45 protein-coding genes, 1 tRNA gene and 1 pseudogene are annotated in these 47150 nt (G+C 72.4%); 13 read left to right on the forward strand and 34 right to left on the reverse strand.

Features of this window, described 5'->3' with window-relative positions; translation table 11 throughout:
* Window positions 1-132 precede the first annotated feature (132 nt).
* The 5 genes from AB0N29_RS07270 to AB0N29_RS07290 form a co-directional block, all read right to left on the reverse strand.
* Window positions 133-357 carry a hypothetical protein gene (locus AB0N29_RS07270; RefSeq protein WP_302266626.1) on the reverse strand — a complete coding sequence of 75 codons (225 nt, stop codon included), beginning with the start codon at window positions 355-357 and terminating at the stop codon, window positions 133-135.
* 330 nt (window positions 358-687) lie between these two features.
* On the reverse strand, window positions 688-831 hold the full coding sequence (locus AB0N29_RS07275; RefSeq protein WP_302266627.1) for a hypothetical protein: 144 nt from the start codon (window positions 829-831) through the stop codon (window positions 688-690).
* A 5-nt stretch (window positions 832-836) separates the two neighbouring features.
* Entirely contained in the window at window positions 837-1592 is a 756-nt protein-coding gene (locus tag AB0N29_RS07280; protein ID WP_364865330.1) for a fused MFS/spermidine synthase, read from the reverse strand.
* Window positions 1589-1924, reverse strand: a complete 336-nt coding sequence (locus AB0N29_RS07285) for a YnfA family protein (RefSeq protein WP_302266629.1) — start codon at window positions 1922-1924, stop codon at window positions 1589-1591. The genes AB0N29_RS07280 and AB0N29_RS07285 overlap by 4 nt, the downstream gene beginning before the upstream one ends.
* Window positions 1921-2328, reverse strand: a complete 408-nt coding sequence (locus AB0N29_RS07290; protein WP_364865333.1) for an ankyrin repeat domain-containing protein — start codon at window positions 2326-2328, stop codon at window positions 1921-1923. The genes AB0N29_RS07285 and AB0N29_RS07290 overlap by 4 nt, the downstream gene beginning before the upstream one ends.
* 43 nt (window positions 2329-2371) lie before the next feature.
* Here AB0N29_RS07290 and AB0N29_RS07295 point away from each other — a divergent pair, with 43 nt between their 5' ends.
* The gene (locus AB0N29_RS07295; protein ID WP_364865336.1) at window positions 2372-2632 is read left to right on the forward strand and encodes a hypothetical protein; all 261 of its coding nucleotides are present in this window, start codon (window positions 2372-2374) and stop codon (window positions 2630-2632) included.
* Window positions 2633-2636: 4 nt separating this feature from the next.
* Window positions 2637-3125, forward strand: coding sequence for a dual specificity protein phosphatase family protein (locus tag AB0N29_RS07300; RefSeq protein WP_364865338.1), 489 nt, complete (start codon window positions 2637-2639; stop codon window positions 3123-3125).
* Window positions 3126-3152: 27 nt separating this feature from the next.
* Here AB0N29_RS07300 and AB0N29_RS07305 read toward each other — a convergent pair whose 3' ends face one another.
* A complete protein-coding gene (locus AB0N29_RS07305; RefSeq protein ID WP_364865340.1) occupies window positions 3153-4109 on the reverse strand; it encodes a hypothetical protein in 957 nt (318 codons plus the stop codon).
* A 164-nt stretch (window positions 4110-4273) separates the two neighbouring features.
* Here AB0N29_RS07305 and AB0N29_RS07310 point away from each other — a divergent pair, with 164 nt between their 5' ends.
* Window positions 4274-4561 carry a DUF1330 domain-containing protein gene (locus AB0N29_RS07310; RefSeq protein WP_364865342.1) on the forward strand — a complete coding sequence of 96 codons (288 nt, stop codon included), beginning with the start codon at window positions 4274-4276 and terminating at the stop codon, window positions 4559-4561.
* 298 nt (window positions 4562-4859) lie between these two features.
* A complete protein-coding gene (locus AB0N29_RS07315) occupies window positions 4860-5654 on the forward strand; it encodes a lytic transglycosylase domain-containing protein (RefSeq protein ID WP_364865344.1) in 795 nt (264 codons plus the stop codon).
* Window positions 5655-5672: 18 nt separating this feature from the next.
* On the opposite strand, the gene AB0N29_RS07320 is transcribed toward AB0N29_RS07315, so the two are convergent.
* The 4 genes from AB0N29_RS07320 to AB0N29_RS07335 form a co-directional block, all read right to left on the reverse strand.
* Window positions 5673-7286 (reverse strand): hypothetical protein, encoded by a 1614-nt coding sequence (locus AB0N29_RS07320; RefSeq protein ID WP_364865346.1) that lies wholly within the window; start codon window positions 7284-7286, stop codon window positions 5673-5675.
* A gap of 321 nt (window positions 7287-7607) precedes the next feature.
* A complete protein-coding gene (locus tag AB0N29_RS07325; protein ID WP_364865348.1) occupies window positions 7608-7916 on the reverse strand; it encodes a hypothetical protein in 309 nt (102 codons plus the stop codon).
* 206 nt (window positions 7917-8122) lie between these two features.
* Window positions 8123-8881, reverse strand: coding sequence for an aquaporin Z (aqpZ, locus tag AB0N29_RS07330; protein ID WP_364865350.1), 759 nt, complete (start codon window positions 8879-8881; stop codon window positions 8123-8125).
* A gap of 1027 nt (window positions 8882-9908) precedes the next feature.
* The gene (locus AB0N29_RS07335; RefSeq protein ID WP_364865352.1) at window positions 9909-10517 is read right to left on the reverse strand and encodes a helix-turn-helix domain-containing protein; all 609 of its coding nucleotides are present in this window, start codon (window positions 10515-10517) and stop codon (window positions 9909-9911) included.
* A 67-nt stretch (window positions 10518-10584) separates the two neighbouring features.
* On the opposite strand from AB0N29_RS07335, the gene AB0N29_RS07340 reads away from it, so the two are divergent.
* Window positions 10585-11847 (forward strand): MFS transporter, encoded by a 1263-nt coding sequence (locus tag AB0N29_RS07340; RefSeq protein WP_364865353.1) that lies wholly within the window; start codon window positions 10585-10587, stop codon window positions 11845-11847.
* A 455-nt stretch (window positions 11848-12302) separates the two neighbouring features.
* Here the strand turns inward: AB0N29_RS07340 and AB0N29_RS07345 are convergent, their stop codons facing one another.
* Entirely contained in the window at window positions 12303-12596 is a 294-nt protein-coding gene (locus AB0N29_RS07345) for a hypothetical protein (protein WP_364865356.1), read from the reverse strand.
* A gap of 454 nt (window positions 12597-13050) precedes the next feature.
* Between AB0N29_RS07345 and AB0N29_RS07350 the strand changes: the two genes are divergently transcribed.
* Together AB0N29_RS07350 and AB0N29_RS07355 are read left to right on the forward strand one after the other, a co-directional pair.
* Window positions 13051-13608: a TlpA disulfide reductase family protein gene (locus AB0N29_RS07350; protein WP_364865358.1), complete on the forward strand. Its 558-nt coding sequence runs from the start codon at window positions 13051-13053 to the stop codon at window positions 13606-13608.
* A gap of 508 nt (window positions 13609-14116) precedes the next feature.
* Window positions 14117-14488 carry a hypothetical protein gene (locus AB0N29_RS07355; protein WP_364865360.1) on the forward strand — a complete coding sequence of 124 codons (372 nt, stop codon included), beginning with the start codon at window positions 14117-14119 and terminating at the stop codon, window positions 14486-14488.
* 177 nt (window positions 14489-14665) lie between these two features.
* Here the strand turns inward: AB0N29_RS07355 and AB0N29_RS07360 are convergent, their stop codons facing one another.
* On the reverse strand, window positions 14666-14977 hold the full coding sequence (locus AB0N29_RS07360; protein ID WP_364865362.1) for a hypothetical protein: 312 nt from the start codon (window positions 14975-14977) through the stop codon (window positions 14666-14668).
* A 390-nt stretch (window positions 14978-15367) separates the two neighbouring features.
* On the reverse strand, window positions 15368-15625 hold the full coding sequence (locus AB0N29_RS07365) for a hypothetical protein (RefSeq protein ID WP_364865364.1): 258 nt from the start codon (window positions 15623-15625) through the stop codon (window positions 15368-15370).
* Between the two features lie 743 nt (window positions 15626-16368).
* Between AB0N29_RS07365 and AB0N29_RS07370 the strand changes: the two genes are divergently transcribed.
* Together AB0N29_RS07370 and AB0N29_RS07375 are read left to right on the forward strand one after the other, a co-directional pair.
* Entirely contained in the window at window positions 16369-16848 is a 480-nt protein-coding gene (locus AB0N29_RS07370; RefSeq protein ID WP_364865367.1) for a hypothetical protein, read from the forward strand.
* Window positions 16849-18610: 1762 nt separating this feature from the next.
* Window positions 18611-20971 (forward strand): arylsulfatase, encoded by a 2361-nt coding sequence (locus AB0N29_RS07375; RefSeq protein ID WP_364865370.1) that lies wholly within the window; start codon window positions 18611-18613, stop codon window positions 20969-20971.
* 170 nt (window positions 20972-21141) lie between these two features.
* Here AB0N29_RS07375 and AB0N29_RS07380 read toward each other — a convergent pair whose 3' ends face one another.
* Window positions 21142-21492, reverse strand: coding sequence for a hypothetical protein (locus tag AB0N29_RS07380; protein WP_364865373.1), 351 nt, complete (start codon window positions 21490-21492; stop codon window positions 21142-21144).
* Window positions 21493-21639: 147 nt separating this feature from the next.
* Between AB0N29_RS07380 and AB0N29_RS07385 the strand changes: the two genes are divergently transcribed.
* A complete protein-coding gene (locus tag AB0N29_RS07385; protein WP_364865375.1) occupies window positions 21640-23931 on the forward strand; it encodes a helix-turn-helix transcriptional regulator in 2292 nt (763 codons plus the stop codon).
* 211 nt (window positions 23932-24142) lie between these two features.
* Here AB0N29_RS07385 and AB0N29_RS07390 read toward each other — a convergent pair whose 3' ends face one another.
* Window positions 24143-24475: a hypothetical protein gene (locus AB0N29_RS07390; protein ID WP_364865377.1), complete on the reverse strand. Its 333-nt coding sequence runs from the start codon at window positions 24473-24475 to the stop codon at window positions 24143-24145.
* 260 nt (window positions 24476-24735) lie between these two features.
* Here AB0N29_RS07390 and AB0N29_RS07395 point away from each other — a divergent pair, with 260 nt between their 5' ends.
* Both AB0N29_RS07395 and AB0N29_RS07400 read left to right on the forward strand, forming a co-directional pair.
* Window positions 24736-25398, forward strand: a complete 663-nt coding sequence (locus AB0N29_RS07395; protein ID WP_364865379.1) for a DUF308 domain-containing protein — start codon at window positions 24736-24738, stop codon at window positions 25396-25398.
* 38 nt (window positions 25399-25436) lie between these two features.
* Window positions 25437-26111 (forward strand): potassium channel family protein, encoded by a 675-nt coding sequence (locus AB0N29_RS07400; RefSeq protein WP_364865381.1) that lies wholly within the window; start codon window positions 25437-25439, stop codon window positions 26109-26111.
* 275 nt (window positions 26112-26386) lie between these two features.
* On the opposite strand, the gene AB0N29_RS07405 is transcribed toward AB0N29_RS07400, so the two are convergent.
* Window positions 26387-27562 carry an SUMF1/EgtB/PvdO family nonheme iron enzyme gene (locus AB0N29_RS07405; protein WP_364865383.1) on the reverse strand — a complete coding sequence of 392 codons (1176 nt, stop codon included), beginning with the start codon at window positions 27560-27562 and terminating at the stop codon, window positions 26387-26389.
* A gap of 147 nt (window positions 27563-27709) precedes the next feature.
* Between AB0N29_RS07405 and AB0N29_RS07410 the strand changes: the two genes are divergently transcribed.
* Window positions 27710-29548 carry a SulP family inorganic anion transporter gene (locus tag AB0N29_RS07410; RefSeq protein ID WP_364865385.1) on the forward strand — a complete coding sequence of 613 codons (1839 nt, stop codon included), beginning with the start codon at window positions 27710-27712 and terminating at the stop codon, window positions 29546-29548.
* 616 nt (window positions 29549-30164) lie between these two features.
* On the opposite strand, the gene AB0N29_RS07415 is transcribed toward AB0N29_RS07410, so the two are convergent.
* The 18 genes and pseudogenes from AB0N29_RS07415 to AB0N29_RS07500 all read right to left on the reverse strand — a co-directional run.
* A tRNA-Pro gene (locus AB0N29_RS07415) sits at window positions 30165-30238 on the reverse strand.
* Window positions 30239-30355: 117 nt separating this feature from the next.
* Window positions 30356-31687 (reverse strand): ribosome biogenesis GTPase Der, encoded by a 1332-nt coding sequence (gene der, locus AB0N29_RS07420; protein WP_364865387.1) that lies wholly within the window; start codon window positions 31685-31687, stop codon window positions 30356-30358.
* Complete coding sequence (locus AB0N29_RS07425; protein WP_364865389.1) at window positions 31684-32451, reverse strand: lysophospholipid acyltransferase family protein; 768 nt, start codon at window positions 32449-32451, stop codon at window positions 31684-31686. The genes der and AB0N29_RS07425 overlap by 4 nt, the downstream gene beginning before the upstream one ends.
* Window positions 32448-33155 (reverse strand): (d)CMP kinase, encoded by a 708-nt coding sequence (gene cmk, locus AB0N29_RS07430; protein WP_364865391.1) that lies wholly within the window; start codon window positions 33153-33155, stop codon window positions 32448-32450. The genes AB0N29_RS07425 and cmk overlap by 4 nt, the downstream gene beginning before the upstream one ends.
* A gap of 11 nt (window positions 33156-33166) precedes the next feature.
* Window positions 33167-34267 carry a prephenate dehydrogenase gene (locus AB0N29_RS07435; protein ID WP_364865393.1) on the reverse strand — a complete coding sequence of 367 codons (1101 nt, stop codon included), beginning with the start codon at window positions 34265-34267 and terminating at the stop codon, window positions 33167-33169.
* Complete coding sequence (gene aroH / locus AB0N29_RS07440; RefSeq protein WP_302266721.1) at window positions 34260-34643, reverse strand: chorismate mutase; 384 nt, start codon at window positions 34641-34643, stop codon at window positions 34260-34262. The genes AB0N29_RS07435 and aroH overlap by 8 nt, the downstream gene beginning before the upstream one ends.
* Before the next feature lie 113 nt (window positions 34644-34756).
* Window positions 34757-35677: an AEC family transporter gene (locus tag AB0N29_RS07445; RefSeq protein WP_364865396.1), complete on the reverse strand. Its 921-nt coding sequence runs from the start codon at window positions 35675-35677 to the stop codon at window positions 34757-34759.
* Between the two features lie 65 nt (window positions 35678-35742).
* Window positions 35743-36504, reverse strand: a complete 762-nt coding sequence (locus tag AB0N29_RS07450; RefSeq protein WP_302266723.1) for a pseudouridine synthase — start codon at window positions 36502-36504, stop codon at window positions 35743-35745.
* Window positions 36501-37214 (reverse strand): SMC-Scp complex subunit ScpB, encoded by a 714-nt coding sequence (gene scpB / locus AB0N29_RS07455; RefSeq protein ID WP_364865399.1) that lies wholly within the window; start codon window positions 37212-37214, stop codon window positions 36501-36503. The genes AB0N29_RS07450 and scpB overlap by 4 nt, the downstream gene beginning before the upstream one ends.
* The gene (locus tag AB0N29_RS07460; protein WP_364865401.1) at window positions 37207-38073 is read right to left on the reverse strand and encodes a segregation/condensation protein A; all 867 of its coding nucleotides are present in this window, start codon (window positions 38071-38073) and stop codon (window positions 37207-37209) included. The genes scpB and AB0N29_RS07460 overlap by 8 nt, the downstream gene beginning before the upstream one ends.
* A 22-nt stretch (window positions 38074-38095) precedes the next feature.
* Complete coding sequence (locus AB0N29_RS07465; protein ID WP_302266726.1) at window positions 38096-38476, reverse strand: hypothetical protein; 381 nt, start codon at window positions 38474-38476, stop codon at window positions 38096-38098.
* Window positions 38461-39276, reverse strand: a complete 816-nt coding sequence (locus tag AB0N29_RS07470) for a ParA family protein (RefSeq protein WP_364865456.1) — start codon at window positions 39274-39276, stop codon at window positions 38461-38463. The genes AB0N29_RS07465 and AB0N29_RS07470 overlap by 16 nt, the downstream gene beginning before the upstream one ends.
* A gap of 453 nt (window positions 39277-39729) precedes the next feature.
* Window positions 39730-40020: a GNAT family N-acetyltransferase gene (locus tag AB0N29_RS07475; RefSeq protein ID WP_302266728.1), complete on the reverse strand. Its 291-nt coding sequence runs from the start codon at window positions 40018-40020 to the stop codon at window positions 39730-39732.
* A 19-nt stretch (window positions 40021-40039) separates the two neighbouring features.
* On the reverse strand, window positions 40040-41896 hold the full coding sequence (locus AB0N29_RS07480; protein ID WP_364865404.1) for a glycoside hydrolase family 15 protein: 1857 nt from the start codon (window positions 41894-41896) through the stop codon (window positions 40040-40042).
* Window positions 41889-43289: a glucose-6-phosphate dehydrogenase gene (zwf, locus tag AB0N29_RS07485; RefSeq protein ID WP_364865407.1), complete on the reverse strand. Its 1401-nt coding sequence runs from the start codon at window positions 43287-43289 to the stop codon at window positions 41889-41891. The genes AB0N29_RS07480 and zwf overlap by 8 nt, the downstream gene beginning before the upstream one ends.
* A 50-nt stretch (window positions 43290-43339) precedes the next feature.
* Complete coding sequence (locus AB0N29_RS07490) at window positions 43340-45934, reverse strand: DUF3516 domain-containing protein (RefSeq protein ID WP_364865409.1); 2595 nt, start codon at window positions 45932-45934, stop codon at window positions 43340-43342.
* Window positions 45934-46926, reverse strand: a complete 993-nt coding sequence (gene xerD / locus AB0N29_RS07495) for a site-specific tyrosine recombinase XerD (protein ID WP_364865458.1) — start codon at window positions 46924-46926, stop codon at window positions 45934-45936. Before xerD ends, AB0N29_RS07490 begins: the two co-directional genes overlap by 1 nt.
* A pseudogene (locus tag AB0N29_RS07500) lies at window positions 46923-47150 on the reverse strand (alanine dehydrogenase); the annotation flags it as partial. The gene xerD and the pseudogene AB0N29_RS07500, both read right to left, overlap by 4 nt.

Below are 47150 nucleotides of genomic sequence, written 5' to 3' on the forward strand. Positions count from 1 at the left end.
CGCGCCGCCCGGGAGGGGCTCACCACCGCCGGGTCACAGCGCGATGATCGCGATGATGATCGCGGTCACCACCAGCGACAGCAGCAGCGAGCCGAAGCAGCCCAACCGGTTGCTGAAGAAGAGGAACACCGATCACTCGCCGCCGTCCGCGTCGGCGACGTCCGGCGCGTTCTTGGAGGGTTGGGCGTCCTGGTCCTCGGTGCCGGGGTCGCCGCCCTCCGCCGCGCCGTCCACCGAGGGCCCGTCCACGCCGGCGTCAGCGTCGGCGTCCACCGAGGCGGGCCCGGTGAGCGGCGGCTCGGCGTCCTGGTCGTGCCCGTACGACGGCTGGGGGTCGGTGCTGCTCGAGTCGGTCATGACGGGTCGGTACCCCACGCCCCGCCGCGGCATCAGTCGCCCCTCCGGGTGAGGTACGACGCCATCCACGCCGGGCACCTCTCCCCGGCAGCACCCCCGAGCCGCGCACCCCGCCGCTCGGCCACCGAGAAGGAGCACCCCCTGTGAAGCGAGCACTCATGCTCTACGTCGTCCGGCTCCTGTGGGCCGGTCCGCAGCGCAGCGGCAACTGACGCCCGCGGGCCGACACCGGTACCCGGTCGACCACGACACGAGGCCGTCCCCTGGCGGGGACGGCCTCGTCGTGGTTCCGGGCCGGGCGCAGGCAGCGCCCGGGTGGTGGTCGGTCGGTCAGCGCTTGCCGGACCCGCCGGAGCGCCGGGCCTTCGCCTGGTCCACCGCCGACTTGATCCGGGCCTGGTTCTCGGGCTTGCGGGCCTCGCTGTACACCTTCTTGGCGACACCGAGCAGGGCCGCCGTCCTCATGATCTTCATGCCGGTCAGGTACCCCGACCGCCGCCGAACGAGTCGCTCACCCGGTCGTGACCCAGGACTCGTGCCGCCAGCGGGCCACCCGCGGCCCGCGCGGCCAGGGCCTCGGCGAGCGAGTCGTCCGGCCCCGCCACCACGGTGAGGTTGCCGGCCCGCCGGGCCCGCAGCGTGGCCGGCTCGGCCGCGACCAGCGTGCGGGCGAAGACCGACCGCAGCCCGGCGACCGCGTCGCGGGTGGCCGCGAACGGCGCCCGGTCGCTGAGGTTGAGCAGGAACCAGCCGCCGGGGAGCAGCACCCGCGCGACGTCGGCGAAGAACGCCGTGGTCACCAGCTCGGCGGGGACCCGCCCGGCGTCGTACGCGTCCAGCACCACCAGGTCGGCGCAGTCGTCCCGGAGCCCGGCGATCCCGGTGAGCCCGTCGGCCGGCCGCACGCGGATGCCGCTGCGGCGCGGCAGCGGCAGCCGGTCGCGGACGAGGGCGGTCAGGGTCTCGTCCGGCTCCAGCACGACCTGCCAGGACCCGGGTCGGGTCGCGGCGACGTACCGCGGCAGCGTCAGGCCCGCGCCGCCGACGTGCACCACGCGGGTCGGCTCCCCGGCGGGGAGGTGGAGGTCCACGACGTCACCGAGGCGGCGCACGTAGTCGAACGCGAGGTGGGTGGGGTCGGCGAGGTCGACGTAGGACTGGTCGCGGCCGTCGAGGCGCACCAGCCAGGAGCCGGCGCGGTCGGCCGGGACGACCTCGCGGTCGGTGCCGGTCACGACGGGCGTGGGGCGTACATGATGACCGCGACGCCGACCAGGCACAGGAGGGCGCCGCCCACGTCGTAGCGGTCGGGCCGGAAGCCGTCCACGACCATCCCCCACGCGAGCGACCCGGCGACGAAGACCCCGCCGTACGCCGCGAGGATGCGGCCGAAGCTCGCGTCCGGCTGGAGGGTCGCCACGAACCCGTAGGCCCCGAGCGCGACCACCCCGGCACCGATCCACAGCCAGCCGCGGTGCTCGCGGACCCCCTGCCACACCAGCCAGGCGCCGCCGATCTCGGCCAGCGCGGCGAGGCCGAAGAGGAGCAGCGAGCGGACGACGCTCACGCGCCCTCCCCCCGCAGCAGGGCGGTCATCTCGGGCAGCTCGAACACCTCGGCGACCGCGAACCCGGACTGCCGGCCGAGCGTCGGGTCCGCGCCCGCCCCGAGGAGCCGGGTCACGACGTCGGCGCGTCGGCGGAACACCGCCGCGCCCAGGGCGGTCTGGCCGCGGTCGTTGACCCGGGAGTGGTCCGCGCCGCGCTCGAGCAGCCCCGCCACGAGGTCGACGTGGACGTGGTACGCCGCGAGCAGGAGCAGGGTGTCCCCCGAGCTGTTCGTCAGGTCGACCGGCAGGCCGGCGTCGACGTGCTCGAGGAGCAGCGGGTCGCCGGCGCGCGCGAGGTCGAACATCGACTGCAGGAACGACAGCTCCTCGTCGGTCAGCCCCTGGCCCGGCCCGTCGTTCATGCGGGCCACGGTAGCGACGCGCGCGGCGGGGTAACGGGGCGCCATGAGCGAACAGCCCGAACGTCCCGCCCAGCCGGGCACCGAGACCCACGTCGCCAAGGAGGTCGTCGCGGACGTGCAGGCGGCGCTCGACGCCACCTTCAACGCCCGCGGGGGCGGCGCCGCCCAGGACGCCGAGGCCCACCTGCGCGACCAGCTCGAGCAGCGCGGCGTCCTGGACCGGCTCTCCGGCGCGTGGGTCGAGCAGGCCGCCGGCCGGATCGCCGACGGCGAGCCGGTGGTCGCCGAGCCCGGCGACGCGTGAGCGCATGAGCACGATCAGCTGGACGACCGACCCGGTCGACCTCCCGGGCGTCGACCCCGCCGACCCGCCCAGCGAGCTGGTCCTGGACCGGCTCTGGCACGGCGGCTGCCCCGTGGACTTCGGCTGGGCACGCGCCACGGGCATCGACGTGGTCCTCGACCTCGCGGACGCCGACGCCCATCCGCCCGCGGCGGAGATCGACGGGCTGATCTACCTCAAGTGCCCGCTGGTCGACCACGACACGGTCCCCGACGAGGGCCTGACGCTGCGCCTGGCTGCGTTGGTCGCGGGCCTGGTCGAGGACGGGCACCGCGCCCTGGTGCACTGCACCTTCGGACGCAACCGGTCGGGCCTGATGGCGACGCTCGTGGTCCGGGAGCTGCTCGGGCTCACCGGCGCCGACGCCCTCGCCCACGTCCGCGCCCGCCGTGACCGGGTGGCCAACAACACGGCGTTCGAGGCCTGGCTGGAGTCGCTGCCGGCTCCGCGGTGAGTCCTGCTCACGGGGCGCCCGGCGAGGTCAGAGCGGGTGGCGCCAGTGCCGCAGCTCGGCGGAGAGCCAGCCGAGGTCGCGGCCGCGATGCCGGCAGTCCCAGATCCGGAACACCAGCCCGCCGAGCTCGGCCACCCGGTCCAGCAGCCCGAGCCCGGCCCACCCCCGCACGTCGTGGCCGTAGGCCCGGCAGAACGCGGCGTACGTCGTGGCGTCGACCTCGCCACTGCGCAGCCGCCGGGCGACCGGGGCGAGGTCCAGCTCGCGCGGGGCCACCGCTGCCCAGTCCAGGTCGATCAGCCGCGGGGCGGCGCCGTCGAGCAGCACGTTCGAGGGAGAGACGTCCCCGTGGACCGCGCCCCAGCCGAGCTCGGACCAGGTGGCCGCGACCGCCTCGAGGAGCACGTCGCGGGCACCGGCGAGGACCTCCGCCTGCTCCGCGGGCAGCGCGGCCGCCTGGGAGGCCACCCGCGAGAGCGGCTGCCACGGAGGCAGCGGCGCGCTCGCGTGGTCGTCGTGGAAGCGCCGCAGCAGGGCGCCCACCTCCGCCCACCCGACCGGGTCGGACGAGCCCAGCCAGGGCGCGACCGTGACCACCCCGTCCGGTGTCGACACCGGCGCCGCCACCGCGACCGCACCCGTCCGGCTGCCCCGCAGCCCGGCCCGGACCTGCTCGACGTGCGCCGGGTCGGTCCCGGGCGGGTAGACCTTGACCGCCCACGACCCGCACCGCAGGACGACGGTGGTGAGGGCGCTCACCGGCTCGAGGTCGCCCGCCCGGCGCCGGACCCCCGGCGGCAGGTGCGGCACCGCCGTGCGCCAGGCACGGACCGCCTCGGGGAGGCCCCACCCGGGGGCCGGCAGTGGGAGGGGCTCGGGTGCCGCGAGCCGGGTCCCCGGAGCGGGGCCGGCGGGGACGGCGGGCTCGGCGGGGACGGCGGGCTCGGCGGTGTCAGCGGGCGCGACGGGCAGGGGCGACGTCATGGCTCCTCGGGGCGGTGGACGGGGACCTCCCGGCCGACCCGTGGAGCGTCGGAGAATTCTGCACCGGTCCGGGCCCTCCCCGCCGCGGAACCGGCCGGGTGCCCGGTGTCCGCGGGCGTGAGGCGCGTCTTCCCCGCAGATCGCGCCGTGGGACGATTCCCGGCATGGCGGCCTACTGGATCAGCACGTACGTCGAGGTGACCGACGAGGAGAAGCTCGCGGCGTACGCAGCCCTCGCGGGGCCCGCGCTCGAGGGCGCGGGAGGGACGTTCCTCGCCCGCGGGCTCCCCGAGCAGGTGTACGAGGCCGGGCGGAGCACCCGGACCGTCCTCATCGAGTTCGCCTCCGTCGGGGCCGCGGTCGCCGCGCACGACGGGTCGGCCTACCAGGAGGCGCTGGCCGCGCTCGGCGACGGCGCCGTGCGCGACCTGCGGATCGTCCCCGGCGCCTGAGCCGGGCCGCCTCCGAGGAGCCTCCGGGCCGCCTCCGGGCCGCCTCCGGGCCGTCTCCGGCCGCTTCGCCGGGCTTGGGTCGATGCCTAGCCTGGGCGTGATGCGACGACCGGCGGTGGCCCTCGGTCTCGCCGCCGTCCTCGCGGTGGCGGGCTGCGGATCGACGAGCGATGGCCCGGCCGTCCCCGACGCTGACCGGACCCGCCCGACGGGCTCCTCGGCGGCTGCTCCCAGCGGGCCCCCCTCCAGTGCCACCCCCGGTGCCACTCCCGATGACCCGGAGCGACACCAGGCACTCGTGGCCGCGCTGGACGCGCCGCCCCAGCCCCCGCGGACCGCGGCCCGGCTCGTGGACGGGCTGGTCGCCGCGGAGCGGGCGATCGCCGACCCGGCCACGGCCCCGGACGTGCTGTCCGCGGCCGCGCACGTGCAGCAGGTGGCCTACCGGCGCCTCGGGCAGCGGCCGGCGTGGGACGCCGCGGTGCTGCGCAGCGTGCCGCCCGGGCTGCGGAGCACGGTCCGCGCCAACGTCGCCTCCCGCCGGGAGTTCCAGTCGATGAGCTCGACCCCCAGCGACACCCTGCCGGCCTGGCGGATCGTCGAGCCGGAGCCGGCCGACCGGCTGCTCGCCCACTACCGGGCCGCCGAGCGCCGGTTCGGTGTGGACTGGGAGTACCTGGCCGCCATCAACCTCGTCGAGACCGCCATGGGGCGCATCCGGGGCACGTCGGTCGCCGGTGCACGGGGGCCGATGCAGTTCATCCCGGCGACGTGGGCGCAGTACGGGCGCGGGGACATCGAGGACGCGGGCGACGCGGTGATGGCCGCGGCCCGCTACCTCGACGCACGAGGGTTCACCCGGCCCGGTGGCCGGGCCCGTGCGCTGTACGCCTACAACAACCACCCGGCGTACGTCCGCGGCGTCACCCGGCTCGCGGAGGTCATGCAGGACCGGCCCCGCGCCTACCTCGGCTACCACCGCTGGCGGGTGTACTACCGCAGCGCCGCCGGCGACGTGCTGCTGCCCGTGGGCTACGAGCGCGAGCGGCCGGTACCGGTGCGCCGGTGGCTGGCGCGCCGGTCCGACGGCTGAGCGCGAGCGCGGGGCGGCTCAGCAGGCGGCGTACGGCGCGCGGGCCACCGCGGCGCCGGAGGTGACCTGCTTGCCGCGCGCGAGGGACCAGCTGCGCTGCCAGTCGGAGTCGACCTGCGCACCGTTCATCTCCGCCCTGCCGCCGACGAGGCTGAAGCGGGGCACGAGCCGGCGGCCGAGGTGCGCCTGGCCGCCGGTGACGGTGGCGACGGGCCTGCCGTCGACGAACCAGGTGGTGTGCTTCGGCGCGACCTCGACAGCCATGTTGAACGGCGTCTCGGCCAACCGCACGTCCGGCAGCCGGCGCGACCAGACCGCGCCCGCGCGCTGCGACCGCACCCCGACGCCCACGCCGGACGACCCCATGGTGACGTCGGCGACGACGACCGACTCGGGCGGGCACTCGGTCACCTCGGTGCCCTCGGGGACGAGGTCGAGACGGAAGCGGAACGGACGCGGCCCGCCCTCCCAGGCGTGGCCCTGGAGCCGGAACTCCCAGCGCCCGGTCGAGCGGCTGTTGCCGCGCAGGGTGGCGGTCGTCGTGCCGCGGTCGCCGGTGCCGCCGTGCTTGAGCTTGCTCTGCAGGACGAGCCCGCCGTTGAACGGCGTCGCACGGCCGGTGCCGTCGGAGGTGTCGAGCCAGGTCCCGCGGCGCTGGGTGCCCTTCGACGGCGGGGACGTGAGGTCCTGGCCGCGCTCCCAGGCGAAGTCGAACAGCGTCGAGCCCCACCGGTAGCGCTCGCTCGCCGTGGGACGCACCGCGCTGCGACCGGGCGCGACGGCGCGGGGCGCGGGGACGACCGGGGTCGGGCGCGGCAGCACCTCGCCCAGGCCGAGGACCGAGAAGTACGCCGGGAACGAGGCGTACCAGCCGATCCGGTTCCGCCCGCGGTCCCAGCGCTCCTGCCGGGCCCGCAGGACCCGGTCGCCGAGCACCGGTGCGGTGACGCGGAACGTCGCGTGCCCGGCGTCGTCGGTGACGCCCTCCTGGATCGTGCGCCACCGGTTCCCGTCGTACCGCTCCTGGAGGAGCACGGTGCGGCCGGGGATCGGCGGCGGCGTGCCGAGCGCGGACCGCACGGCGGGGGTGGTGTCGGCGACGACGGTGAACGGCAGCAGCGGCGCGACGGCGTGGAACGGGGAGTCGGCATCGGCACCGCGCAGGGCGAGCGTGATCTCCTGGGGGCGGGCGTTGAACAGGCGCGAGCGGGTCGCGACCCCTCCCCCGGCGACGCGGTACTTGATGTCGAACATCGACGGCGCGGTGAAGGTGTAGTCGAAGCCACCTCGGGCGTCGGTGCGGAAGGCGGAGTCGGGGACGTCGAGCCACCGGTCGCCGGGACGGTTCATGTGCGACTGCAGGTGGACGGTGCGCCGGCCGGTGCGGCCGACGTTCCCCCGGAACCGGACCGCCTGGCCCGGCACGTAGACCGGCGGGGTGACGGTCAGCGTCGCGCGCCGCGCCGCCGGTGCGGGCGCTGCGGCCGACGGCACTGCGGCGGCGGTCGAACCACCGGAGGCGCTGGCGGAGGGGACGTCGACGGTCGTGGCGAGGGTCGGGACGAGGAGGGCCGCGGCGAGGGCCGCGAGGAGACGGTGGGAACGGTGGGGGCGGGGCGTGCGGGGGGTCACGCACGGGATTCTGAGGTCGACGCGGCCAGATCCCCGCACCCGTCCTCCGATCGGAGGATGCCCCCCGCCCGGCCGGGTCAGCAGCCGTACGACGGTGAGCCGATGCCCGGCGAGCCGGGGACACCGGATGTCGCTGCGCGTAAGATGATCGAGTTAGCAGACTTGGGCGCAGACTTGGGCGCAGACGTCCGGACAGGCACGGGAGGTGGCGGCGCGGTGCTCGCACGGTGGGGCTGGGACGCGGAGGACACCGTCGTGGTCGGGGCTTGGTTGGAGCTGTGCGCCGTGCTGTTCCTCTGGGTGTCGTGACCTCGTCCGAGCTCAGGGCCCGAGCAGGCCGATCACCGTCGCCCGGTCCACCGCCTGGCCGCGCGAGGAGACCCCCGGCTTGCGGTAGATGGCGGAGACCTCGGAGGCGACGGTGTTGCTGCACAGGTGCAGCCGCTGGGCGATGTCGGCGAGCCGCAGGTGGGTCTGGAGGTACGGCAGGTGCCGCAGCTCGGCCGGGGAGCGCGGAACGTCGGCGGGCGACTTTGCGCGGCCCGGCAGCACTTCGTCGATCTCGCGCAGCAGCTGCCGCACGCTGGACCGGTCGCCGCGCACCCAGCGGACCTGGGCGAGCTGGAGCATGCTCCTGCACGCCAGCCACGGCGGCGAGCGCGGCGTCTCGGGAGGCAGTGTCGAGGCGGCCTCCACCCTCGGATCCGCTGGGGCCGCTGGTCACGGCCACGCCGTAGGCACGGCTCCGGCGGTCCTTGCGGGGTCGGAGGTCCCGGACGAACGGTCTTGTGGCGCCGTGGATCCCGCCCCCGACGGCCCGTCCGGTCGGCCCAGGCTCACCCCTCCGAGGCGTCCTCCAACGGCGTCGCCGGCTCGTCGCGCCCGAGCAGCGCGGCGTGCCCGACGCCGGCGATGGCGGCCCCCGCCAGCGGGGCGAGGATGAAGAGCCACAGCTGCGCGATGGCGTCACCGCCCGCGAAGAGCGCCGGGCCGATCGAGCGGGCCGGGTTCACCGACGTGTTGGTCACCGGGATGCTGACCAGGTGGATCAGGGTGAGCGTCAGCCCGATCGCCAGCGGGGCGAACCCCTTCGGGGCACGGGTGTCCGTCACCCCGAGGATGACGAGGAGGAACACGGCGGTCAGCACGACCTCGATCACCAGCGCGGCCAGCAACGAGTACCCGCCGGGCGACCGGTCGCCGTACCCGTTGGAGGCGAAGCCCGACCCGCTCGCCGAGAACCCCGGTTGGCCCGACGCGACGAGGTACAGGACGGCGGCGGCGACGACGGCGCCGACGACCTGGGCCACGACGTACGCCGGGACGTCCCTCCACGCGAACCGGCCGCCGGTCGCCAGCCCGACCGTGACGGCGGGGTTGAAGTGACCGCCGGAGAGGTGCCCCACGGCGTAGGCCATGACGAGCACGGAAAGCCCGAAGGCGAACGAGACCCCCAGGAACCCGATGCCCACGAGGACGCCGCCGGCCACGACCCCCGACGCGAGCACGGCCGCGCCGCACCCGCCGAGGACGAGGACGAAGGTGCCGAGGAGCTCCGCCGTCAGGCGCTGGACCGTCGTGGTCGGGTCGACCATGGTCGTCTCCTCCCGGCCGGGGATCGGGGACGTGGCCCGGCCGTCCCGCCAGCCTGGACGGGCGCCGGCCGGTGCGCCTCACCCAGAACAGATGAGACGCCGTGGCTCCGTCCGGGCTGAGCGGACCCGTCGTCCGAGGTCGAGGTCCCGCGGCGGCCTCGGGGAGGAGTCACGCCGGACCCGTTTGGACCGCCAACCCAGGTGGGACGCTCCGGTCGGGGCACCCACCGACGGGGCCCACGACGAGCAGGGAGAGCCGGATGGCGAGGAACGGGAAGAGCTACGGGCCGGGGGCGACCGCGTTCCTGGTGGCCGTCGTCATCTTGGCGGTCATCGTCATCGTCCTCTGACGAGGGCGCCAGCCGGATCGGGCACGCAGGCCGCTCGCGCGCGGCGATCAAGGGCATGCTGTCCAGATGCCGGAGTTTCGAGACGTCGAGGAAGCCGTTGCGCACCTCGCGCGCGTCGAGTCGCTCCCCTTCTCGATGTACGGCATCGGTGCTGCAGGTCACGAGATCCGGGTCGAGGTCGACCGTCGGAGCGTGCACGAGGCGCGTGCCTGGTTCGACCGCCACCGGAGCAGGCTCGCCGACGGGCGCGGCGTCCCGGTCGCGGTGGTCGGCCGCCGAGGTCCTTGCTGGACCACTGGGCCGGTAGGCGGCCCGCACGTGCGACCGACCGACATCGACCTCGCTGCCCTCGCGGGTTGCACCGCTCAGCACGCCGCGCGGAGCGCCGGGCCTGAGGGCGGTTCTGGCCTACTCCCGCTTCGGGGAAGGATCCGCGCCTGGGCAGACCGCGGCGACGCGCGCGGCCAGCTCCGCGAATCAGCACCGGTTCTTGACGAGCGTCGCGCACAGTCGACATCGCCACCGGCCCGGCCCGCCTGTGCGGTCGAGGGCGCCGGACACTGCTGGCTCCGGGTCGGGATCGTCGGCGCACTCGCGTGCAGGGACGTCGCCGTGCGCACGTCGGTCGCCCAGCCGCGTCGACTGCTCAGGGCCCGCGGCGCGGAGAACCGCCGGCGTCAGTCGTCCTCGTCTGTCGAGGCGGCCACGTCGGCCCGGTCCTGGGGTTCTGCCGCGCCGGGCATCGGCTGGATCAGCTGGTAGACCGAGTACGTCTGGCGGCCGTCGTCTGCACCCGCATGCGGACCCTGGGTGCGGCGCCGCCAGTGCTCGACCACGGCATTGATCTCCGACGACAGCTCGCGGGACTCCTCGGCCGTCAGCCGGACGGCGTGCTCCGAGACGCTCCTGGCGTGGTCTCCCCCGGGGGCGAGGGCCTGGTCGACCAGGTGATGACCCCAGGCGACGGCACTGCGCTGGAACACGGCGTACGCCGCCCTCCCTCCCGGTCGATCGAGCACGTCGCCGGTGCGGAAGTTGATGCCCTCCTCGTCGGCGAGCCGCCACACGCGGTCGCGGCGGTCGCGAGCCTCGTCGGGTGCCTCTTCGACCAGGCCGTACTTGGCGAGCTGGCGCAGGTGGAAGCTGGCCTGGTTCGCCGGCACGTCGAGCAGTCGAGCGATGTCGGCCGCACGCAGCGAGCCAGCGGCGGAAAGCTCGGACAAGATCCTGTTCCGAGTCGGGTGAGCGACCGCGCGGAGGATTCGAGGGTCGTCGTACGTCGCCATGGGGCCACCCTAAGGCGACCCGCACCGGGCATTGCGCACTGTTCATTGCGCACTATATGTTGCGAGCATGCCGGCCTACCGCACGCTCGCCCGCAATCACGACTTCCGCGCACTCTGGATCGGACAGACCGTCTCGGAAGTGGGCAGCCGGATGTCGATGTTCGTGTTCCCGCTGCTTGCCTACCTGCTCACCGGATCCGCGCTCGTCGCGGCGGCAGCGGAGGCGCTCCACCTGCTCGGGCTGGCCGGCGCACTGCTGCCCGCCGGGGTGCTCGCGGACCGGGTGGACCGTCGACGGATCATGCGGGCGGCCAGCGGCGCCGGCGTGTGCCTCTACTCCTCGCTCGCCGTCGCCGGTGCGCTCGGTGCCCTGACCGTCCCGCACCTGATGGTGGTTGCGCTGCTCACCGGCGTCGGCGCCGGGGTGTTCATGCCCGCAGAGATCGCCGCCCTCCCCCTGGTGGTCACGCGCGAGGAGCTGCCGACCGCGCTCAGCCAAAATCAGGCGCGCCTCCACGTCGCGGCCCTGGTCAGTGCCCCGCTCGGTGGCCTGCTCCTGGGGGTCCTTCGGTGGTTGCCGTTCGCGGTCGACGCAGTCACCTTCGCGTTCTCGTGGGTGCTGCTGGGCCGACTGCACACCGACCTCTCCCCCACCTCCGCGAGCAGCGGCCGGCGGCGGCCGTGGGCGGAGCTGGCCGAGGGGGTGCGGTTCGTGTGGTCGCGGCCGTTCTTCCGGGTGCTGATGATGTGGAGCGCGCTGACGAACCTGGCTGTGAACGCACTGTTCTTCCTCGCCGTCCTGCGGCTCGTCGGCAGCGGCACCGACGCCGTCCACATCGGTCTCGTCGAGGCTGTTGCCGGGGCCGCTGGCATCACCGGGGCCGTGCTCGCGCCGTGGCTGGTCGAGCGGCTGGCGACCGGCCACCTGACCGTCGCCATCGCTTGGTCCTTCGTGCCCCTGGTCGTCCCGATGGCGCTGTGGAACGAGCCGCTCGTCGTCGCAGCCGCCCTCGGCACCGGCATGCTGCTCAACCCGGCGGGCAACGCCGGTATCGCGTCCTACCGGATCGCCGTCACTCCTCCCGAGCTGGTCGGCCGCGTGCAGTCGACCTCTCAGTTCGTGTCGATGTCCGCGATGCCGCTCGCGCCGTTGCTCGCGGGGGTGATGCTGGAAGCCTGGGGTGGCTCCGCGGCGATACTGGCGCTCGGTGCGTTCATCGTCGTCGTCGCGTGCCTGCCGACGTTCTCCCGATCCGTGCGCGCGGTGCCGCGACCGGCGGCGTGGGAGCGGTTCGTGGCGCCCGGGGCGGTCGCGTCGCCGGCGGCTTGAGCGCGCGGCCCCAGCGGGACAGCCGATGGGCGCCCCTCCCGGCTCCCCGCGGGCGATCCCCGTCGACATCACGCTGAAGGAAACCCTGCCGCTCCCAGGTTCCGCTGGTCGCGCGAGCCGCCGAACGACCGCCGACACGACGCGCGCCGCGTTCGTGTGCCCGGGCGGCTGCCCGGGGACAGCCGGGGGCAGCCGAGAACCGGAAGCGCCACGACGTCGACCGATCGAGGTGTGCGCGCCTGCCTCAGCCGCGCTTGCGACCGAAGAGCGGGTTGGCGCGGAGGTACCAGAGCGACCCCAGGAGCGCTGCCGCCCACACGAGCGGAACCAGGAGCCAGAGCGCGGTCATGGCCGGAGGCTACCGGCGGACTCCGGCCGGCGCCGGCCATCCGCTTCGTCGGCAAGCAGTGTCGCGGAGCGACGAAGGCCGTCCGTGCCTGGGGGCCTCGTCCCGACTAGTCGATGATCCCGAACCCGGTGATCGGGACGTCCTGCGCAGGGCCGTCCCGCGGCACGACGATGACGCGGTGCACGTCGAGGGGCGACACGATCGGTACGCCGTCGGGCGCGTGCCAGGTCAGGCGGTTCTCACGCAGGTCGCCGCGGCACCCGCGTGGTTCGCCGAGCTCGTCGTGGTCCATCAGCACCAGGCTGCCGCCGTCCTCCAGGACGGCTTCGTCGACCTCGAAGGGGCAGCTGCTGCTCCCGTGGGTGACCAGGCGGACCTCCAGGCGGTCATCCCTCCCCACGTAGATGCGCGCTGACCCGGGGCGCTGACCGCGCGGACCTGTGACGACCCCTTGTCCCGGCGTCGCGACCGTGCCGCGCAGGGTCTCAGGACGCATCGGCGCAGACCGTTGCCAGCGCCCGGCTGCGTCCTCGGGCGGCTGCGCGCTTCCGACCCGGCGCTCGGTCGAGGCCGATGAGGGCTGGCGAGGTCCCACGTCGGCGCAGGCGACGGCACCCAGGGCCAGGGCCGCCGCAAGCGCGGTGGCCGGAAGGGCTGCTCGGATCGTCACGGTCGATCTCCATCCGGCGAGCTGCTCGAGGTGCGTTCTGGGCTACGACGCCGCGGGGCGGGCGATCGGTTCCGTCGCAGCCGCGGTGGTGGCTGACAGGTCGTCGAACGATTGGGTGCCGCCCGGATGGCTCCCGTGGGACGGTCGAGCAGTCGCCGGTGCCGACGTGGGTAGCGTGAGCGGCGTGCACAGCGCTCGCGTCCTCCTCGCGCTTGTCTGCAGTGCGGCGGTGACGAGCGGCTGCTCGACGATGGACGGTGCGACCGCGGACGGGTTCGTCTCTGGCGACGGCGTCGTGCAGGTGCTGGCTGAGTCCGAACGCGAACGCCCGGGCTCCTTGGAGGGCGACACGCTCGACGGCGGTCGTGCCTCGCTCTCGGACTACGCGGGGCGACCGCTGGTCATCAACGTGTGGGCCCAGTGGTGCGTGCCATGTCGGGAGGAAGCACCCGAGCTCGCCGAGGCCGCGCGGATCCTGGCCGAGGACGGCGTGTCGGTCCTCGGCATCAATACCAGGGAGACCGACACCGCGGCGGCCGCCGCCTTCGTCCGGGAGTTCGACCTTCCGTACCCCAGCATCCTCGACGAGGACGGGACGGCGCTGCTCGCGTTCGCCGGCTCGCTGCCGGCCAACGCCATCCCGACCACGCTCGTCCTCGACGCACAGGGACGCGTCGCCGGACGGGTGCTCGGCGAGGTGTCCACCTCGACACTGGTCGACCTGGTTGAGGAGATCGGCTAGGCGGGGCGGACCACGCCATGAGGTTCTTACCACCAGGGCGGAACGTGCTCCGAGACGTCCCGGCGAGCCCTCGGGAGGCGGCGTTCGCCCTGTGTCCGGACCTGTCGAGGACGGGTGTGCGCTCGTCCGAAGCGTGCAGAACCATGGTCTGAGCCGCGCACGGAAGGCCGTCATCATCGTTGGCAGTGGGCTGGTCCCGATGTCCCTCGGGGCGGCCGTCGAGGGCGCCTGGCCAGATCACAGCCGGCCCGCTGGCTGACAGGAGCGACCGGACTCGTCGTGATCACGGTGCTCGCCCTGGGTCTCGACGAGATGCTGATCCGACGGCGCCGACGCTCCGACTTCGACATCGCTGCCGGTTGACCCGCGCCCGACAGCGGCCCGCGTCGGGCCAGACCCATCTCGCGTGCGCTCCGTCCTGGCACCCGGGGGCTCCGACAGTGCGCCACGACGGCGATGCGGAGGTCGCCGATGCGGGAGGGGCAACCACTCGGGTCACACTTGGACGGTGACTGCGACGGAGGCGATCTCACAGCGAAGAGCGACCAGGATCCCCGGCGCCTGGCTCCTGCCCACCGTCGCGGCGGTCCTCGGCGGCGACATCGGTGACACCGAAGAGATGGTCGGGCACACCGCTCTCCTGGTGCTCGGGATCGGCGCGGTTGCCGGTGTGCTCTGGCAGTTGCTGCACCCCCGCGACTTGACGGACAGGTTCACGTTCGTCGCATGCTGCGTGGTCGTGGGGGCGACGTTCCTCGCGCTCGTGCCGTCGGGATTCCTGCTGGCGAACTCGGGTCCCGCCCACGCCCTGGCCGGGACGCTGGCGGGCGTGGTGCTGACCGAACGGTGGATCCGTCGAGGGAGTCGGCCGCCGGGCTGACGCGTGCCGGCCCTCTGCATGGCGGGAGCGCCCCGGTCCGTGCGCCCGAGGATGGCTTCGACCGCGCTGCACCGACTCGCTGTCAGTCTTCGAGGAAGTGAGCTCGGCTCTGGATCACCAGGGTCGGGACTCGCTCGAGGTAGCCGGGAATGGCCACCCAGCGGCCCTGGGAGTCCGTCAGCGCATGAAGAGAGCGACATGGACGACGAGCGCGCACCAGGCGATCGTCACACCGAGTGCTGCGCCGACCACGACCCCGAGGCCCGCGGACCGCGTCCGTCGACCCAGACACATGCCGAGCCCGAAGACCGCCAGCAACGAGCCGATCTCGACGACCGCTTCGCCCAACGGCTGCAGCTCGGCGTGCCGCGGCACGAGGACGCCACACGCCACGAGGACGAGCAGAGCCGAGGCGACCAGGCCCGCGCCGAAGCGGGCCGGAGGAACGACGCTCGTCCCCCGTGCACTCACCATCTCCGGGTCGGTCATGAGGCACATGCTCCCACTCACCTCAGACGTGTCCGGATCTCACGCCGCGGGAATGGCGGCACGAGCGGGCGCTTGCTCGTCGTGCTGGTCTGGAGCGCGCCGAGCCCCGTGGACCTGGACGCTCGCAGGCTCGCAGTCCGCGCGGCGCTCGACCAAGAACCCGAGCTGGCGCACCGAACGTCGTGCCGGCTGCGCGCAGTCGCGGGCAGATCGGCGGTACCACCGAGTGTCGTACCGAGCTCGCCCGGCGCTCCACGCTCGAAGCAAGAACCCCCACCTCTCGCAGAACCGCCGGGCGCGCTTGTCGCCCTCCACGACGTCGATCAGCACGTCACGCCCAGTCGGGGCGGCTGCAGGGTGGTGCACCCAGCAGAGACCCGCACCACGCGGCTAGTCGGTGCACTGGCCCCATGCACCAGCTGCCCACGTCCCAGCACCGGTGCGCCAGACCTCGACCTGCAGGACACGCGTTCCCTCCCCGTTGAGGAGGTCGACCACGCGCACCGCGCTCCGGGGCCCGCTGCCCACGTCGTGACCGCGCGCCTGGGTCCGTAGCGACACGACGCTTCCGAGATCGGTACGGGCCAGCATCTCGTCCTGCAACGCCCGCCAGGTCCGCGCATGGGCCACATCGATGTAGCGGCTCACGCAGTCGTCTTCAGGGGTGGTGCCGCCACCACTCGAGCAGGCGCTCACCGCAGCGATCACGAGGATGCCGACGGCATGGATCCGGAGTGACACAGCCGATGGACGTCCGACATGCTGGAGGGGTTCCCCTGGACCATGCGTCCGTCCCGTGGAGCGCTGGTCGAGGCCTCACCGGGCGCGGCCGGGCCACGGTGCTGCCTGGCTCGCACCACCCTCGCCCTGCCGACCGCTGACCGGTCCGAGGCGTACGCCACGGGGGCCGGGCGCTCTTTTCTCGGGAGAGACTCCGGCGCCACCGAAGGTGCGGCACGGCGGACCGCTGGAGCCAACGAGCAGCCGACAGCTGGGACCTACGATCGGCCGGTGGAGAAGAGCAGCGACCTGACTCCCGCTCCGCTTTCGGGCCGTCTTCTGGGCCGTCTTCTGGGCCGTCTTCTGGGGAGTCATCGCCGCTGTCCTGGCGCTGGCCGTCGCGGCGAGCGTCCTCGCCGCGGTCCTCCACAGCCTGGGGCAGCCCGTCTCCGGTTGAGCGCGTCCAGGTCGTGTCCGGAGGGCTGGAGCCGTCAGGACCAGTGCTCGGCCTCCGCCAGGCCACTTCGCTGCCCGGGACGAAGGGACGTCCGCGATCCAGACGCTGGTCCCCGATCGAGTCACGACGCTGCGCGCCCACATGCGGACCGCATCTTGGGGATAGACAGAGGAGGTCGCCGGTACGGCCTCCGGCCCGGTGACACTCTCGGGCGATGACCCACCGGTGCGCCACGGCCCTGCGCGGACTGGTCACTCTGGTGCTCGGCGTGCTGGCGCTGTGGGCGCTTCCAGGAGGCGGGCAACTGACGTTCGCAGGCACCGTGCTGGCCGGGACGGCGCTCCTCGGTCTCGTCACCTGGCGCGGTCGCGCGCTCTGGTACGTCCTCGGAGCCGGTCTGGTCGTCGCCGGTCTGTTCCTAGGACTCAAGGACGGGCCGTTCGGTGCCGCGACCACTGGCTACTGCGGCTCGCTCTTCTCGCCGGGCCGCAGCGCCGCCGACGATGCTCCACGCGGCACCTACGTCCGCTGTGAGGAAACCCGTCGAGAACGCCTGCCCATCGTTGCCGGGCTCGGCCTCTTGGCGGTTGCTGCACTCGCTGCGTCCGCTCACCAGCCCGAGATCCACCACCCCCGGCATGCGTCGCGCCGGACACGACCCGGACCCGTTCGCCGCCTGTCCGGCGGGAGGTGAGGGATGCGGCCGCGTGGGCGCCTGGTGGCACCTCGACGCAGGCGCCTCGTCCGCTCAGGGCCTACCGCGCCGTCGCAGGACGGGCCAGGCACCTCCGGTGGCATGACCAGCCGCCCCACGTTGAACGGGCGGGCATCGGGTGAGCACGCGGGTCGCTGTGCACCTCGTGAGGAGGGCACGCGCGGGCGAACGGGGGTCGGCTGGATCCGGTCCCGCCCGACGGAGACGCACGACGTCGCGGGTCCTGCTTCCGCGAGGTCCTCGGGCCCAGGGAACGGAGCCGCTCATGGCCGTCGTCCCTGGAACGGTCGTCGTCCTCGCGTCGAGCTTCGGGATCGACTGGTACGGGTCGTCGCGCCTTGTGCGCGCTCGAGGCGAACCAGGACCACGACACCAGGTCCCTCACGCCATCCGAGGCAGCCGACGCGGCCATGCTGAACCGTGCGCGCACCGACGGATGTCTCAGCTGTCCTGCGCACGTCGAGGAGCACCCCGCGCATCCGCGGTGACAGTCGTGCTCCAGCCATGCTCATCGGCACCGGGCGCCACGGGTGCGGCCGGGAAGGCGCCAGCGCTGACGTGCCGGGCGAGAGGCAGCGGCGTGGATAGTGGCGTCGGTCCACCGCTGTGCGGCTGGCGACCGCCTCGCTCGCGGTCACCCCGGAGCCGTACGACGAAGCGCTCCTCGCGGCGGGACGACTCACGACGCGAACCGTCCCTGACCTGCGTCTCCGCGAGTCGGGGCGGTTCCTCGGTCGGGTTACAGGATTTGAACCCGCGACCCCTTGTGCAAGGGCGACGGGACCAAGACGCGCGCCGTCTTCGCCCATCTTTGCTCTGACCTGCGGAAACAGCACGCGAGGCACCCGCTACGAATGACGGGACAGGACGTGACCTGCTCGCTCTCGTCGGAATAGGCGGTGAATATGGGGCATGCCGAGAGGTGGCTCGAGCATCCTCGGCCGACCCCGAGCGGACCTGAGGATTCTGCCGCCGTGTGACGGCTACGAGTGCCAATGCCGCCGGCCAGGATGGGACGGCCGCTAGGAGGCCCGCCAGTAGTCAACCCATGCCGCGCGACCTTGTGCGAGAAGGGCGTCGGTCCGCGACCACCCCGAGTTCGAGTCGGCCGAGGGGGGTGCGCTGCGTTCCCCGCGCGCTTGGTGTGCCACGCACGCGAGCCGGGTGAGCGGCTCGCACCCTGGGCAGGCCGGATGACTCGCCACCTAAACGGACGAGGCCCGACACCCCCGGCGGTGTGGCCGCGCATTCCGGGACCGTGGCCCGGACGACCATCGTCTCGACACCCCCGGCAGGCACCATCACAGCCGCCTGCTCACAGGCCGAGGATCCGGCGGAAACCTCTGTCGACGTCACCTCCACCGGCTCCGGTCCAAGACTTCGTCGTGGGCCACGTCAGGCAAGATGCACCTACTCCTGAGGCGACCGACAGATGCCACGGCCATAGTTCGCCTGCCTCACCTGCGAAGCCCATCATTGGCCCGCCCTTCGAACCTCGCCCGACCCGGTTGGTCGAGCTCTTGGTGCGCACCCTGCATCAAGCATCAAGCCACCGACAATTGGCGTCTGAGCTGCTTCACCCGCGTCCAACCACCGCCTGTCAGCGACGGTGCGAGCGTCCGTCCGCACATGTCGAAGAGAGGACGCCCTCACCCTTCTCGGGTGAGGCCGCCTCGGACGTCCTTCGTGATGCTCAATGGCACCGCGACAGGTGGTCGCGGAGGATCGTCAGGAGGTTCCCGTGGCCGAGGTTCAGCGTCAGGTGCTGCCGATTCCGGATCAGAGGCACGTCGGGCTGACGACATACGTAAGTACGGACCCGGACACGTCCTACGCGCCGATCGCTCCGGTGCGACCGCCAACGGGTGCGCCCAACGTGCTGGTGATCTTGCTCGACGACGTCGGGTTCGGCGCATCGAGCGCGTTCGGCGGACCTTGCGAGACCCCGACCGCCGATCGGCTCGCCGGCGGCGGGCTCCGCTACTCCCGGTTCCACACCACCGCCTTGTGCTCCCCGACCCGTGCCGCCCTGCTGTCAGGTCGCAATCACCACGCAGTCGGGATGGGTGCCATCACGGAGATGGCCACCTCTGCTCCGGGGTACAACTCGCTGCGTCCGAACACGTGCGCACCAATGCCGGAGATGTTGCGGCTCAACGGCTACTCGACCGCCCAGTTCGGCAAGTGCCACGAGGTTCCGGTCTTTGAGTCGAGTCCGGTCGGGCCCTTCGACCACTGGCCGAACCCCGGGGGTGGCTTTGAGTACTTCTACGGCTTCATCGGTGGGGAGAACAACCAGTGGTATCCCGCGCTCTACGAGCAGACCACCCCGGTCGAGCCGTGGGGTACACCTGAAGAGGGCTACCACTTGATGGACGACCTGGCCGACAAGGCAATCGGGTGGATCCGGCAGCAGAAGTCGATGGCCCCGGACAAGCCGTTCTTCGCCTATGTGGCCCCCGGCGCGACTCACGCCCCGCACCACGTCCCCCAGGAGTGGATCGAGAAGTACCGCGGCAGGTTCGACCACGGCTGGGACGCGGTCCGCGACGAGACATTCGCCCGCCAGAAGGAGCTCGGCGTAATCCCCGCCGACGCGGACCTCACCGACCGCCCGGAGGAGATCCCGGCCTGGGAGGACACCGACCCGGCGCTGCGGCCGGTACTCGCGCGACAGATGGAGGTCTACGCCGCGTTCCTCTCGTATGCCGACCACCACGTCGGGCGGGTCATCGACGCCATTGCGGAACTGGGGATCCTCGAGGACACGCTGGTGTACTACATCATTGGCGACAACGGAGCCTCTGGCGAAGGCACTCTCAACGGGACCACCAACGAGATCATGGTCTCCGAGGCGCCCGATCTCGCCACCCCCCAGTGGCTCGTCGAGCGGGTCGACGACCTCGGCACCCCGCGCGCCTACAACCACTACGCCGTCGGGTGGGCGCACGCCATGGACACGCCCTACCAGTGGACCAAGCAGGTCGCCTCGCACTTCGGCGGCACCCGCAACGGCACTATCGTGCATTGGCCGAGCGGTATCGATGCGAGTGGCGAGGTCCGCGACCAGTTCCACCATGTCGTCGACGTCGCTCCGACCATCCTCGACGCCGCCGGGCTGCCGTTCCCGACTGCCGTCAACGGTGTCGCGCAAGAGCCATTTCATGGCGTTTCGATGACCTACAGCTTCGACGAGGCCGCCGCAGCCGACCGACACACCACCCAGTACTTCGAGATGATGTGCAACCGCGGCATCTACCACCAGGGCTGGACCGCCGTGACCAAGCACGCGATCCCGTGGGAGTTCTCCGGACGTTCCGAGGACATCGAAGCTGATGTGTGGGAGCTCTACGACACCAACACCGACTGGACCCAGGCCCACGACCTGGCCGAGCAGATGCCCGACAAGCTCGCCCAGCTGCAGCGGCTGTTCCTGATCGAAGCGACCAAGTACAACGTCCTTCCGCTCGAGCCGCGGTTCGCCGAACGGTTCAACCCCGAGCTCGCGGGCCGACCCAACCCGGTGCCTGGGAACTCCCAGCTGCTCTTCGGCGGCATGCACCGACTGCAGGAAAACGTCGTCATCAACACCAAGAACAAGTCCCACTCGGTCACCGCGGAACTCGCCGTCCCCGAGGACGGGGCCGGCGGCGTGATCATCGCCCAGGGCGGATCCACAGGCGGCTGGGCGCTCTACGCCCATCAGGGCAAACTGCGCTACGGCTACAACTCCACCGGGGCCCGGACCTACTACGTCGGCAGTGATGCACCCCTTCCGGCCGGCAAGCATCAGGTCCGCATGGAGTTCGCCTACGACGGCGACGGCATTGGCAGGGGCGGTGACGTCACCCTCTACATCGACGGCGACCAAGTGGGCCAAGGCCGGGTCGACCGCACACACTGGGGCATCTTCTCCATGGACGAAACCACCGAAGTCGGCTCCGACGCCGGCTCACCCGTGGTGGACGAATACGGACCCAGCGGCAACCACTTCACCGGCTCCGTCACGTGGGTCCAAATCGACATCGGCGATGCCTCCACCGACGAAGACCACCTCATCAACCCCAGAGAACGGCTCCGCATCGCCATGACCAAGCAGTAGCCCAACAGATACCGCCGGAACCGGCTCAGCAGAGCGCCGACACCAACATCTCGACGGGTCTCAGCGAGGACCGATTCGAGAACGAAGCACCCGGATCTGCCGCGACTAGCGCAGTCCGGACCAAGTGACCGGATCTACCGATGAGCGGATGGCTCGTGCGCGGTTGCGGACTACTCCGCGGCGGAGGCGTCGTCTGCTGGTGAGCGACCCACTCGTGTGAGCCGCCAGCCCCGCAGGACAAGCGGCGATCCCTTGCTACCCAGCGTCTCCAGCAGTTCGTCGCACGCGCTCCCCGAGCGGGATGCGTCGTAGAACGCCCCTACAGAGCCTGCGAGCCAACTGTCATGAGGGACGAAGTACGCCCACTCGGTCGGGCCGAAAGCGAGCACCTCTTTCTGTTTTTCTCCGTGGAACCTGACGATGACCCACGACTCATCGGCATGGACCCACGCAACTCCCGAAAAGCACTCCAGGAGGTCGCGCCAGTACGCCTCCTGAACGTCCCCGGAGGTCTCGTCCATTGCCGCACACACGAGCGGCGGTATGCGCGTGCTGCCGCTCGCTGTCGTCCGTCGCCGCTGCTTCAGTGCCGGACGCGCCGCCTGCGTGGGACTGCGTTAGCCGTACGGTCATGCTGCGATCGGGGCACTCCGGGCGAAGTGCTGCGGATGGACGAGACCGAAGGGGCCGAACTCGCCCAAGCGCACGCTCGTACCACCGACCCTGCCGCCATCAAAGCCGTCACCGCGCACGCGCAAGGATGGTGCGCCGCCGTCGTCCTTCTAGCACGAGCTGTCGCCGCCACACCCGACCCAGCAGCCGCGGCCCGCCGCTACGCCGGCGTCGACTCACGCGTCGCAGACCTTGTCGCCAGCGAGGTCTTCTCCGCCCTCCGTCGCCGCGAACGCCACCTGCTCCTCTGCGTAGGACACGAAGGCCAAGTGGCAGTCTCAACAGCACGACACCTCTCCCACGATCCCCGCGCAGGAGAGATCCTCGACGACCTCGAGACAACCGGCCTGCTCATCACCCGCATCCGCGCCGCCGACGCCCTCGCAGACCCCCACAGCACCCTCATCGCGCCTGCTGTTCCCGGTGCCGCCGGGATCAGCGCAGCCGACAACAGCGACGACCCGCAGTACCGCATCCACCCCATGCTCGCCGAAGTGATCCGACGACGCATGGTCGCTGGCGGAGTCGACGTCTCCCAAGCCCGCGCCACCGTCACCCGCGCCGTGTGGCTGGACATCGAACGCGGCGAGACCCGTCATGCCTTCGACCGCTTGGTCACCGTCGGCGAGTTCGACAACGCCGCCCGCTTCCTCGCCAGTCACGGAACGAGCATGGTGATGAGAGGTCAAGGGGCCGCTATCGAAGCCTTCACCCGCGCCCACCCCGACGTCGTCTCCGCCCACCCGGACACCTGGTTCCCCATTGCAGTCGAACGCTGGATCGCCGACGACATCACCGGCGCCCGGCACTGGATGGATCGATTTCTTGCTGCCCAGGACCATCCGACCCGTCCGGCTTCCTCCCACCCCGGCGCGGTGGAGAGCGACACCGAGGGGCGGCTCGCGTGCATCCGACTCATGCGGAGCCGCCTCGGCCTCGAACCCATCAGTGCCGCCATCGGGCACGCCCGCCAGGTCGTCATCCGCTCCCACCGCGACAGTGTGAACGGCGAGGTCATGCCGCAATTGCTCACCGAGCTCGGCATCACCCAGAACTGGACCGGCGACCTCACCCATGCACACGTCAACCTCAGCACAGCCGTCGCGCTGTGCCGTACCCGTGATCTCCCCGCCCTAGCGGTCTCAGCGGCCAGCCACCTCGCCATGACCGAGTACCTCGCCGGACGGGAGCGATCTGCTCGCGAAGTCGCCAACCAAGCGGTCGCCATGATCAGACCGACCGCTGGCCAGACCGGGTGGCGGCCGCAATTCGCCCACGCCCGCGCTGGCATCGTCGCCCTTTTCGCCACGCTGGTCGACCTGCCCTGGGAAGCCGCGGCTGACACTCCCGCCATGACCCGCACCGAAGCCGACGACACTGCGACCGACCAGGGAGCCACCGCGGCAGCACCTGCGACCCCGGTGCACGCCGCAGACCTCTGCACCCGGTTCTGGATACGCATGCGCGACGCCCGGCTCGCACTCCTCAACGGATCTGCGCTGCGGGCCGATCAGATCCTTCAGACGCCGCTCGAGCTGCCAACCGGACTGGACCAACTTCCCGACCACCTCCAAGTCGTCACACTCATCGAGCGGTCGTTCCTCGCCAGCCTCTCAAGCGACGCCGAGACCCTCAAAGCCCTCGAGGCCAACCTGCTCGCGCTCGACGCGCTAGGCGAAGGGTCGCTGGTGGCGGGACTCAGAGCTGAACTCTCCGGAGACCTGCGCCGGGCTGCGGCCCTGTTCGCCGCAGCGACCGGTGACACCGCCTATGCGCAACCGGCAAGCCGGGAACTCGCGCTCGTCTGCGAAGCGCAGGTCCTTGACGCGCTCGGTGACCCCGAGGGCGCTCTACGCCGCCTGACCACCGCAACCGCCGCGACCGCCACCCGCCGCAACGCCGTGCCCTTCCTCGGGTGGACCCGCCACGGCACCCCCATCGCGGTCCTCCTGCAACGCCTCGCCGAGCACTCGGCCTCATGCTGGGTCCACGAGCTCGCCGCCGCAGCCGCCCGCCAACCCGACGTCACCACCATCTACGCCCCCCACACCGCATCTCCCCGCGAACGGACAACCACAACTGCATCACGCGTGCTCCCGACGCTGAGCCCCCGCGAACGAGACGTACTGCACGAGCTCGCGCGCGGCGCAACCTACGCCGACATCGCCGCGCACCTCTTCGTCTCCGAGAACACCGTCAAGACCCACGTCTCCAGCCTCTACGCCAAGTTGGCCGTCAGCCGTCGCAGCGAAGCCCTTGCCGTCGCGCGCTCGCTGCACCTCCTCTGACCGCCTGTCGCGTCGAAGCGACGTCAGGCGCCGACGAAGCCGGGCGCGGGCCGTCCGGCTGTCCGGTGACGACCTCCCAGCAGCTGGCGCGGTCCTTCCGCAGGACGGTCGTGGGCGCGGTCCTCGACGTGCCACAGCGTTCGACGCGCACTACTGAGCGGCTTCCGCGGGCCGGCCCCCGCACGGTGCCGGCCCGGCGACCACACGCGACTCACCAGCCGCCGGCCATCAAATCCAACACGGCCTGTGCAACCAGCCACGCCAGCGCGCCGCAGACCCCCGCGACCAGCGCAGTCAACGCCAGGACCGCCATCAGTCCCTCGACGATCAGACGCCGCCGAGCAGGATCGCCGGAGCGCCCTCGCGGTCCGCGACCAGGTGCCAGGACCGGGTGGGCCTGACCGTCGGCGGGAGTCGGCTCGCCCCGCGTCGTCGATGCCGCGGCTTCCCCCGGGACCACGAGCTCGCCCGGCTCAAGGCCGGTCAGGTACGCGCCCCGACGCCACCCCATCCGCAAGCGAGACGACACCTGATCCACCGACATCCCTGCTCCTAGCGCTTGCCACGGGTTACCCATGGGACCCGCAGCGCCACGGCACCGTCCCAGCCGGTCACCGAGACCGCACGGCGGGTAGGGGGATCAGCGTGGCTGCGGGCGGCCTCGGGCGGGGCCACCCGAAACAGGCGAGGCGTCACCGGAACCGTGCATCGAGGCTGGTGGCGCAACGGGCCGAGCACCGAACGCTGCACAGCACGCACATGACGCGACCGCCCGTACCGTCGTACCGCCCGCCGGAGGCCGCTGTGACCCAACCCGAGCCCACCGCCCACCCCCACCCCGGGGCCCGGGACACCACCGCCTTCGAGCCAGGCGCCACCTCCGGCCTCCCACGCCTCGCCGACCACTGGGGTCTCGTCCTTGCCTACGGTCTGATCACCGTCATCGTCGGCGTCATCCTCGGCGTCTGGCCCGACGAGACCCTCGAGGTCTGCGCAATCTTGATCGCCATCCAATTCCTCGTCTCGGGGCTGCTACGAGTCGCCTCCGCGCTCACCGCCACCTCGATGGAGGGCGGTGTGCGAGCGCTTCTGGGCTTTTCCGGCGCACTCGCCGTCATCGTCGGCCTGCTGTGTCTACGCGACCCGCTGCAGACCGTCCTCGCCATCTACCTGCTGCTCGGAGTGTGGTGGCTCATCTCGGGTGTCATCGACATCATCAGCGCCGTCATCTCTCCGGTGCATGGCCGCCGCGCCTGGGACCTCGCCGCTGGTGCCGTCAGCGTCGCCGCAGGCGCCTTCCTCCTGATCTACCCCGACTTGTCACTCGACCTGTTCGTGTTGCTCGCGTGCGGCTGGCTCCTGCTGAGCGGCCTCTTCGCCATCTTCGCTGCCGTCGCGCTTCGAGCCGCCGGGCAGACCTCCACCAGACCAGCTCGACTCCAACCCCCAGAGGCCGCGACCAGCTGATCCACGCCGCGCCTGAGCAGACGAAAGGGCCCAGCGCCATGGAGTGGCTGCGCAACCCGCGGCTCCACGAGGTGTCCACGCCGGGCGCCGACAGCCCCGTTCACCTGACCGACAGCCGCAGGCCGGCCTCGATGAGCCCCGCGCGGTGGCTGCGGTTGTCGGGCGTTCTGAGTGCCATCCTTCTGCTCTACTTCACCCTCCCCGTGCGATCAGACCCTCCCATCCAAACCGCCTTCCGCGCAGCCCTCGCCCTCGTCGTCCTCGTCGTGCTCGCGGCCGGCCTCGTGACGCAGCTGCGGCTCGCCGCCCGCGACGGCGACCGGCGCGTCGACGGACTCGCTGCAGCCATCGCGACCGTCCTGGTCGTCTTCGCCTACGGCTTCTATGCCCTCGAGGTGCATCGCCCTGACCAAGTCAACGGTCTGAGCACCCGTCTCGACGCCCTGTACTTCACAGCGTCGACGATGCTGACCGTCGGATACGGCGACGTGCACGCCGCCGGGCAAGCTGCGCGCCTGATGGTGCTGGTGCAGATGGTCTTCGACGTCGTCTTCGTCGCTGCCGCAGCAGCGCTCCTGACGTCTCGCGTCCGTCGCGCAGCCGCCGAGCACGTCGGCCCCACGCCTTCACCGCAGGTGACCCCTACCAGCACCCATCCCCCGGGTCGCCAATACGGACCCCCGTCCGGCGGTCCGCCGGACCTCACCGAGTAAGACCAACCTGCTCCGCCATCAGGCTGCGGACGGCTTCACCTGTTCGCGCGGGACTCCCGGGTGCGCGGCCCTGACCGTCCACGAGGCACAGCTCCAACGCCGGCCCCGCACGGCTCCGACGCATGCCCGGCACCGGCACGACCTGTTGGTCGCGACAGCCCGCACGCCGCATTCGGGGCGCGAGAGTCAGGCCTGCGCCTTTCCCAACCCCGGGCAGTCGGGGACTGTCCTTTCGCCCAGGACGGCGCTGGTGCCACCACGACGGCCCGTCTGCGTCACCCGGCACGGGTCACACACCGGAACCCGACGTGAGAAGTGCTGTCTCTGACTCCCTGGCCCTGCCGGGCTGCTGGCCGGTACCTGCGGCAGTAGTGGGGAGAACACAGGTGGGAGCCCCCCTTCGTCACCATCCGATCCTGCTCGGTCACCGACGCCCGGGCCTCACCCGGCACAGGTCGCTGATGGCCGCCGCAGCAGGAACCGGACACGGGTCGGTCCTGCTGCGGCGGCGCACCCAACCCGACCGGCGTCGCGGCACCCACGCTGCTCGCCCGCCTGCCGTCAGAGCTCGGGAGAAGCGACGGCGACGCGGGGGCGACGAGGTCGCGGTGGTCGGGCGTCCAAGGCGTGCGGGTCCACTCCCACACGTTGCCGATCATGTCGAACAGGCCATATCCGTTCGGCGGGTACGACGCGACTGGGCTGGTGCGGTGGTGGCCGCGCCGGTCGTTGCTTCGCCACGGGAACGGTCCTTGCCAGGTGTTGGCCAGAACATCCCCACCCGGATCCAGCTCCTCGCCCCAAGCGAAGCTGGCCCCGACGAGGCCGCCGCGGGCGGCGTGCTCCCACTCCGCCTCGGTAGGAAGATCCTGGCCCGCCCACAGGGCGTAGGCCAAGGCGTCCTCCCACCCGACGTGGACGACTGGATGGTCTGCGATCTGCGACCAGTGCTCCACCTGAGGACCCGGCCACCGTCGGCTCTCCTGCTCCTCGTCACCGTGGGGATGACGCCACTGAGCGCCCGGTTGCCACCGCCACCACTGCGTCCAGTCATGCAGCGGCACTGGACCGGGCGGCTGCGTGAACACCTGCGAACCTGCAACCAGCAGCTCGGGATCGGCACCAGGAAAGTCGCCCGGGTCAAGGTCTCGCTCCGCGACCGTGACGTAACCGGTCTCAGCTACGAACACGGCGAACTGCGCATTCGTGACCGGGTGAGGAGCCCACCACACGTCACCCACCTCAGCCTCGACCACAGGCCGCTCCTCGGCGTAGAAACGGTCACTCCCGATCAGTCCCAGCCCGCCCCGCACCAGGATCATGTCCGCGTCCATCTCCGCGTCCGCGGCTGCATGCTGGCGCGTTGACTGCCCATGACACGGCGCTGAGACGCCTGTGGTCCGCGCAGTGTCCCTGCCCTCCAGCCGGTCGCCAACGAGCTTCTCGGTCATCTTGGTCCTCCCGGCTCACATCGCCGCCCACTGCTGCATTCACCAGCCAGCCCGCCTGGGCGCTGCGGCGCCACGACCAAGGCACCGGCTCATCGGCTGTCCTCCGACCATCAATCCGCCGAACACGCTTCACATCACCCGAGTCGGGTGAGCAGAACCAAGGTCAGCACCCGGTTGCCTGCCGGAGTGGCCGAAGTGCGAGCGGGGCGAGCACGACCCAGAACCACCTCCGAGCGGTCGTGGCTGGCTCCCTCGTTCGCCGGCTATCAGCGAGCGTGGCTGCGACCCGACCTGCTCGCCGGCTTGGCGGCCGGCACCGTGGTCATCCCGCAAGCCATGGCCTACGCCACGATCGCCGGCCTCCCGGTCGAGGTCGGTCTCTACACCTGCATGGCGCCCATGCTGGTCTACGCGTTGCTCGGCGGGGCCCACACGTTGAGCGTGTCCACCACCTCGACCATTGCGGTCCTGGTCGCGACCACCCTCGCAGGTCTGCCCACCGCCACCCGCGAGGACACCGAGGAGCTGCTGGCGGCTGCGTTCACCCTCACCTTCCTGGTCGGGCTGTGCCTGCTGGCGATGCGACTGTTCCGGATCGGGAACCTGGTCGAGAGCATCTCGCCAGCCACCCTCACCGGGGTTCGCCTCGGGGTCGGGCTCACCGTCGCAGCCAGCCAGCTGCCCGCCCTGCTCGGAGTGACCTCCGACCCGGACGCCGACGGGTTCTTCGCCAAGATCGCCGACGCCCTCGGACGGCTCCCGGAGACCGACACCAGCACCCTGGCGCTGTCCACGGCGACCGTGACGGTGCTCCTGGTGCTGCGCCGATCCGCACCCCAAGTGCCCGGGCCGCTGATCGTCGTGGCCGGCGCCATCGTCCTCGTCGCCAGCACAGGCATCGAACGCACCAGCAACGAGCGCCACGGCGTACTGCTCATCGACCCGGTCCCCGCTGGCCTCCCCGCTCCATCGCTGCCCGTGCCCAGCGACGCCCTCGACCTGCTGCCTGGCGCACTCGCGATCGCCGTGATGGCGTTCTTGGAGACCGTCCTGGTCGCTCGCACGAACCGGCACCAAGGCCAACCGGTCATCGACTCCGACCAGGAACTCCTCGCGACCGGCATCGCGTCCCTGGCGGGCGGACTCACCCAGACGCTGCCACCAGCCGGCGGGTTCTCCCAGTCAGCTGTCAACCAACGCTCCGGCGCCCGGACACAACTGTCCGGCGCCACCACGGCGTGCTTGGCGCTCCTCGTCGCCTTGTTCCTCGCGCCGCTGCTCGACGACCTGCCACGTGCCGTGCTGGCCGCGATGGTGCTCGTTGCCATCCTCGGGCTGCTCGACCCCACCGAACTCGCCGTCTACGCCCGCATCGACCGAGCCGAACTGTGGGTTGCCGTCGTAGTGGCCGTCCTGGGCCTGACCGGGGGCATGCTCCTCGGGGTCGCCGTGGGCGTCGCTCTGACTCTCGTCCTCGTCATCCGGGCGGTCAACCGGCCGCAACTCCGCCCCCTCTACGCCGCCCCGGACGGCGAGTGGACCACCGTGCCACCGACAGACGAAGGACAGCCGCCCCACCCTCCCGATCCTCCCGCCCCTCCGGCTCCTCACGGAGAACCCCCGCGAGCGTCATCGAACCCGTCCGTCCGACCCCAGACCTACCGCGGGGTGCTGCTGTTGCGCATGACCGGCGGTATCTACACCGGCAACGCCCGCGCGACGCACGACGAGGCCATACGGCTGGTCGCCGCGGCCGACCCTCCCCCGCAACGCGTCGTCATCGACGCCGCGGCGGTCGCTGCGGTGACGATCCCGCTCCTTGAGACCCTCGAAGCCCTGCAGGAGGACCTCCAGGTCGACGGCATCGCTCTCACAGTCACAAGAATCGAGCCCGCCGTCCTCGACGTCCTGCGCCGCTCCCAGTGGTGGCGCAGACACGAGAACGAAGGGCTCTACGCGCCCGACCTCGAGGCTGAACTGACCTGAGCGCGGCCCAGCGCGGGCCCCCACGCCGCTGCAAGACACCGAACAGCCTGGGCGACGCTTTCGCCGCCGCTCTTGGCGTCTAGGGGTAGCAAGGGGCAAGGGCACGTACCGCAAGGCCAGTCCCAAGACCGACGCGAGCCTCCGGGCCCTTTCGATACCCGACTTGGGTGTGTGGTCCTCGGACGGCGTCAAGAGGACCACTCGGGGCAACCTGCTCGACGCGGTCTTCCCCACTCGCAATGGGACGTGGCAACAGGTCACCGACGTGGAACGCCGGTGGCGACAGATCCGTAAGGACACCGCCGTCGAGTGGGTCACGCCTCAGACGTTCTGCAAGACGGTCTCGACCCCTGATCGCCCGGGCTGTCGACGCCGAGACCGCAACGCAGCAGCTGGGTCATTCCTGCCCCCCCCATCACCTGGGAGTACTACATCGGGAAGCCAGCCACCGCCGCTGACGTCGCCCACGTCCTAGCCGGGCTGAAGGGGTCTTAGGCCCGGCTAGCCCGCCAAAGGGACCGAATACGTGGTGGATACCTGGTTGACAGAGCCCGATGGATTCAAATCACGAACCGCCCCTGGCCTGCGTCTCCGCAGGTCAGGGGCGGTTCCTCGGTCGGGCTGACAGGATTTGAACCTGCGACCCCTTGACCCCCAGTCAAGTGCGCTACCAAGCTGCGCCACAGCCCGAGTGCCCGCCTGAGCGGGCGCGTGAACACTACCGCAGCCCTCGGCCAGGACCGGAATCCGGGGTCGTGTGCCCGAGGACGCGGCGAGGCGCGTCGTGGGGCACACGACCCGGGGAGGTCAGCGCTTGCGCTTCTCCCGCGGCCGCTGCTGCAGCACGATCGGGGTGCCGACGAAGCCGAACTCCTCGCGCAGCCGGCGCTCGACGTACCGCTCGTAGGAGGCCTCGAGCTTGCCGCTGGTGAAGAGGATGAACGTCGGCGGGGCGACCGAGGCCTGGGTGCCGAAGAGGATCTTCGGCTGCTTGCCACCGCGCACCGGGTGCGGGTGCTCGGCCACGAGTCGGCCGAGGAACGTGTTGAGCGCACCGGTGCCGATGCGCGTCTCCCAGCCCTCGAGCGCCTTGTCGAGCGCGGGCACGAGCCGGTCGACGTGCCACCCGGTGCGGGCGGTCACGTTGATCCGCGGCGCCCACTGCACCTGCACGAGCTCGCGCTCGATCTCGCGCTCGAGGTAGTAGCGACGCTCCTCGTCGACGAGGTCCCACTTGTTGAACGCGATGACCAGCGCGCGGCCGGCCTCGCGGACGGTCTGCAGGATCCGGACGTCCTGCTCCGAGATCGACTGGGAGCCGTCGAGGACCAGCACGGCGACCTCGGCGCGGTCGATGGCGGTGCTGGTGCGCAGCGAGGCGTAGTACTCGTGCCCCGAGGCCTCCTTGACGCGCTTGCGGATGCCGGCGGTGTCGATGAAGCGCCACTCGCGCCCACCGAGCTCGATCAGCTCGTCGACGGGGTCGACGGTGGTGCCGGCGACGTTGTCGACGACGACCCGCTCCTCGCCCGCGAGGCGGTTGAGGAGCGAGGACTTGCCGACGTTCGGCTTGCCCACGATCGCGATCCGGCGCGGGCCGCCGACCTCGGGCTCGCGCTCCGGCGGCGCCTCGGGCAGGGCCGCGAGGACGGCGTCGAGCAGGTCGCCGGACCCGCGGCCGTGCAGGGCGGAGACCGGGTACGGCTCGCCGAGGCCGAGGTTCCACAGACCGAACGCCTCGGCCTCGGTGCGGGCGTCGTCGACCTTGTTCGCGGCCAGCACGACCGGGCGACCGGACTTGCGCAGGATGCGGACGACGGCCTCGTCGGCGTCGGTGATGCCGACGGTGGCGTCGACCACGAACAGCACGGCGTCGGCCAGGCTGACCGCGACCTCCGCCTGCGCGGCGATCGAGTGGGCGAGCCCCCGAGCGTCGGGGTCCCACCCGCCGGTGTCGACGACGGTGAACGCGCGGCCGGCCCAGTTGGCGTCGTACGGCACGCGGTCGCGGGTGACGCCGGGGACGTCCTCCACGACGGCCTCGCGCCGGCCGATGATGCGGTTGACCAGCGTCGACTTGCCGACGTTGGGGCGGCCGACGACGGCCAGGACGGGGACGGGTCCGAGGACCTCGGTCATGGTGCTCCTTGCTCGGTGACCCCGGTGGCGGGGTCGGGTTCGACATCGGTGGCTGGCAACGGACCCGGCAGCTCCAGCCCGGTCGACCTGCGTGCGTGGTCCAGGTGGACCAACATGTGCTCCCTCAACAACAACGAGGCGTGCTCGACCTGTTCCCGGGTGCGGGGCCACGGTACGGCGCCGACGTGCCACGGCGCACCGAAGCAGACGGCCATGGCGGTCCCGCGGGGCGGCAGCTGGCCCATGTGGGCCCCCGGCGCACGGGTGCCGAGGAAGGTCACGGGCACCACGGGAGCGCCCGTCACCAGGGCGAAGTACGCCGCGCCGCGGTGGAAGCGGACGAGGTCACCGCCGCCGCGGGCGCCCTCGGGGAAGATGCCGACCGCTCCCCCGTCGCGCAGCACCCGCAGGCACACCTTCACGGCGTACGGGTCGGGGTTGAACCGGTCCAGCGGCACCTGGCCGGAGGCGAGCAGGAAGCGGCCGAGGGCGCCGCGGAACATCTCGAGCTTGGTCAGCGCGTGCACCGGGCGCGGGGCGAACATCGCCAGGAACGGCCCGTCGGCCACGCCGAGGTGGTTGGCGGCGAAGATCACCGGGCCGGAGGCGGGGACCTGGTCGCTGCCCAGGACGCGCACGTCGTACCGCCGTCGGACCAGCCCGCGCGCGACCGGGCGCAGCGGGTGGAGGAGGTAGCGCGGAGGGAAGCGGACCTGGTCGCTGCGCGGCCGCTCCCGGTGGACGGCCGGCGCCGCCGGGCTCACGTCCCGACCCGGTCGACCATGCCCACCACCAGCTCGATCACCTCGTCGAGGGTGTAGCCGGTGGTGTCGACGTGGACGGCGCCGTCGGCCATCACCAGCGGCGCGGTGGCGCGGCCGGAGTCGATGGCGTCGCGCGAGAGCAGGAGCTGCTCGGTGGCCGCGACGTCGGCGGCGCCCTGCTCGGCGGCGCGACGGGTGGCGCGGGCGGCGGCGTCCGCGGTGAGGTACAGCTTGACCGGGGCGTCCGGCACGACGACCGAGCCGATGTCGCGCCCCTCGACGACGATCCCGGTCGGGTCGACGTCGGCGCCGATGATGTCGCGCTGGAGCCGCAGCAGCCGGGCCCGGACCTCCGGGACGGTGCTGACCGGCGAGACGGAGCCGGTGACTTCGTCGGTGCGGATCGCGGCGGCCACGTCGGTGCCGTCGACGGTGATGGTCGGTCCGGCGGGGTCGGTGCCCGAGACGATGACCGGCTCGTCGGCCCGCGCCGCGACCGCGGCGGGGTCGTGGACGTCGACGCCGTGCTCGAGCATCCACCAGGTCATCGCCCGGAACATCGCCCCGGTGTCGAGGTAGCGCAGGCCGAGGCGGGTCGCGACGCCGCGGCAGGTGCTGGACTTGCCGGAGCCGGAGGTGCCGTCGACGGCGACGACGAGCCTGTCGGGGAACAGGTCGGAACGGTCCGCGGCAGTGCTGGTCACGGACGCGCAGCCTACCGGTGGGTGGACCAGGCCCGTGATTCCAACGAGGTCACCAGGTGCTCGGCGCGCGACTCCTCGACCAGCAGCTCGACCAGACCCACCGGTCGGCCGGGGTCGTGGTCGATGCGGACGTCCTCGATGTTGACCTCGCTGGCGACCGCGTCGGCGAAGAGCCGGGCGAGCTCGCCGGGGTGGTCGGGGACCGAGACCCAGACCGACGCCATCGGCCGGGCAGGCCCGCCGTGCTTGGCGGGGATCACCCGGGTGCCCTGCACGCCGTGCGCGAGCACCTCCTCGAGCGCACCCCGGTCGCCGCGTCCCACGGCGTCGCGGACCCGGTCGAGGTCGGCCCGCACCTCGTCGAGCAGCGCCACGACGGCGTCGGCGTTGGCGCTGACGATCTGGCCGTAGAGCCGGGGGTCGCCCGCGGCGACGCGGGTCACGTCCCGGACGCCCTGGCCGGAGAGCGCGAGGTGGTTCTCGGGTCCGGCGGCGAGCCGCGCGGCCACGAGCGCGGACAGCAGGTGGGGCACGTGGGAGGTGCGTGCCACGGCACGGTCGTGCTCGGCGGGCGTCAGCCAGACGGGTACGCCGCCGGCGAGCCGCACCAGCGCCTCGACCGTCTCGACCGCAGCGGGTGCGGAGCTGGCGTGCGGCGTGATCGCCCACGGGCGGCCGTCGAAGAGCGACGCGGAGCCGGCCAGCGGGCCGGACCGCTCGCTGCCCGCCATCGGGTGGCTGCCGACGTACCGCGCGGCGCCGGGGTGGTCCGCGACCGCCGCGAGCGGGACGCTCTTGACGCTGCCCACGTCGGTGACGACCGCGTCGGTGCCCTCGGTGCCGTCGAGGGCGGCCGCGATCACCTCGCCGAGGTGGTCCGGCGGGACGGCCACGACCACGAGCGCCGGGCGGTCGCCGACCGCGCGCGGGCGGCCGGCGCCCAGGCCGGAGGCCGTGCGGACGTTCTCCCCCGCGGTGTCGGTCAGCAGCACCTCGAGGCCGGCGCGGCGGCAGGCCAGGCCGATGGACGTGCCCAGCAGCCCGGCACCGACGACCTCGACCGGCCCGGCGATCCCACTCGTCCCGGTGCTCCCGGGCAGCGGCTCAGGCATCCGGCAGGTCGCGGGTGCGGGTCAGGTCGCGCCGCAGCGCTGCGGCGCCGTGCAGGTAGACGTGAGTGACGTCGGCCCGCGGGAGGTCGGTCTCCACGTGCGCCATCATCCGGACCACGCGCGGCATCGAGCGCTCGATCTCCAGCTCGCGGGCGCAGATCAGCGGGACCTCGCCGAAGCCGAGCTGGCGGGCGGCGTACGCCGGGAACTCCGAGACCAGGTCGGAGGTCGCGGTGAAGATCACCGAGATCACGTCGTCGACGACCAGCCCGTTGGCCTCCATGACGTCGGTGACCATCTCCGCGACCCGCTCGAGCATGTGGTCGCGCGAGTCCTCCTCGAGCTGGGTCGCTCCCCGGATCGCCCGCACCGCCACGTCTCGCTCTCCTTCTCGCCCGCACTCGCCTGGTCCCTCACCGACCGGGTCAGGCTATCGGCCGCCCGCCGTCCCGCCGCCGGGTGGCTCGACGCGTGGCCACCACGACCCGGTCAGGCCACGAGGGCGGTGATCAGGACGACGGCGGGCACCGACAGCAGGGTGCTGACGAAGATCGCGTCGCGGGCGAGGATCGGCTCGCGCTCGTACCGGGAGGCGATCACGAAGACGTTCTGCGCGGTCGGCAGCGCCGCGAGGACGGTGACCGCGAGCAGCTCCGCCGAGGACAGGTCCAGCGCGTAGCGGCCGAGGACGTAGGCGAGGACCGGCTGGAGCACGAGCTTCAGGCCGACCACCCCGGCCAGCTCGACCGGCGGCACTCCCCTGCCCGGCAGCGGTCCCAACCGGAGGCTGATGCCGTAGGCGAGCAGCATCGAGGGCACCGCCATCCCGCCCACCAGGGCCAGCGGGTCGTGCACGGCCGCGGGCAGCTGCTGCCCGGTCAGCGCGAAGCCGAGGCCGAGGGCGGAGCCGACGGTGATCGGGTTCGTCACCGGCCGCGCGAGGATGCGCCGTACCGACAGCCGGGTCTCGCTGCGGTCCACGTCGAGCAGCGTCAGCGCCAGCGGCTGCAGCACGAGGAGCTGGAGGAGGAGCGTCGGGGCCACCAGGGCCGGGTCGCCCAGGACGTACGCCGCGATCGGCAGGCCGAGGTTGCCGGCGTTGACGTACGCCGCGCACAGCGCCCCCACGACCGTCGCGCCCAGCGGCCGACGGCGCAGCGCCGCGAGCGCGACGTACGCGAGGCCGGTGAGCAGCACCGCGCCCGTGGTTGCCACGAGGGCCCCGGAGAAGAGCGCCCCGAGGTCGCTGTCCTCGAGCACGGTGACCAGCAGGGCCGGGCTCGCGACGTAGAACGCCAGGGTCGAGAGCGTGCGCTGCCCGGCCGCGTCGATGACCCGCAGGTGGGCGAGGAGCACCCCGAGGGCGATGAGGGAGGCGATCGTCGCGTACCCCGCGAACACCCCTCCCACCGGCCGAACACTAGGTGGCGCGCCGCCACCGCCGGGCACCGCCCTCCGTCGCCGGCGGCCGCCGGTCAGAGCTTCGCGGAGTCCAGCAGTTCGCCGAGCTCGTCGTGGGTCAGGTCGCGCAGCTCGCCGGGGGCCAGGCCCTTGAGCTGCACCGGGCCGATCGCGGTCCGGGTCAGCCGCCGCACCGGGTGCCCGACGTGGTCGAGCAGCCGGCGCACGATCCGGTTGCGGCCCTCGTGGATGACCAGCTCGACGATCGACCGGTCCTTGTACGTCTCGACGACGCGGACCTTCTTCACCGTCACCGGGCCGTCCTCGAGGGTCACGCCCTCGAGCAGGGCCTTGGTCGTGCGGCGGAACACCTCGCCCTCGACCTCCGCGACGTAGGTCTTGTCGACCTCGTAGGAGGGGTGGGCCATCCGCTGGGCGAAGTCACCGTCGTTGGTCAGCAGGATCAGACCGGAGGTGTCGGTGTCGAGGCGACCCACGTGGAAGAGCCGCTCGGGCCGGTCGTCGACGAGGTCCTGCAAGGTGCGGCGTCCCTCGGGGTCGGACATCGTCGAGACGACGCCGCGCGGCTTGTTCAGCACGAGGTAGACGTGCGCCGAGACCGGCGGCAGTCGCTTTCCCTCGACACGGATCACCGCGGTGCGCGGGTCGACCTTGGTGCCGAGCCGCGTCACGACCTCCCCGTCGACCTCGACCGCACCCTCGAGCATCAATTCCTCGCAGCGCCGCCGCGAGGCGACGCCGGACTGCGCCAGCAGCTTCTGCAGCCGGACCAGCCCGTCCTCGTCGGTCTGGATCTCCCTGCCTCCGGTGCTCATGCGGGCTCGGTCCCTCCGTCGGGCTCGGTGCCCGGCCCCGTCTCCGGGGCCGGCTCGGGAAGGTGCTCGGGATCGTGCTCGGGCTCGGTCGGGGGCTCGGGCGCCGGGGCGCTCATCTCGGACAGCTCGTCCTCCAGGTCGTCCATGTCGGGCAGGTACGGCGCCAGCTCGGGCAGGTCGTCCAGCGAGGTGACGCCGATCCGCTCGAGGAAGTAGGCGGTGGTGCGGTACAGGTTCGCACCGGTCTCGGGGTCCTGTCCGGCCTCCTCGACCAGGCCGCGGCTGAGCAGGGTGCGCATCACACCGTCGACGTTCACGCCGCGGATGGCCGAGACCCGCGCCCGGGACACCGGCTGCTTGTAGGCGACCACCGCGAGGGTCTCGAGCGCCGCCTGGGTGAGCCGGGCCTGCTGGCCCTCGAGCACGAAGCGCTCGACCACCCCGGCGAACGCCTCGCGGGTGTAGAACCGCCATCCCCCGGCGACGTTGCGCAGCTCGAAGCCGCGCTGCTGCTCGTCGTACTCCGCGGCGAGCTGCGCGAGCGCGGCCGTCACGTCGGGCGCGGGGTGGCCGGCGGCCGCGGCCAACGTGGGCACGTCGAGCGGCTGGTCGGCGACCATCAGCACCGCCTCCAGCGCCGGGCGCAGGTCGACGAGCGGCACCTCCAGCGTCTCGGCCCCGGGGCCGTGGTCCGTGCTGGTCTCACTCATCCGAACCGGCCTCCTCGTCTGCGGGCGGGTGGTCCGCCGGCGGCGCACCCTCGAACTCGTCGCGGACCAGGTCGTCGACGTCCGCGTCGTCGTCCCCGGTCCACCGCACGGTCAGCTCGCCGAGCGGGGTGACCTGGTCGAAGGCGACCGCTCCCTCCCGGAACAGCTCGAGCAGCGACAGGAACCGCGCCACCGTGGTGAGCGTGTCGGGGCTGTCGCCGCACAGGGTGCGGAAGGTCATCGTGCCGGTACGCCGCAGCCGGTCGACCACCAGGGCAGCCTGCTCGCGCACGCTCACCCGAGGGGCGTGGATGTGCTGCAGGCTCACCTCGGGCGGGCCCGGCTTCGGCGCGAGCGCCTTGGCGGCCAGCGCGGCGAACTGCTCGAGCCCGATGCCGATGAGCACCTCGGGCAGCAGCGTGGCGTACCGCTCCTCCAGCCCCACGGCCCGCGGGTGGCGCCGCGACTCCCCCGCCAGGCGGGTCTCGAGGACGGCGGCGACCTGCTTGAAGGCCTTGTACTGCAGCAGCCGGGCGAAGAGGAGGTCGCGCGCCTCCAGCAGCGCGAGGTCCTCCTCGTCCTCGACGTCGCCCTGGGGCAGCAGGCGGGCCGCCTTGAGGTCGAGCAGCGTCGCGGCGACCAGCAGGAAGGACGTGGTCTGCTCGAGGTCCCAGACGCTGCCGCCGGCCTTGACGTGGGCGATGAACTCGTCGGTGACCTTCGACAGCGCGACCTCGGTGACGTCGAGCTTGTGCTTGGCGATGAGGCTGAGCAGGAGGTCGAAGGGCCCGTCGAAGTTGTCCAGGTGCAGCTCGAAGCCGGCCGTGGACGCGGTCTCCTCCCGCTCGACGGCCGTCATCCCCGGGTCATCCCCCGGCCCGTCACTCGCTCAGCCGGCGGACCAGCGCGCTGTCCTCGCCGTGGGCCTCGTAGTCGGCCAGCACCAGCGCGACCGCCTCCCGGACCAGCCGGCCCCGGTCGACCGCGAGCCCCTGGGCACGGCGCAGCGAGAGCCGGGCGTGCTCGATCTCGAGCAGCTCCTCGGAGGTGACGTAGACCGTCATCTTCTCGTCGTGGCGGACCCGGCCGCTGGGCTTCTTGGCCGGCTTCGCCGGGCCGTCCTCGCGCTGCGCCGGGGCGTCGGAGGGCTCCTCGGGCCGGTCGGGGACGGCGCGGACCGCCTTGCGCGCGGGCTCCTCGTCGGGGACCGCGGTCGGGCGGAACAGGTCGTCGGCCGAGGGCAGGCTCACTCGGCGGGCCACCGCGCGATCACCTCCCGGGCGAGCTGGCGGTAGGAGTCGGCACCTGCCGAGCTCGAGGCGTACGTCGTGATCGGCTCGCCCGCGACGGTCGAGTCGGAGAACTTCACGGTGCGGCGGATGACGGTGTGGAAGACCTTCTCGCCCCAGGCCTGGACCAGCCGCTCCATCACCTCGCGGGAGTGCAGCGTGCGGCCGTCGAACATGGTGCCGAGCACGCCGTCGATCTCCAGGCCGGGGTTGAGCCGCTCGCGGACCTTGTCGATGGTGGTCTTCAGCAGGGCGACGCCGCGCAGCGCGAAGTACTCGCACTCCAGCGGCACGATCACGCCGTGGCTCGCAGTCAGCGCGTTGACCGTGAGCAGGCCCAGCGAGGGCTGGCAGTCGATGAGGATGACGTCGTACTCCGCGAGCGCCGGCGCCAGCACCCGCTGCAGCGTCTGCTCACGGGCGACCTCGTGGACCAGCTGGACCTCGGCGGCCGAGAGGTCGATGTTCGAGGGCAGCAGGTCCATCCCGGGCACGCCGGAGGGCACGACGACGTCCCCGAGCGTGACGTCGCGCTCCATGAGCAGGTTGTAGACCGTCAGGTCCATCTCGTGCGGGTTGAGGCCCAGCCCGACCGAGAGCGAGCCCTGCGGGTCGAAGTCGACGAGGAGGACCTTGCGGCCGTACTCCACCAGCGAGGCGCCGAGGTTGATGGTCGTCGTGGTCTTGCCGACGCCACCCTTCTGGTTGCACATCGAGATCACGCGGGCGTGGCCGTGCTCGGCCAGCGGCTGCGGGTCCGGGAACACCGGCATCGGGCGCCCGGTGGGGCCGAGCGCCGGCCCGTCGCCAGCCGCCCCCCGCGCCTGGCGGGCGGGGACGACGGGACGTTCGAACGGGAGCGGCTCGGTCACGCTGGAATCGTCCTCCACGGGGGTCGCGGGTCGCGCGGGCGGGGTGGGGGTGCGGATCAGGGGCGGCATCTCGGGTGCACCGGAACCGGCGTGGAACCCACCATCGCTCATCAGCTGCTCCTGATTCCCGACCCACGCCGCTGCCGGCGGGGTCGTTTGTCGACATCACGACTTGTGACCGTCCCGCGCACCCTAGGACCGCTCTCCGACGCGCAACAACACGACGGCGCAATCCCCCAGGCACCGGCCCGGATCTGTGCACGACGTGTGCACGGGGTCCCGCTCAGGTGCACAGGCGGGGCGCCTCCTGTGCACTTTCCTGTGGAGGACGACCGCCGCCACCGGCGGCCCGGATCAGGCGAGGAGGTCCTGGTAGTCGGGGTGCTTGTCGATCCAGCCCGCGATGAACGAGCACTGCGCGACGACCTTCGCCGACCCCTCGCCGCGCACGTCGTCCAGCGCCGCCCGGGCGAGCGCCGAGCCGACCCCGCGGCCCTCGAAGTCCTCGTCGACGACGGTGTGGGTGAAGGTGACGGTGTCGCCGTCGCGGTGGTACTCGGCGTACCCGGCGAGCCGGCCGTCCAGCTCGGCCACCCACCGGTGCTCGCTCGTGTCGTTGCGGACCTGGGGCGTCTCGTCGCTCATGGCGCCACCGTACGTCGCGTCAGCCGAGCGCCTCGTCGAGGTTGGTGGCCGCGCTGATCAGCGAGAGGTGGGTGAAGGCCTGCGGGAAGTTGCCCAGCTGCTCGCCGGTGAGGCCGACCTGCTCGCCGTAGAGGCCGAGGTGGTTGGCGTAGGTGAACATCTTCTCCAGCGCCAGCCGCGCGTCGTCGAGCCGGCCGGCGCGCGTCAGCGCCTCGACGTACCAGAACGAGCACATCGAGAACGTCCCCTCCTCGCCGTCGACGCCGTCGTCGGTCGCCTCCGGCTCGTAGCGGAAGACGAGGGTGTCGGAGACGAGCCGCTCCTCGACCACCGCGAGGGAGGACAGGAAGCGCGGGTCGTTCGGCGCGACGAACTTCACCATGGGCATGAGCAGCACGCTCGCGTCGACGGTCGAGGCGCCCTCGTGGGCGACGAAGGAGCCCAGGTCGGGGTCCCAGGCGTGGTCCATGATCCGGCGGTAGATCGCGTCGCGGACCTCCGCCCACTCGGCCAGCTCGCCGGGGAGCCCGCGCTGGCGGGCGGTGCGCATCATCCGCTCGACCGCCACCCAGCACATCAGGCGGGAGACGGTGTGCTTCTGCGGCTCGCCCCGGACCTCCCACATCCCGGCGTCCTCGCGGTCCCAGTTCTCCATCACCCACGACAGCAGCCGGGTGAGGTCGGCCCACGCGTCGTGGCTGATCCCGGGGCCGTACTTGTTGAACAGGTAGACGGAGTCGAAGAGCTCGCCGTAGATGTCGAGCTGCAGCTGTCCGGTCGCGGCGTTGCCCACCCGCACCGGCGCGGAGTCGCGGTAGCCGCGCAGGTGGCCCAGCTCGCGCTCCTGCGGCACGTTGCCGTCGATGTCGTAGGCCACCCGCAGCGGTCCGGTCTCGGGATCGACCTCGGCGTCCTCGCCGATCCGCTCGGAGAGCCACGCCATGAACCGGGCGGCCTCCTCGGTGAAGCCCAGCTTCAGCAGCGCGTAGAGGCTGAACGCGGCGTCGCGGATCCACACGTAGCGGTAGTCCCAGTTGCGGGTGCCGCCGATCTCCTCCGGGAGGCTGGTCGTCGGGGCCGCGATGATGGCGCCGGACGGCTCGTGGGTGAGCAGCTTCAGGGTGAGCGCGGAGCGGTTGACCATCTCCCGCCAGCGCCCGACGTACGTCGACTGCGAGAGCCAGCCGCGCCAGAAGGAGGAGGTCGCCTCGAACAGCTCGTCGGTGTCCAGCCGCTCCCCCGGGTGCACCTCGCCGCCCTCCTCGAGCACCTCGAGCACGAACAGCACGTGCTCGCCCGAGGACACCTCGACCTCGGCGCTGACCGTACCGTCGACGACCTCCAGGCCCGTGGTGGCCGACAACCCCAGGCGCACCCCGTCGCCGGTCACCAGGAGGCCGCCCTCGACCTCGGTGACCTCGGCCGCCGCCCGGCCGTAGTCGGGCCGCGCCTCGAGCACCATCCGCAGCCGGCTGGTCCCCCGCACGCCCGCCACGCGACGTACGACGCGCTGCCGGTGGTCGGGGTCGTCGGCGCGCAGCACCGGCATGAAGTCGTGGACCTCCACGACCCCCTCCTCGGTGTGGAACCGGGTGATCAGGATCGTGGTGTCGGGCAGGTAGAACTGGTGGGTCGTGGTGGTCCCGCCGACCGGCTCGATCCGCCACGAGCCCGCGTCGGGGTCCAGCAGGGCGCCGAAGACGCTCGGGGAGTCGAAGCGCGGCGCGCAGAGCCAGTCGATCGTGGCGTGGGCGTCGACCAGCGCGCACGTGCGCAGGTCGCCGATCAGCCCGTGGTCGGCGATGGGCGGGTACGTCGGTCCCCGGTCCGGGCGGTCGGGCTGGTCGGGCTGGTCGCGCTCGGCCGGGTCAGCCACCGAGCCGCCAGCCGCCCTCGGCCAGCGCGAGCGCGGCGTCGGGGCCCCACGAGCCCTGCTCGTAGGACTGCAGCGCCGGCGGGTCGTCCAGCAGCGGCTGGCAGACCTCCCAGAGCCGGTCGACCTCGTCGGCGCGGGTGAAGAGCATCTGGTCGCCCCGCATCACGTCCAGCAGCAGCCGCTCGTAGGCCTCGAGCGGCTCGGCGTCGGGGAACTCGCGCTCGAGGTCGAGCCGCATCGTCGCCGCGCAGACGACCATCTCCGGGCCCGGGCGCTTCGCGCGCACGTCGACCTTGACCTCGGGCTCGTCGGTGAGCTCGAAGACCAGCTCGTGCGGGCAGGCCACCTGCTCGAAGAGCTGCTCGTCGGGCTCGCGGAACCGCAGCGTGATGGTGCGTCGTCCCTCGGCCAGGGCCTTGCCGGTGCGCAGGTAGAACGGCACCCCGCGCCACCGGTCGTTGTCGACGCGGGCCTCGAGCGCCACGAACGTCTCGACCTGCGAGTCGTCGTCGACGTCCTCCTCGTCGCGGTAGCCGGCGTACTGGCCGAAGACGGCACGCCCCGGGTCGAGCGGCTGGAGCGACCGGAAGACCTCGGACTTGGCGTCGCGCAGGGCCTCGGCGCTGAAGTCGCGGGGGCGGTCCATGGCGACGAAGCCGAGCAGCTGGCACAGGTGGGTCGAGATCATGTCGCGCAGGCAGCCGGTGCCCTCGTAGAACCCGCCGCGCCCCTCGAGGCCGAGCGCCTCGGGCACGTCGATCTGCACCGAGGCGACGTCGCGGGCGCACCACGCCGCCTCGAGCAGCCGGTTGGCGAAGCGCAGCGCGAGGATGTCCTGCACCGCCTCCTTGCCCAAGAAGTGGTCGATGCGGAAGATCGCGTCCTCCTCGACGACCTCCTTGAGGGTGCGGTCGAGCTCCCGGGAGGACTCCAGGTCCAGCCCGAAGGGCTTCTCGACCACCAGGCGGGCCCGCTCGGCGATCCCCTCGCGCCCCAGCATCCCGACCATGCCCTGCATCGCCGACGGCGGCACCGAGAGGTAGACGAGGCGACGGACGTCGTCACCCAGCTCCTGCTCGGCGTCACGCACGGCGGCAGCGAGGTCCGAGCCGTCGTCGGCCGACGAGGCCGTGAACGACACCCGGCCGACCAGGTCCTCGAGGGTCCCCTCGTCCACCTCGTCGAGGCTGCCCCGGACGGCGTCGCGCACCAGGTCCTGGAACTCCTCGCGCGAGTCCGGCGCGTGCCGGCCGCTGCCGATGACGGCGTACGACGCGGGGAGCCGGCCGGCGGCAGCCAGGCGGTAGAGGCCCGGGTAGAGCTTGCGCTTGGCGAGGTCGCCCCGGGCGCCGAAGAGCACGAGGATGTGGGGCTGCAGGTGGTTCTCGGTCACACCCCCCGTTTGCCTGCGGCCCCCTGCACCAAACCCGGGCCCCGCGCCGGCTACCCGCCGAGCCGGTGGAAGGCCCGGGTCCGCAGCACCAGCTCACCGGTCTCGTCGGAGGCGTCGAGGTCGACCACCGCGTCGACGACCCAGTCGTGGTGGCCCTCGGGGTCGTGCAGCGTCTGGCGCACGTGCCAGGTGCGACCCTCCTCCGGGTCGCCGGGCCGGGTCTCCAGCAGCTGGGGACCACGCGCGTCGGCGTCGAGCAGGACGGTGTCGTGCTCGGCGTAGTAGGCCTCGATCGCCTGGTCCCAGGCCGAGCGGGTCATCACCACCTCCGCGGGCGGGTCGGTCCGGTCGGCGTCGGCGCGCTCCATGGTCATCAGGCCGTCGAGGTCGTCGCGGGCGACCAGCTCGACCCGGCGCCACATCGCGTTGCGGACCATCACGCGGAAGGCCCGGTCCTGCTTGGAGATCGGCCGGGGCGGAGGCGGAGGGGCGTGCTCGGCCACGTCGCGGCGTACGTGCGCGGGGTCGTTGAGCGCCTCCCACTCGTCGAGCAGCGAGGAGTCGGTCTGGCGCACCGTCTCCCCCAGCCACTCCAGGAGGTCCTCGAGCTCGGGGGTGCGGTGGCTCTCGGGGACGGTGTGGCGCAGCGTCCGGTAGGCGTCGGTGAGGTAGCGCAGCACGAGCCCCTCGGAGCGGGCCAGCTGGTAGCGGGAGACGAAGTCGGTGAAGGTCATGCCCTGCTCGTACATCTCGCGCACGATCGACTTCGGTGCCAGCGACTCGCTCTGCTCGACCGGCGGGAGCCAGGGGTGGCCCTCCCGGTAGAGCTCGTAGGCCGCCTCCAGCAGCTCGCGCAGCGGCTGGGGCCAGGTGATCTCCTCCAGCAGCGCCATCCGCTCGTCGTACTCCAGCCCGTCGGCCTTCATCTCGGCGACGGCCTCCCCGCGGGCGGCGTGCTGCTGGGCGAAGAGGATCTGCCGGGGCGCCTCGAGGACGGCCTCGACGACGGAGACGATGTCGAGGGTGTGCTCCTCGGCCTCGGGGTCGAGCACGTCGAGCGCGGCCAGCGCGAAGTGGGCGAGCGGCTGGTTGAGCGCGAAGTCCGGCGGCAGGTCCACGGTGAGGACGTAGCGACGACCGTGCTCGTCGGGCTCGTCGAGCCGGGTGATCACGCCGGAGCGGACCAGGCTCCGGGCCAGGCGTACGGCACGCCGGCTCAGCCGCAGCTGGCTGCGCCGGTCCTCGTGGTTGTCCTGGACCAGGCGCCGCAGCACGGGGAAGGCGTCCTCCTCGCGGGCGAGGACGTTGATGAGCATGGCGTTGTCGACCTTCATCCGGCTGGTCAACGGCTCGGGCGTGCCGGCGACGAGCTTCTCGTAGGTCTGCTCGGTCCACACCACCGCGCCCTCGGGCGCCTTCCTCAGCTGCGCCTTGGACTTGCGCTTGGCACGCTTCTCCTCGCTCATCGCGGCGTTCTTGGCCTCGGCCTTGGCCTTGGCCTTCTCGTTCTCGATGACGTGCTCGGGCGCCTGCACCACGACGTACCCGACGGTGTCGTAGCCGGCCCGGCCGGCGCGCCCGGCGATCTGCAGGAACTCGCGCGAGCGCAGCACCCGCTGCCGGGTGCCGTCGAACTTCGCCAGCCCGGTGAAGAGCACGGTGCGGATGGGGACGTTGATGCCGACGCCGAGGGTGTCGGTGCCGCAGATGACCGTCAGCAGGCCTGCCTGGGCCAGCTGCTCGACCAGGCGCCGGTAGCGCGGCAGCATGCCGGCGTGGTGGACGCCGATGCCACGCTTGAGGAGCTTGGCGAGGGTCTTGCCGAAGCCGGCACCGAACCGGAAGCCGGCGAGCCGCTCGGCCAGCGCCTCCTTGTCGGAGCTCTCGATCCTCTTGGCGGCCAGCAGCGAGGTGGCGTGCTCGACGGCCGCGGCCTGGGTGAAGTGCACGACGTACACCGGCGCCTGGCCGGTCGTGACCAGCTCCTCGAGCTGCTCGGCCATCGGGGTCAGCGACCAGCTGGGGTGCAGCGGCACCGGACGCTCGGCCTGGTCGACCACCGCGGTCTCGCGGCCGTTGCGCCGGGTCAGGTCGGAGGCGAGCTCGGTGACGTCCCCCAGGGTCGCCGACATGAGCAGGAACTGCGCCTGGGGCAGCTCGAGCAGCGGCACCTGCCAAGCCCAGCCGCGCTGCGGGTCGGCGTAGTAGTGGAACTCGTCCATGACCACGAGCCCCACGTCGGCGCGGGTGCCCTCGCGCAGCGCGAGGTTCGCGAGCACCTCGGCGGTGCAGCAGATGATCGGGGCGTCGGGGTTGACCGACGCGTCGCCGGTGAGCATGCCGACGTCGTCGGCGCCGAAGACCTCGCAGAGGGCGAAGAACTTCTCGCTGACCAGCGCCTTGATCGGCGCGGTGTAGAAGCTGACCCGGTCCGTGGCGAGCGCCGCGGCGTGCGCGCCGACCGCCACCAGCGACTTGCCGGAGCCCGTCGGCGTGGCCAGCACGACGTTGCTGCCGCCGAGCAGCTCGATGACGGCCTCGTCCTGGTGCGGGTACATCTCGAGCCCCTGGGACTCCACCCACCCGCTCAGGGCGTCGTAGACCTCGTCGGGGTCGGAGGTGGTCGGTACCTCGAGCCGCGCCATCAGTCGCGGGCTCGGGGATGGGCGGTCGCGAAGACCTCACGCAGGTTGTCCACGGTGACCAGTGTGTAGACCTGGGTGGTGGTGACCGACGCGTGCCCCAGGAGCTCCTGCACGACACGCACGTCGGCGCCCCCGTCGAGCAGGTGCGTGGCGAAGGAGTGGCGCAACGTGTGGGGCGAGACGTCCCTGGTCACGCCGGCCCGTTCGGCGGCCTTGACGAGCACCGCCCACGCCGACTGCCGGGAGAGCCGGCCGCCTCGCGCGTTGAGGAAGAGCGCGCCGCCGTTGCCGGTCGGCGACGTGGCCTGCGCCAGCTCGGGGCGGCCGCGCACGAGGTAGGCGTCGACGGCCTCGCGGGCGTAGGACCCGACCGGCACCAGCCGCTCCTTGCTGCCCTTGCCGCGCAGGAGCACCGTCCCGTCGACGCCGTCGAGGTCGTCGACGTCGAGGCCGACGGCCTCGGAGATGCGCGCCCCGGTGCCGTAGAGCACCTCGAGCAGTGCCCGGTCGCGCAGCGCCAGGGCGGTCCCGGGCGCACCGGCCGCCTCCAGGATCGCCTCCACGTCCGCGAGCGGCAGCGCCTTGGGCAGGCGCTTGGCGGGCGTCGGCGGCTTCACCGCGCTGGCCGGGTCGACCTCGGCCAGTCCGTCGGCCACCGCGAACTTGTGGAAGCCGCGCACGGCGACGACCGTCCGCGCCGCCGAGGTCGAGCTGAGCGGCGGGTGGTCCGCGTCGCCCTCGCGCAGGCGCGCCAGGAAGCCCGAGACCGTCGACTCGCTGACCCCGGCGAGGTCGGTGACCCCCTCGGCGTCGAGGTGCTCGAGGTACCGGCGCAGGTCCCGGCGGTACGACGACAGCGTGTTCGCCGCGAGGCCCCGCTCGACCGCCAGGTGGTCGAGGTAGGTGCGGACCGCCCGCGCGACCGCACTCGCCCGCTGCCGTCCCGGGTGCTGCTCCGGGTGCTCCTGCTGCTCCCGCTGCGTGGTGCTCAGGCCAGCACCTCGTCGAGCGCGACCGCGTCGATCCCGACGGCCTCCCCGACCGGGGCGTTGGTCAGCCGCCCCGCACGGGTGTTCAGGCCCAGCGCGAGCGAGGCGTCCTCCCGGCACGCCCGCGCCCAACCCTTGTCGGCCAGCGCCACCACGTAGGGCAACGTCGCGTTGGTCAACGCATACGTCGAGGTGTTCGGCACCGCCCCCGGCATGTTCGCCACGCA

The sequence above is a fragment of the Nocardioides sp. NPDC092400 genome, assembly GCF_040684155.1.
GTDB lineage: Bacteria > Actinomycetota > Actinomycetes > Propionibacteriales > Nocardioidaceae > Nocardioides.

Excerpts from the sequence above, each read along its gene's own strand:
- AB0N29_RS07270 (WP_302266626.1), bottom strand. The coding sequence starts at position 357 with ATGACCGACTCGAGCAGCACCGACCCCCAGCCGTCGTACGGGCACGAC.
- AB0N29_RS07275 (WP_302266627.1), bottom strand. The coding sequence starts at position 831 with ATGAAGATCATGAGGACGGCGGCCCTGCTCGGTGTCGCCAAGAAGGTG.
- AB0N29_RS07290 (WP_364865333.1), bottom strand. The coding sequence starts at position 2,328 with ATGAACGACGGGCCGGGCCAGGGGCTGACCGACGAGGAGCTGTCGTTC.
- AB0N29_RS07295 (WP_364865336.1), top strand. The coding sequence starts at position 2,372 with ATGAGCGAACAGCCCGAACGTCCCGCCCAGCCGGGCACCGAGACCCAC.
- AB0N29_RS07300 (WP_364865338.1), top strand. The coding sequence starts at position 2,637 with ATGAGCACGATCAGCTGGACGACCGACCCGGTCGACCTCCCGGGCGTC.
- AB0N29_RS07305 (WP_364865340.1), bottom strand. The coding sequence starts at position 4,109 with ATGACGTCGCCCCTGCCCGTCGCGCCCGCTGACACCGCCGAGCCCGCC.
- AB0N29_RS07310 (WP_364865342.1), top strand. The coding sequence starts at position 4,274 with ATGGCGGCCTACTGGATCAGCACGTACGTCGAGGTGACCGACGAGGAG.
- AB0N29_RS07325 (WP_364865348.1), bottom strand. The coding sequence starts at position 7,916 with ATGCTCCAGCTCGCCCAGGTCCGCTGGGTGCGCGGCGACCGGTCCAGC.
- aqpZ (WP_364865350.1), bottom strand. The coding sequence starts at position 8,881 with ATGGTCGACCCGACCACGACGGTCCAGCGCCTGACGGCGGAGCTCCTC.
- AB0N29_RS07335 (WP_364865352.1), bottom strand. The coding sequence starts at position 10,517 with ATGGCGACGTACGACGACCCTCGAATCCTCCGCGCGGTCGCTCACCCG.
- AB0N29_RS07340 (WP_364865353.1), top strand. The coding sequence starts at position 10,585 with ATGCCGGCCTACCGCACGCTCGCCCGCAATCACGACTTCCGCGCACTC.
- AB0N29_RS07360 (WP_364865362.1), bottom strand. The coding sequence starts at position 14,977 with ATGACCGACCCGGAGATGGTGAGTGCACGGGGGACGAGCGTCGTTCCT.
- AB0N29_RS07370 (WP_364865367.1), top strand. The coding sequence starts at position 16,369 with ATGACCCACCGGTGCGCCACGGCCCTGCGCGGACTGGTCACTCTGGTG.
- AB0N29_RS07380 (WP_364865373.1), bottom strand. The coding sequence starts at position 21,492 with ATGGACGAGACCTCCGGGGACGTTCAGGAGGCGTACTGGCGCGACCTC.
- AB0N29_RS07385 (WP_364865375.1), top strand. The coding sequence starts at position 21,640 with ATGGACGAGACCGAAGGGGCCGAACTCGCCCAAGCGCACGCTCGTACC.
- AB0N29_RS07390 (WP_364865377.1), bottom strand. The coding sequence starts at position 24,475 with ATGTCGGTGGATCAGGTGTCGTCTCGCTTGCGGATGGGGTGGCGTCGG.
- AB0N29_RS07400 (WP_364865381.1), top strand. The coding sequence starts at position 25,437 with ATGGAGTGGCTGCGCAACCCGCGGCTCCACGAGGTGTCCACGCCGGGC.
- AB0N29_RS07405 (WP_364865383.1), bottom strand. The coding sequence starts at position 27,562 with ATGACCGAGAAGCTCGTTGGCGACCGGCTGGAGGGCAGGGACACTGCG.
- der (WP_364865387.1), bottom strand. The coding sequence starts at position 31,687 with ATGACCGAGGTCCTCGGACCCGTCCCCGTCCTGGCCGTCGTCGGCCGC.
- AB0N29_RS07435 (WP_364865393.1), bottom strand. The coding sequence starts at position 34,267 with ATGCCTGAGCCGCTGCCCGGGAGCACCGGGACGAGTGGGATCGCCGGG.
- AB0N29_RS07450 (WP_302266723.1), bottom strand. The coding sequence starts at position 36,504 with ATGAGCACCGGAGGCAGGGAGATCCAGACCGACGAGGACGGGCTGGTC.
- scpB (WP_364865399.1), bottom strand. The coding sequence starts at position 37,214 with ATGAGTGAGACCAGCACGGACCACGGCCCCGGGGCCGAGACGCTGGAG.
- AB0N29_RS07460 (WP_364865401.1), bottom strand. The coding sequence starts at position 38,073 with ATGACGGCCGTCGAGCGGGAGGAGACCGCGTCCACGGCCGGCTTCGAG.
- AB0N29_RS07470 (WP_364865456.1), bottom strand. The coding sequence starts at position 39,276 with ATGCCGGTGTTCCCGGACCCGCAGCCGCTGGCCGAGCACGGCCACGCC.
- AB0N29_RS07475 (WP_302266728.1), bottom strand. The coding sequence starts at position 40,020 with ATGAGCGACGAGACGCCCCAGGTCCGCAACGACACGAGCGAGCACCGG.
- AB0N29_RS07490 (WP_364865409.1), bottom strand. The coding sequence starts at position 45,934 with ATGGCGCGGCTCGAGGTACCGACCACCTCCGACCCCGACGAGGTCTAC.